47 protein-coding genes and 1 pseudogene are annotated in these 55,810 nt (G+C 62.7%); 20 read left to right on the top strand and 28 right to left on the bottom strand.

Annotation, left to right across the window (positions count from 1 at the left end):
- Positions 1-292: 292 nt before the first annotated feature.
- The 3 genes from ACFE70_RS14940 to ACFE70_RS14950 all read right to left on the bottom strand — a co-directional run bounded on the left by ACFE70_RS14940 (position 293) and on the right by ACFE70_RS14950 (position 6,183).
- Positions 293-2,080 carry a chloride channel protein gene (locus tag ACFE70_RS14940; RefSeq protein WP_375418568.1) on the bottom strand — a complete coding sequence of 596 codons (1,788 nt, stop codon included), beginning with the start codon at positions 2,078-2,080 and terminating at the stop codon, positions 293-295.
- A gap of 297 nt (positions 2,081-2,377) precedes the next feature.
- Positions 2,378-2,812 (bottom strand): nucleoside deaminase, encoded by a 435-nt coding sequence (locus tag ACFE70_RS14945; RefSeq protein WP_375418569.1) that lies wholly within the window; start codon positions 2,810-2,812, stop codon positions 2,378-2,380.
- Between the two features lie 191 nt (positions 2,813-3,003).
- Positions 3,004-6,183, bottom strand: a complete 3,180-nt coding sequence (locus ACFE70_RS14950; RefSeq protein WP_375418570.1) for a PD-(D/E)XK nuclease family protein — start codon at positions 6,181-6,183, stop codon at positions 3,004-3,006.
- Between the two features lie 112 nt (positions 6,184-6,295).
- Between ACFE70_RS14950 and ACFE70_RS14955 the strand changes: the two genes are divergently transcribed.
- From ACFE70_RS14955 to ACFE70_RS14975, 5 genes are all read left to right on the top strand, one after another.
- The gene (locus ACFE70_RS14955; RefSeq protein ID WP_375418571.1) at positions 6,296-6,820 is read left to right on the top strand and encodes a vitamin K epoxide reductase family protein; all 525 of its coding nucleotides are present in this window, start codon (positions 6,296-6,298) and stop codon (positions 6,818-6,820) included.
- A gap of 266 nt (positions 6,821-7,086) precedes the next feature.
- On the top strand, positions 7,087-7,845 hold the full coding sequence (locus ACFE70_RS14960; RefSeq protein WP_375418572.1) for a carbonic anhydrase: 759 nt from the start codon (positions 7,087-7,089) through the stop codon (positions 7,843-7,845).
- Between the two features lie 87 nt (positions 7,846-7,932).
- On the top strand, positions 7,933-9,537 hold the full coding sequence (locus tag ACFE70_RS14965) for a SulP family inorganic anion transporter (RefSeq protein ID WP_375418573.1): 1,605 nt from the start codon (positions 7,933-7,935) through the stop codon (positions 9,535-9,537).
- A gap of 162 nt (positions 9,538-9,699) precedes the next feature.
- A complete protein-coding gene (locus ACFE70_RS14970) occupies positions 9,700-11,157 on the top strand; it encodes an amino acid permease (RefSeq protein ID WP_375418574.1) in 1,458 nt (485 codons plus the stop codon).
- Between the two features lie 203 nt (positions 11,158-11,360).
- Complete coding sequence (locus ACFE70_RS14975) at positions 11,361-12,092, top strand: hypothetical protein (RefSeq protein WP_375418575.1); 732 nt, start codon at positions 11,361-11,363, stop codon at positions 12,090-12,092.
- Between the two features lie 53 nt (positions 12,093-12,145).
- Here the strand turns inward: ACFE70_RS14975 and ACFE70_RS14980 are convergent, their stop codons facing one another.
- The gene (locus ACFE70_RS14980) at positions 12,146-12,856 is read right to left on the bottom strand and encodes a hypothetical protein (protein ID WP_375418576.1); all 711 of its coding nucleotides are present in this window, start codon (positions 12,854-12,856) and stop codon (positions 12,146-12,148) included.
- A 329-nt stretch (positions 12,857-13,185) separates the two neighbouring features.
- Between ACFE70_RS14980 and ACFE70_RS14985 the strand changes: the two genes are divergently transcribed.
- The 3 genes from ACFE70_RS14985 (at position 13,186) to ACFE70_RS14995 (ending at position 17,917) form a co-directional block, all read left to right on the top strand.
- On the top strand, positions 13,186-15,819 hold the full coding sequence (locus tag ACFE70_RS14985; protein ID WP_375418577.1) for a DNA topoisomerase 3: 2,634 nt from the start codon (positions 13,186-13,188) through the stop codon (positions 15,817-15,819).
- A 183-nt stretch (positions 15,820-16,002) separates the two neighbouring features.
- Positions 16,003-17,517, top strand: coding sequence for a PAS domain-containing protein (locus ACFE70_RS14990; protein WP_375418578.1), 1,515 nt, complete (start codon positions 16,003-16,005; stop codon positions 17,515-17,517).
- Positions 17,504-17,917, top strand: a complete 414-nt coding sequence (locus ACFE70_RS14995) for a response regulator (RefSeq protein ID WP_375418579.1) — start codon at positions 17,504-17,506, stop codon at positions 17,915-17,917. The genes ACFE70_RS14990 and ACFE70_RS14995 overlap by 14 nt, the downstream gene beginning before the upstream one ends.
- A 125-nt stretch (positions 17,918-18,042) precedes the next feature.
- Here the strand turns inward: ACFE70_RS14995 and ACFE70_RS15000 are convergent, their stop codons facing one another.
- The 7 genes from ACFE70_RS15000 to ACFE70_RS15030 all read right to left on the bottom strand — a co-directional run bounded on the left by ACFE70_RS15000 (position 18,043) and on the right by ACFE70_RS15030 (position 27,000).
- Entirely contained in the window at positions 18,043-20,088 is a 2,046-nt protein-coding gene (locus ACFE70_RS15000; RefSeq protein WP_375418580.1) for a TonB-dependent receptor plug domain-containing protein, read from the bottom strand.
- A gap of 296 nt (positions 20,089-20,384) precedes the next feature.
- Entirely contained in the window at positions 20,385-21,848 is a 1,464-nt protein-coding gene (locus ACFE70_RS15005; RefSeq protein ID WP_375418581.1) for an SDR family oxidoreductase, read from the bottom strand.
- A 104-nt stretch (positions 21,849-21,952) separates the two neighbouring features.
- Positions 21,953-23,065 carry an endo-1,4-beta-xylanase gene (locus ACFE70_RS15010; RefSeq protein WP_375418582.1) on the bottom strand — a complete coding sequence of 371 codons (1,113 nt, stop codon included), beginning with the start codon at positions 23,063-23,065 and terminating at the stop codon, positions 21,953-21,955.
- A 57-nt stretch (positions 23,066-23,122) separates the two neighbouring features.
- Positions 23,123-24,490, bottom strand: coding sequence for a M28 family peptidase (locus ACFE70_RS15015; RefSeq protein WP_375418583.1), 1,368 nt, complete (start codon positions 24,488-24,490; stop codon positions 23,123-23,125).
- A gap of 114 nt (positions 24,491-24,604) precedes the next feature.
- Positions 24,605-25,060, bottom strand: coding sequence for a DUF1569 domain-containing protein (locus ACFE70_RS15020; protein WP_375418584.1), 456 nt, complete (start codon positions 25,058-25,060; stop codon positions 24,605-24,607).
- Positions 25,061-25,081: 21 nt separating this feature from the next.
- Positions 25,082-25,819 carry a YebC/PmpR family DNA-binding transcriptional regulator gene (locus tag ACFE70_RS15025; protein ID WP_375418585.1) on the bottom strand — a complete coding sequence of 246 codons (738 nt, stop codon included), beginning with the start codon at positions 25,817-25,819 and terminating at the stop codon, positions 25,082-25,084.
- Between the two features lie 215 nt (positions 25,820-26,034).
- A complete protein-coding gene (locus ACFE70_RS15030) occupies positions 26,035-27,000 on the bottom strand; it encodes a GDP-mannose 4,6-dehydratase (RefSeq protein WP_375418586.1) in 966 nt (321 codons plus the stop codon).
- 207 nt (positions 27,001-27,207) lie between these two features.
- On the opposite strand from ACFE70_RS15030, the gene ACFE70_RS15035 reads away from it, so the two are divergent.
- Both ACFE70_RS15035 and ACFE70_RS15040 read left to right on the top strand, forming a co-directional pair.
- Positions 27,208-27,984 carry a glycosyltransferase gene (locus tag ACFE70_RS15035; RefSeq protein ID WP_375418587.1) on the top strand — a complete coding sequence of 259 codons (777 nt, stop codon included), beginning with the start codon at positions 27,208-27,210 and terminating at the stop codon, positions 27,982-27,984.
- On the top strand, positions 27,984-28,622 hold the full coding sequence (locus ACFE70_RS15040) for a lipid-A-disaccharide synthase N-terminal domain-containing protein (RefSeq protein ID WP_375418588.1): 639 nt from the start codon (positions 27,984-27,986) through the stop codon (positions 28,620-28,622). Before ACFE70_RS15035 ends, ACFE70_RS15040 begins: the two co-directional genes overlap by 1 nt.
- A 183-nt stretch (positions 28,623-28,805) precedes the next feature.
- Here ACFE70_RS15040 and ACFE70_RS15045 read toward each other — a convergent pair whose 3' ends face one another.
- A complete protein-coding gene (locus ACFE70_RS15045; RefSeq protein ID WP_375418589.1) occupies positions 28,806-30,524 on the bottom strand; it encodes an ArnT family glycosyltransferase in 1,719 nt (572 codons plus the stop codon).
- 229 nt (positions 30,525-30,753) lie between these two features.
- On the opposite strand from ACFE70_RS15045, the gene ACFE70_RS15050 reads away from it, so the two are divergent.
- Positions 30,754-32,457, top strand: a complete 1,704-nt coding sequence (locus tag ACFE70_RS15050) for an ArnT family glycosyltransferase (RefSeq protein WP_375418590.1) — start codon at positions 30,754-30,756, stop codon at positions 32,455-32,457.
- Between the two features lie 120 nt (positions 32,458-32,577).
- On the opposite strand, the gene ACFE70_RS15055 is transcribed toward ACFE70_RS15050, so the two are convergent.
- Positions 32,578-33,528 (bottom strand): MBL fold metallo-hydrolase, encoded by a 951-nt coding sequence (locus ACFE70_RS15055; protein ID WP_375418591.1) that lies wholly within the window; start codon positions 33,526-33,528, stop codon positions 32,578-32,580.
- A 192-nt stretch (positions 33,529-33,720) separates the two neighbouring features.
- On the opposite strand from ACFE70_RS15055, the gene ACFE70_RS15060 reads away from it, so the two are divergent.
- From ACFE70_RS15060 to ACFE70_RS15075, 4 genes are all read left to right on the top strand, one after another.
- Complete coding sequence (locus ACFE70_RS15060) at positions 33,721-34,539, top strand: DUF4097 domain-containing protein (protein WP_375418592.1); 819 nt, start codon at positions 33,721-33,723, stop codon at positions 34,537-34,539.
- Positions 34,540-34,613: 74 nt separating this feature from the next.
- On the top strand, positions 34,614-34,838 hold the full coding sequence (locus ACFE70_RS15065; RefSeq protein WP_375418593.1) for a hypothetical protein: 225 nt from the start codon (positions 34,614-34,616) through the stop codon (positions 34,836-34,838).
- A gap of 26 nt (positions 34,839-34,864) precedes the next feature.
- The gene (locus ACFE70_RS15070; RefSeq protein ID WP_375418594.1) at positions 34,865-35,227 is read left to right on the top strand and encodes a type II toxin-antitoxin system VapC family toxin; all 363 of its coding nucleotides are present in this window, start codon (positions 34,865-34,867) and stop codon (positions 35,225-35,227) included.
- Positions 35,228-35,301: 74 nt separating this feature from the next.
- Positions 35,302-35,952: a class I SAM-dependent methyltransferase gene (locus tag ACFE70_RS15075; RefSeq protein WP_375418595.1), complete on the top strand. Its 651-nt coding sequence runs from the start codon at positions 35,302-35,304 to the stop codon at positions 35,950-35,952.
- A gap of 22 nt (positions 35,953-35,974) precedes the next feature.
- Here ACFE70_RS15075 and ACFE70_RS15080 read toward each other — a convergent pair whose 3' ends face one another.
- A complete protein-coding gene (locus ACFE70_RS15080) occupies positions 35,975-36,703 on the bottom strand; it encodes a hypothetical protein (RefSeq protein ID WP_375418596.1) in 729 nt (242 codons plus the stop codon).
- A gap of 80 nt (positions 36,704-36,783) precedes the next feature.
- Positions 36,784-40,236, bottom strand: coding sequence for a UvrD-helicase domain-containing protein (locus ACFE70_RS15085; protein ID WP_375418597.1), 3,453 nt, complete (start codon positions 40,234-40,236; stop codon positions 36,784-36,786).
- Positions 40,237-40,280: 44 nt separating this feature from the next.
- Between ACFE70_RS15085 and ACFE70_RS15090 the strand changes: the two genes are divergently transcribed.
- A complete protein-coding gene (locus ACFE70_RS15090) occupies positions 40,281-40,727 on the top strand; it encodes a hypothetical protein (protein WP_375418598.1) in 447 nt (148 codons plus the stop codon).
- 115 nt (positions 40,728-40,842) lie between these two features.
- Here ACFE70_RS15090 and ACFE70_RS15095 read toward each other — a convergent pair whose 3' ends face one another.
- From ACFE70_RS15095 to ACFE70_RS15105, 3 genes are read right to left on the bottom strand one after another with little or no spacing between them, the layout of a single operon-like run.
- Positions 40,843-41,169, bottom strand: coding sequence for a DUF5615 family PIN-like protein (locus ACFE70_RS15095; protein WP_375418599.1), 327 nt, complete (start codon positions 41,167-41,169; stop codon positions 40,843-40,845).
- Complete coding sequence (locus ACFE70_RS15100) at positions 41,166-41,414, bottom strand: DUF433 domain-containing protein (protein ID WP_375418600.1); 249 nt, start codon at positions 41,412-41,414, stop codon at positions 41,166-41,168. Before ACFE70_RS15100 ends, ACFE70_RS15095 begins: the two co-directional genes overlap by 4 nt.
- A gap of 24 nt (positions 41,415-41,438) precedes the next feature.
- Positions 41,439-41,846, bottom strand: coding sequence for an acyl-CoA thioesterase (locus ACFE70_RS15105; protein WP_375418601.1), 408 nt, complete (start codon positions 41,844-41,846; stop codon positions 41,439-41,441).
- A gap of 256 nt (positions 41,847-42,102) precedes the next feature.
- Here ACFE70_RS15105 and ACFE70_RS15110 point away from each other — a divergent pair, with 256 nt between their 5' ends.
- On the top strand, positions 42,103-42,297 hold the full coding sequence (locus tag ACFE70_RS15110; RefSeq protein ID WP_375418602.1) for a cold-shock protein: 195 nt from the start codon (positions 42,103-42,105) through the stop codon (positions 42,295-42,297).
- 521 nt (positions 42,298-42,818) lie between these two features.
- Positions 42,819-44,906 (top strand): DEAD/DEAH box helicase, encoded by a 2,088-nt coding sequence (locus ACFE70_RS15115; protein ID WP_375418603.1) that lies wholly within the window; start codon positions 42,819-42,821, stop codon positions 44,904-44,906.
- Positions 44,907-45,107: 201 nt separating this feature from the next.
- Here the strand turns inward: ACFE70_RS15115 and ACFE70_RS15120 are convergent, their stop codons facing one another.
- From ACFE70_RS15120 to ACFE70_RS15130, 3 genes are all read right to left on the bottom strand, one after another.
- Positions 45,108-45,551: a PA2169 family four-helix-bundle protein gene (locus tag ACFE70_RS15120; RefSeq protein WP_375418604.1), complete on the bottom strand. Its 444-nt coding sequence runs from the start codon at positions 45,549-45,551 to the stop codon at positions 45,108-45,110.
- A 97-nt stretch (positions 45,552-45,648) separates the two neighbouring features.
- The gene (locus ACFE70_RS15125) at positions 45,649-46,908 is read right to left on the bottom strand and encodes an NAD(P)/FAD-dependent oxidoreductase (protein WP_375418605.1); all 1,260 of its coding nucleotides are present in this window, start codon (positions 46,906-46,908) and stop codon (positions 45,649-45,651) included.
- 66 nt (positions 46,909-46,974) lie between these two features.
- On the bottom strand, positions 46,975-47,841 hold the full coding sequence (locus ACFE70_RS15130; protein WP_375418606.1) for an NAD(P)H-binding protein: 867 nt from the start codon (positions 47,839-47,841) through the stop codon (positions 46,975-46,977).
- Between the two features lie 218 nt (positions 47,842-48,059).
- Here ACFE70_RS15130 and ACFE70_RS15135 point away from each other — a divergent pair, with 218 nt between their 5' ends.
- Complete coding sequence (locus tag ACFE70_RS15135) at positions 48,060-48,935, top strand: SDR family oxidoreductase (RefSeq protein ID WP_375418607.1); 876 nt, start codon at positions 48,060-48,062, stop codon at positions 48,933-48,935.
- Positions 48,936-49,120: 185 nt separating this feature from the next.
- On the opposite strand, the gene ACFE70_RS15140 is transcribed toward ACFE70_RS15135, so the two are convergent.
- Together ACFE70_RS15140 and ACFE70_RS15145 are read right to left on the bottom strand one after the other, a co-directional pair.
- Entirely contained in the window at positions 49,121-50,002 is an 882-nt protein-coding gene (locus ACFE70_RS15140; RefSeq protein ID WP_375418608.1) for a DUF1571 domain-containing protein, read from the bottom strand.
- An 84-nt stretch (positions 50,003-50,086) separates the two neighbouring features.
- On the bottom strand, positions 50,087-50,380 hold the full coding sequence (locus tag ACFE70_RS15145; RefSeq protein WP_375418609.1) for a hypothetical protein: 294 nt from the start codon (positions 50,378-50,380) through the stop codon (positions 50,087-50,089).
- A 114-nt stretch (positions 50,381-50,494) separates the two neighbouring features.
- Between ACFE70_RS15145 and ACFE70_RS15150 the strand changes: the two genes are divergently transcribed.
- Positions 50,495-51,250 (top strand): glycosyltransferase family 2 protein, encoded by a 756-nt coding sequence (locus ACFE70_RS15150; protein ID WP_375418610.1) that lies wholly within the window; start codon positions 50,495-50,497, stop codon positions 51,248-51,250.
- Between the two features lie 121 nt (positions 51,251-51,371).
- On the opposite strand, the gene ACFE70_RS15155 is transcribed toward ACFE70_RS15150, so the two are convergent.
- The 5 genes and pseudogenes from ACFE70_RS15155 to ACFE70_RS15175 form a co-directional block, all read right to left on the bottom strand.
- On the bottom strand, positions 51,372-51,884 hold the full coding sequence (locus ACFE70_RS15155; RefSeq protein ID WP_375418611.1) for a YkvA family protein: 513 nt from the start codon (positions 51,882-51,884) through the stop codon (positions 51,372-51,374).
- Between the two features lie 87 nt (positions 51,885-51,971).
- On the bottom strand, positions 51,972-53,162 hold the full coding sequence (locus ACFE70_RS15160; protein ID WP_375418612.1) for a hypothetical protein: 1,191 nt from the start codon (positions 53,160-53,162) through the stop codon (positions 51,972-51,974).
- 27 nt (positions 53,163-53,189) lie between these two features.
- Entirely contained in the window at positions 53,190-54,053 is an 864-nt protein-coding gene (locus ACFE70_RS15165; RefSeq protein ID WP_375418613.1) for a type 1 glutamine amidotransferase, read from the bottom strand.
- A 186-nt stretch (positions 54,054-54,239) separates the two neighbouring features.
- Entirely contained in the window at positions 54,240-55,337 is a 1,098-nt protein-coding gene (locus ACFE70_RS15170) for a carboxylate-amine ligase (protein WP_375418614.1), read from the bottom strand.
- Positions 55,338-55,454: 117 nt separating this feature from the next.
- Positions 55,455-55,810: pseudogene (locus ACFE70_RS15175) on the bottom strand (hypothetical protein); the annotation flags it as partial.

Consider the following 55,810-nt stretch of genomic DNA (forward strand, 5'->3'; position numbering starts at 1 on the left):
AACAAAGTAGGGGTAGCCGCCCTGGCCTACCACGCCGGCAAAAAGCTGCTCGACGGGCGCCTGCCGGAAGAAGCCGGGCGGCCAAGCTATCAGGTGGGGTAGGGGGTAGGGTTTATAGGGTTGGGGGTTGAATGTTAAGGAAAAAAGGCGGTCCTGCTGAACGCAGTGAAGCATCTCGCTCGCGGCACTAACTCAATCGTTGTCTACCGTGGATTACTGCCGCGAGCGAGATGCTTCACTGCGTTCAGCAGGACCGCCTTTTTTCCTTGTTTCCTACCCCTCAACATTGCCGCTACGCCTCGCTTTCCAGGATGAGCTGGCGGCGGTAGCGGGCCAGAATCTGCGACTTGAGGATGAAGCCCAGGTAGCGGCCCTCGGCGTTGACGACGGGCAGCGCCCAAGTACCGGTGCGCTCCAATACGTTGAGGGTATGTTCCAAATCATCATCGGGGCCGACGACGGCGGGGGCGGGCTGCATCAGCTCGCGCACGCGGGTCGTGCTATAGTGGGCATCGTCGAAGAGCACGTCGCGCACCTGGTCGAGCCCCACGATGCCGCGCAGCCGCCCCGACTTGCTCACCACCGGAAACAGGTTGCGCGAGGCGTGGCGGAACACATCGACCAGCTCGCCGAGCGAGTCGTCGGGGCGCAGGGCCATGAAGTCGGTGGCAATGAGCTGGCGCGGGTCGAGCTGCGCGAGCAGGCCCTGGTCGCGGTTGGCGTACACGTCCACGCCCTTCTGCGTCAGCTTCTTGGTATAAACCGAGTAGGGTTCGAAGTACTTGGTAATCAGGTACGACGAGCTGGTAACGACCATCAGCGGCACGAACAGGGCGTAGCCGCCCGTGATTTCGGCAATCAGAAAGATGGCCGTGAGCGGGGCGTGCACCACGCCGGCCAGCGCGCCGGCCATGCCCAACACCACGAAGTGCACCTCGGGCAGCGCAATCAGGCCGGTCAGGTTGATGACGCGGGCAAAGAAAAACCCAGCCATCGCGCCCGCAAACAGCGAGGAGCCGAACATGCCACCGTTGCCGCCCGCCCCAATCGTGATGCTGGTAGCCACCACCTTGAGCAGCATACTGAAGAGCACCAGCAGGAGCACCAGCCACACGTTGTTGTCCTGATAAACCGAGAAGATGCTGCCGTCGGTGAGGCGGTCGGCGTGGCCTTGCAGCAACTGCTCGACCACGTTGTAGCCTTCGCCATAGAGCGTAGGGAACAGGAAAATCAGCGCGCCCAGGGCCGTGCCACCCAGCAGCACCTTGCGCCAGTCCAGGCCCGGCCAGCGCTCCAGCAACTGGTCGGACTTGTGATAGACGCGAATCATATAGACCGAGAGCAGGGCCGTCCAGAGGCCCAGCAGCACGTAGAACGGCACCGTGTTCAGGTTCCAGCTCGTGGTGATGAGCACAAACGGCTGACCCGCGTAGAGCGCCTTGGACACCACCGTGGCCGTGGCCGACGAAATCAGCAGCGGAATGAAAAACTGGGCCGGCAGCTCCAATAAAATGGCCTCGACGGCAAACAGCACCCCCGCGATGGGCGAGTTGAAAATGGCCGCCACGCCCGCCGCCGCCCCGCAGCCCGTGAGCAGGCGCCGCCGCCGCCTATCCACGCGCAGCACCCGCGCCGCGTTCGAGCCGATGGCCGCGCCCGTGACCGAAATCGGGGCCTCCATCCCCGCCGAGCCACCGAAAGTGACGGTGAGAAAGGCCGTGATGAGCTGCGAGTAGATCTTGCTGCGCGGCACGATGCTGTTCTCGCGGGCGGTATTGTAGATAATCGGTCCGATGCCGCGGCCCAGCTGCCCGCCCAGCAAGTACTTCGTAACGAGCACCGTGAGCGAAATACCGATAATAGGATAAATCGAGAGCGCAAATACGCGCTGCGGCTCCAGCATATCATCTTGCAGCAGCCCCTGGCCCCAGTGCACCATTGTTTTGAGCAGCACTGCCGCCAGCCCGGCCAGCCCGCCCACCAGCACGCTGAGCCAGACCACGTAAACCCGCTCGCTGACGTGGCGCAGGCGCCAAACCAGGAACGGGTTCAGCCAACGATAAACAGCACTTTTCGGCATGGGCGGGCGGGCTTGAGCGGCTCACTGGCGCCCCTATCACCCAGGATAAAGCCGCGCCAGCCAGCACGAAAGGCTAACGCAAAAGTCGGGCCGCCAGGGGTGCGGTTTATAAAAAAACCGGGATTAGCGCCTTCATTGCCCCGTAGGGCGCCGACTAGCACCAGGTGCCAGCTGGCTTGCCCGCCAAGGGCAGGGGTAGGAAATTAACGGCTGTGCCGGGTGCATTTCCCGCCGCCGCGCGCCGCGCAACTTGCCATTGGTAAGCGTTAAAAGACGCGAACGCCGCTGACACCGCCGCTACTCCTCCATAATATCCTCGTTCCAGAGCGCCGGCTCGGCCTCAATAAACTCCTGCATCAGAGCCACGCACTCATCCAAATTCAAATCCACGACTTCCACGCCGTGGCTTTCCATAAATTCGCGGGCCCCGTCGAAAGTGCGCGATTCGCCCACGACGACCTTCGGAATCTTGAACTGCACGATGGTGCCGGCGCACATAAAGCAGGGCATCAAGGTGCTGTAAATCACGGTGTCGCGGTAGGAGCGCTGGCGGCCGGCGTTGGTGAGGGCGTCCATCTCGCCGTGCTTGATGGCCGAGTCCTCCTGCACGCGCTTGTTGTGGCCGCGGCCCACGATTTGGCCGTTGCGCACCAGCACCGAGCCGATGGGAATGCCACCTTGCGCGCGGCCCAGGCGGGCTTCATCGATGGCGGCCTGCATGAATTCGTCCATGTTCAATTGAAGTAAGGGGGGTAGGGAAGTGGTTGAAAGGGTGCCTCAAAGAACGTCCTGCTGAGCCCCGCGAAGCATCTCGCGTGGGGAAGTAACCAATGGTAAACAACAATTGGATTACTGCCGCGAGCGAGATGCTTCGCGGGGCTCAGCAGGACGTTCTACTGGTTCAGTATATCACGCAATTCCGCCTACCCCCGCGCGCAGATGCCCTGGTAAGGGCACCACTGGCAGACGGCCAAATCGTCGGTTTTGCGGATGGGCTCCGCGGGGTCGAGGATGCGGCGGGCCAGCCGACCGACCAGTGCCTCACTGGCTTCGACGAAGCTCTGGCCTTCAGCGGTGAGAAAATCCAGGTTTGCCGCGAGCAGGCCCGCGTCGAGCTTGCGCATGGAGATGATGGCCGCGTCGGCGGCCGGCTGCCCGCCGCTCTCGACCAGAAAGCGGTAGAGCCAGAGCTGGCGCACCTTGTCGGCCTTGGGGTTGGTTTCGGCGAAGAGCCGCTCCACGGCCTCGGGGGGGGGTAGGGATTTGCGGTTCTTACTGCCCAGGTTGAGGTAGCTGGCTTCGACGAGGCCGGTCTTGTAGTCGACCACGCGCAGGCGGCCGTCGGGCAGCTGGTCGAGGCGGTCGGCGATGCCGTAGAGGCGCACGGGCAGGCGCTCGGCGGCGGTGCTTTCCGTGGCGGGCAGGTCCACGAACACAGTGGCGGCCATTGCTTTTTCCAGGGCCACGATGCGCAGCGGCAGCATGCCGGGCTGCTGCGTCAGCCCCTCCAAATAGCGCGCGATGAGCTGCACTGCCACCTGGCCGAGGAGGTGGTTCAAACCTTCGTCGGGCCGGGCGTGGCGCTCTTCCTCCTCCTGCCGCAGGTGTTTTTGCACGATGCCCGGCACTTGCTTCACCAACCCAGTAATGTCGGCTTCAGTGAGCAGGCGGCTCTCGGCCACGAAGGGCGTGAGCAGCTCTTCCAGCGCCTCGTGCACCACCGTGCCGAAGCCGTCGGTGCCCAGGGTTTCCTCCACTTCGTCGTTTTCCTGAAAGCGCGCCAGGCGCGAGAAGTAGAACTTGAGCGAGCAGGTCAGGAATTCATTGAGGGCGGAAGGGGAAAGGCCGCGCTCCAGCACACCGCGCAGGGCGCGCAGCATTTCGGGGTCTTTTTCGAGGACGAGGTCGCTGAGGGGGGTAGGGATGGTGTGGTCGCCCTTCCCTGAAACCCCATCCCCTAGCCCCTTCCCCGATGGGGAAGGGGGACTAGTCACTAGCTCTAGCCTAGAGCCTGAACTAACGTCAGCATTAGAACTAGAGCTAGCAGCTAGTTCCCTCTCCCCACCGGGGAAGGGGCTAGGGGATGGGGTTTCAGGGAAGGGGCCAGCAGGCGAAACCTCCGCTACTCCCGCCACCAAATCCTCCAGCACCAATTGCGGGCTCTGTAACGCCAAGTCATTCTCGATTTGCAGCAAAAACCGGCTCCGCTCGCCGGTGCGCGTGCCTTCGGCGCCGGGCAGCACGTACACTAAATCAGCGCGGCCGGCGCGCTGCAAGAGGCGCCAGAAGTTGTAGGCGGCGCTGGATTCGGCGTCGGCGTAGGTGGGCAGGTTGAATTCTTTTAGAACGTCATAGGGGAACAGGGAGCCGTGGCGCTTAGGGGCGGGCAGCACGTTCTCGTTGCAGCTCAGAATGATGACGTGGTTGAAGTCCAGGGCGCGGGTTTCGAGCAGGCCCATGACCTGGATATCGGCCAGCGGCTCGCCGGAGAAGGGCAGGCGGGTGCGGGCCATCTGCTCGTAGAGGAAGCGCCGGAACGAGCGCACCGACAGGCGCTGCTCGCGGCAATCAAAGGCCGAATCGAGCTGCTTGACCAGCGTGTAGAACAAGTACAGGTACTCGGCCTCGATGCCCGAATGCTTGTCCTGATACACCTCCCGCAGCAGGTCAATCAGCGTGTAGCAGGCCCGGATGATGTCGTCGCAGTTGTCCCAGGTCGCAAACAGGGCCCGAATCAGCGGGTGCTGGTGACCGAGTTGGAGCAAATCTTCGGCATTCAGCAGCACGGCGTTGCGGCGCACGATTTCGCGGCACACGTGGTCGAGCAAATCCTGGGGCTGGCCGGGCTGTTGGTTGAGCCAGCGTTGGTAGCGGCGCAAAAACGGGTGGCTGATGAGCTTGCTCACCGCGCCGTGGTGGTAGCGCGGCACACCGTAGCCGGTCCCGGCCGAGCCCTCGCGGATACCGGTCAGGTGCACCTCAAACAGCAAATCCACGAGGTTGAAGAGCGGCGTGCTTTGGAAGCTCAAGCCCATCGTCACGTTGTAGTGCGGCACGGCGTCGGGCGGCAGGCCGTGGAGCACGGGCAGGAGCAAGGTCTCGTCGGGCAAAACCACGGCCACGGTCGCTTCAGGGTTGGCCTGGCGGGCTTCGGCCAGCAGCTGGCCGGCCACTTTGCCTTGCATACTGGCGTTGGCCACGCCTACGAAGCGGATGCGGTGCGGCTGGCCGCGCAAATACTCGGTGCCGTCGCCGAAGGCTTCGCGGGGCAGGCCCCAGCTGTTTTTGCTCAGGTAGCGCCGTAGAAACTGGCCCGCCCGGTTCACCGAGCCTTCCTCCAGATAAAACGGGTCGGCGTCGAAGCGCAGCTCGGCACGGCCCTCGCGACTGAGCAGCTGAATCAGCCTTTCCTCGGCTTTGGAGAGCAACCCCAGGCCCAGAAACAGGTGCTGGGCGGGGGCCGGCTCGGCGGCATTTCGCAGGCGCTTTTCTAGCTTCTCGACGGCCAGCCGGTAGGCCAGGCCGGGGTAGGCAATGTGCTGGGCCAGCATCCGGCGCTTCAGCTCGCGGTACACTCGCTCAAGCTGATCCCAGAAGTGAAAGTAGCGGGCGGCCTGGCTTTTTTCGGGCAGCACCTCCAGCTCCCAGCGCTCCAGGGCCTTGGCTTGCGAGAGATATTCGAACACCTTGCGCGGCGAAGCCAGGTTTTGGTCGAGGTTGGAGAAGTCCGTGAGCAGCAAGCCCGACCAGCCCACGAACCGGTCGAAATCCAGGTCCTGGTCGATGTGGCGCAGAATGTCAAAGAGCAAGAGCTGCAAGGCAATCGGCTCCTCGACCTGCACGCCGGCCAGCTCCACCATGTAGTCTTCCATCGCCGCCACGCGCGGGCTCCACAGCGCCTCGCCGGGGGCCGTGGCCAGGGCCAGCTCGTTCTTGAAATACACCACCGCCCGCCGCGTGGGCACAATCACCACGAGGTCGGAAAGCGCCTCGGGGTCGTGCGCCTCGACCAGCTCTTGCGCGGCCTGCGCCAGAAAAGAAACCGGCCCGGCGGCGGTTGGCGGAAGAAGGGGGGGTAGGGAAAGGAGGGGGGCGGCTGGCATAGCCGTAAAGATACCAGCCGCAGTAACAGGTTTTCCGGCAAGCTCGTCCTTAACTCCGGCCGCTTTGCCTCGTAACAATACCGCACAGAAATCAACTTTATCCATTCACCTTATGCCCTCTCCCTCCCAACTTTCCCACGAACTCCGCGAAGGCCAGAGCGCCGACCTGACGCGCCGCCGCTGGATTATTGGCCTCTCGCTCGTCACCGTGGCCGCCGGCCAGATTGTGAGCCTCTACCAGACTGGCATCATCAAGCACCTGCCCGACCCGCCCCTGGACGTGTTCGATTCCGACAAAGTGGACGCCTCGGACTACGCCTACAAGCGGCTGCAGTCGCCCGACGCGCCGGCCATGATTGTGACGGGCGGCCTCACCACGATGCTGGCCGCGGCCGGCGGCCTGAATCGGGCCCAGGACTTACCCGCCGTGCCGCTGGCGCTGGCCGGCAAAACCCTGCTGGACGTGGCTACCAACGTCAAACTCGGCATCGAGGAGTGGCAGGCAAATAAAAAGCTCTGCTTCTATTGCCAGCTCTCGACGGTGGCCGCCATTGCCGCGGCGGCGCTGGCGCTGCCCGAAGCCTTCAAGGCCGGCAAGAGCCTGCTCAACGGCCGCCGACAGCGCGCCATTGCCTAGGCACCTGCTTGGCGGCTTCAACTTTCTGTTTCCTTTATAATGCATAATGCCCGGCTGCCCGCAAGGTCAGGCCGGGCATCTTGCGTAGGTAGCGCCCGGTCTTGCAGCGGCGCGCCTCAACCGCCGTCAGCAGTGGCTCGTAGGCAGTTAGTCGGAAGATGAAGATTTGGTGAAGTCAATCGATTCACTGCCGTACCTTCGCTGGCCGGCTGCTCCTTGAAGCCAGCGGTAGCGCCTGTTTCGCACCTTTGTTTTTAGCGATATTTATGTCTAGCATTGAAAAAATTCTTGAAAACAACCGTCGCTGGGTAGACGAGAAAAATGCCCAGAACCCCGACTATTTCCAGGAACTCGTGAAGGGTCAGCATCCGCAGTACCTGTTCATTGGCTGCTCGGATTCGCGGGTGCCGGCCTCGGGCATCACCGGCACCGGGCCGGGTGAGATGTTCGTGCACCGCAACATCGCCAACCTGGTAGTAAACACTGATATGAACCTGCTCTCGGTGTTGCAATACGCCGTGGAGGTGCTGGGCGTCAAGGATATCTTGGTGGTGGGGCACTACGGCTGCGGGGGGGTAGAGGCCGCCAGCAAAAACAAGCAGTACGGCCTGATTGACAACTGGCTGACCAATATTCGCGACGTGATTCGCATTCACGAAGCGGAGATAATGGCCATCGAGGACAAGACCCAGCGCCTGCGCCGGCTGGTGGAGCTGAACGTGATTGAGCAGGTGCACAACCTGGCCAAAACCAGCATCATCCAGAATGCCATGAAGGGCGAGAACTCCCCCCGCCTGCACGGCTTGGTGTACGACCTGGGGGTAGGACTGCTCAAGGACCTGGAAGTGGGCGTCGACGCGGTATACAGCAAGACGGAGCACATCTACGCCACCGAAAAACCAGTGTTCGACCCCGCCAAGGACAGCAGCCACCTGCAAGTTGCGGTCGGGCCCGACCCCGATAGCCAGGCGGACTTTCCGGCCGGTTCTCAGCCGGTGCCGGCTACCCAGCAAGCCGCTCACTAGTTCCCGTTACGGCACATTTAGCTAGCCGCACTCCAGCGTGGCGCCGGCTGGCCTTCTCTTCCAAGCCCCTCATTTTTCTAGTTAAGCATGGCTGATTCCTTAACCAAGCCCGCTGCCGCGCCCGTAACGGAGGCTCGCACCGGGCTTTTTGCCACGCTGGGCCAGGATGTGCCGGCCGGGCTGGTCGTGTTTCTGGTGGCCCTGCCGCTGTGTTTGGGCATCTCGCTGGCCTCGGGCGCGCCGCTGCTGGCGGGCGTGGTGGCCGGTGTAGTGGGGGGCGTGCTGGTGAGTTGGCTTAGTGGCTCGGCCGTGAGCGTGAGCGGGCCGGCGGCGGGCCTGACGACGGTGGTATTGTCGGCCATTGCCACGCTAGGCTCGTTTCCGGCGATGCTGGCGGCTACTATGGTGGCGGGCCTGATGCAGATAGTGCTGGGCCTGGCCCGGGCCGGTATCATTGCGCTCTACTTTCCGGCAGCCGTTATTCGCGGGATGCTGGCTTCCATTGGTATTATTCTCATCCTCAAGCAAATTCCGCACTTTCTCGGCGCTGACTCGGACTTTTTCGAGGACATGAACTTCTCGCAGTTCGACGGCCTGAACACGTTCTCGGCCATTGGCGCCGCCTTTCGCGGCCTCAGCCCCGGCTCGGTGCTGATTGGGGCCGTCGCACTGGGCTTGCTGCTGCTCTGGGACAGTGCGCCCATTCGGCGGCAGCCCTGGCGGCGGCTGGTGCCGGGCGCGCTGGTGGCCGTGGTAGTGGCGGTGCTGCTCAATCAGCTGTTGCAGCGGGTGTCGCCGGCCTGGCAGGTGCGCCCGGAGCACCTCGTCACACTGCCCGTGCTTTCCTCCGTCTCGCAGCTGGTCGGTGAGATGAACTTCCCCGACTTCAGCGCCCTGCGCAAGCCGGCCACCTACGGCGTGGCCTTCACCATTGCCATTGTGGCCTCGCTCGAAACTCTGCTTAGCATTGAGGCCGTCGACAACCTCGACCCGCAGAAGCGCCACACGCCCACCAACCGCGAGCTGCTGGCGCAGGGCGCGGGCAACATCGTGAGCGGCCTGCTCGGCGGCCTACCCATCACAGCCGTTATTGTGCGCTCCTCGGCCAACATTGATGCCGGCGGGCAGAGCCGGTTGGCGGCCTTCCTCCACGGCCTGCTGCTGCTCACGAGCCTGCTGTTTCTGGGCTCGGTGCTGAACCTGATTCCGCTCTCGGCCCTGGCGGCGGTGCTGCTGGTGGTAGGCTACAAGCTCACCAAGCCGGCCCTCTACCGGATGCAGTGGAAGCTGGGTTGGGAGCAGTTCATTCCCTTCATCATCACCATCATTGCCGTCCTCTTCACCGATTTGCTCAAGGGCGTTAGCATTGGGCTGGTACTGGGCTTCTTCTTTATTCTGCGCGACAACGCCAAGGCCGGCTCCTACCTGCGCCACGAGGCCAGCCGCGACGACGCGCCCGACGTGCTGCACCTGCGCCTGCCCGAGCACGTCTCGTTTCTCAATAAGGCCAGCATCGTCACCACGCTGGAACAGCTGCCCGCCGGCGCCCGCATCATCCTCGACGGCACCCGCTCCGACGTGATTGACCAGGACGTGCTCGAAGCCATTGAGGCCTTCCGGCAGGCGGCCCCGGCGCGCGGTATCGACCTGGAGCTGCGCGGCATCCGCCAAGTGGGACTGATGGCGCACTAGCGGCGGGTTGTTTAGGAAGAAAGCAAAAAGCCAGCTCCTAGGTCCGGGGCTGGCTTTTTTAATGAGATAACTTAATGGCGGGGGCTGGGTTGCTTTCCTCTTGCTGCTGCTCATCTGCTGCGCGCCGTTGCGACTAGGCAGCCTTTTTCCTACCCCCCTCTCATGCTAAAGAAGTCGCTTGACCTGCTCCGTCTGGAAGCCGCCGAAACCGGCGCCGGCACTCTGCCACGCACCCTCAACGGCGTAAGCCTGATTGCCATCGGCATTGGCGTTATCATCGGCGCCGGTCTGTTTTCGCTCACCGGTCTGGCAGCCGCCAATAATGCCGGGCCAGCCGTCACGATTTCCTTTCTGGTGGCCGCCGTGGGCTGCGCCTTCTCGGCGCTCTGCTACGCTGAGTTCGCGGCGCTGGTGCCGGTTTCGGGCTCGGCCTACACGTATGCTTATGCCACGATGGGCGAGCTATTCGCCTGGATTATCGGCTGGGATTTGGTGCTCGAATACTCCGTGGGCGCGGCGGCCGTGGCCATCAGCTGGTCGCAGTACCTGACCAAGTTCCTGAGCGAATACGACCTGCACATCCCGGCCCAGTTGGTAATGTCGCCCTTCGAGCACGCCACGCTGGCCGACGGCTCGGTAGTGTCGGGCATCATGAACGTGCCGGCAATGGCGCTCGTGCTCAGCATCACGGCCATCGTGGTGCGCGGTACCAAAGGTTCGGTCTGGTTTAATGCCTTGGTTGTGGCCCTGAAAGTGAGCGTGGTGCTCGTGTTCATTGCTTTGGGCTGGCAATACATCGACCCGGCCAACTACCAGCCCTACATCCCCGAGAATACCGGCAAATTCGGCGAGTTCGGCCTCAGCGGCATTTTGCGCGGGGCGGGCGTTATATTTTTCGTCTTCATCGGCTTCGATATTGTGGCGACAATGGCGCAGGAAACCAAGAATCCGCAGCGCAACCTGCCCATCGGCATCCTCGGCTCGCTGGTTATCTGCACGGTTTTGTTCGTGCTTTTCGGCCACGTGCTCACGGGGTTAGCGAATTATACTGAGTTCAAGAACAGCGCCGCCCCGGTGGCCATTGCCATCGAGAAAACGCCCTACGCCTGGCTCAGCTCGGCCGTGATTCTAGCCATTCTCATCGGCTACACGTCCGTTATTCTGGTCGATTTGCTGGGGCAGTCGCGGGTGTTTTTCTCGATGTCGCGCGACGGGCTCCTACCCCCCTTGTTTTCGCGGGTGCACCCGCGCTTCGGCACGCCGCTGCATTCGGGCCTGCTGCTGGGCTCGTTCATTGCTTTGTTCGCCGGCTTCGTGCCCATCGCCGTGGTCGGCGAAATGACCAGCATCGGTACGTTGCTCGCCTTCGTGATGGTGTGCCTGGGCGTGCTCATCCTGCGCCGCACCGACCCCGACGCGCCACGCTCTTTCCGCACGCCCTGGGTGCCGCTGGTGCCCATTCTCGGCATTCTGGTGTGCGTGGTGATGATGGCCTCGCTGCCTTGGGAAACCTGGCTGCGCCTGCTGCTCTGGCTGGCGCTGGGTATGGTGATTTACTACGGCTATGGCCGGCGCCACAGCAAGCTGCGGCTCGGGCAGGGGGTAGGCGGGGCGCAGTAGCGGGCGGGCGTGACGCCTGGCGGGCCGGAGTTTAGGGCTCCGGTTTCTTGGCGGCGTACATTTGGAGAAGTGCCACTGGCCTTGCGCTTAACTTTGATTAAATAGCACTGTTCTGAGGTCAATCTACTAAATCAGGATAGCGCACGCGGCCGTGGTAACTCGCGCAACGCCGGGCGGCCCTGAAAATCCCTGGTGTCCGCCCCATGAAGCCCTCTCCCTACCCCGACCTAATTCCATCCTTCGAGCACGAGCGGCTCGCTGCCCTGCAACCCTATCAGGTGCTCGGCACGCCCGGCCAGGGCCTGTTCAATGATTTTGTGAGCGTCGTCGCCAAGCTCTTCGACGCGCCCATTGCGCTCATCTCGCTGGTGCGCGATACCGATGTGGTGTTCGTGGGCAACGAAGGCCTGCCGGAAGCGCCCGTGGCTAACCGCGAGGATAGCATGTGCTCGGTGGCCATTTTGCAGGACGGCCTCACCGTCTTTGAGGACCTCACCACCCAGCCCTGCGCCTTGGTAAATCCTTACGCCGCCCAGCAACTGCGCCTGAGCTTTTACGCTGGGCAGGCGCTGCGTACCCCCGCCGGAATGCCCATCGGCAGCCTGTGCGTGCTCGACCGCAAGCCGCGCCGGCTTACGCCCGCCGAGGGCGAATTGCTGCGCGAGTTGGCCCTGGTCGCCCAGGACCTGCTGCACCTGCAAGCTACCCAGGCGGCCGACGGCGCCCTGACGCTAAGCCTGCGCGGCCGCCTCGACGGCCCCCTGCAACAGACGTTTACCCGCCTCGCCACCCTGGCCGAACTGCAAGCCTACGAGCCCAACCCCGACTCCGCCGAAGCCCAGCACTATACCGATTCCCGCCTCGACGAGGCCCGCTACCTGGTCCAAACCATGCGCCGGGAGCTGCAAAACATGCTGGTGGCCGGGCGGGGGTAGGATGCTCACTGGCTACTCCGCAGCTACGGCTGGCGGCAGGGGGTAGGCGGTCGTTAGGGAACCCGGTCCCACACCTCACCCGCTTTGCTCACCATGCGCACCATCCCGGCCCGGCGGTCGTAGTACAACTCTTGCATATAAGAACCGGAAACGGGAGCGCAATCCGGTCCCCGGTCGGTGCCGATAAACGTCACCACCTCGCTGTACTGCCGGCCGCTCACGGTGAGTTGCGTGAAAGAGCCTTCCAAGGCCGCTCCGCTTGGAAACTTCAAGCCGCGGCAGCTATAGTAGTCGCTAATGATGTCGGTATTGCCTACGAACTCGTACCAATCGCCTTTAGCGTAGAACCGGCTCGTATTCTTATCCACTCCGCCCGAATTAAGATTGGTACGGAGTGCGGCGCCACGGTAAAATCGTAGTTCGCCGCCGCCGCGCAGGCTATCGGTTCGGGTCAGACGTACAGTTGTTTGGTCGTAATAGTTATATAGTTCAGGCTTGGAAAGATTGAGGCCGGGCGGCTGCACTTCCTTGTTTTCAGCTTGCACATCAAGAATAATCTGTCTTACCTGGTACACCCGTTGGTAGCCCTGCTTATTCACAAACTTCCACTCGTCGCCCTGCCGCGCCGATAGCCACGGCTGGTCGCCATCCGTGAAGTGATAGTACGGAATGCCCTTGACGAATGAGAGTCCTTCCCGCTCCTCATCTTCTTTTTCGCAAGCGGTGCTACCCAGCAAGAGTAAGCTGGTTAACAGAGGCAGCATAATACGTGGTATGGTCATATCAGGAAACGTTATGGGTTAAGTGTGCCGAAAGGTAGGCTTACGTTCCGGCGTACCACAGACCTAAATTTCGATTCAAAGGACTTCATATTATCAACGTATTCCTTGTGATTGATTGTTAGTCAGAAGGTTGCGGCAATTTTTAAGGATTTTCAAATACTTATTTGTTCGGATTTACAAGCGGAGCACAACTGCCTATAAAGACGCCCACACCGCCATTAAAGCCCGACCTTTCCGCCAATTATCTTTGTTGATTCCCCGCGCCGCCCGCATCTGCGTCATCGGCGGCCTCATCTGCACCATCTGCGATTGTGATAGTCTGCCTAGCCGAAAAGCCCAGCGTGGCCCGCGAAATTGCCCAGGTCATCGGTGCCTCGCGCCGGATGGATGGCTACTTCGAGGGCAACGGCTACCAGGTGACGTGGACGTTCGGCCACTTCTGCCAGCTCAAGGAGCCCGAAGACTACAACCCGGCCTGGAAGCGCTGGAACCTGCACGAGCTGCCCATGCTGCCCGAGCAGTTCGGCATCAAGCTCATGCGCCGCGACGCGGGCGTCGTGAAGCAGTTCCACACCATCAAGGAGCTGCTGGACAAGGCCACGGAGGTCATCAACTGCGGCGACGCCGGGCAGGAGGGCGAAGTAATTCAGCGCTGGGTGCTGGCCGAGGCCAAGTGCCGCAAGCCCCTCAAGCGCCTCTGGATTTCCTCGCTCACGGAGGATGCCATTCGGGCCGGCTTCGCCAATCTGCGCGACGGCAAGGAGTTCGAAAAGCTGTATCAGGCGGGCAAGAGCCGGGCCGTGGGCGACTGGCTACTGGGTCTGAATGCCACGCGCCTGTTCACGCTCAAGTACACCACGTTTCAGCAAAAGCAGATTCTGAGCATCGGCCGGGTGCAGACGCCCACGCTAGCCCTGCTCGTGGACCGCTACCACGAAATCCAGAACTTCCGCCCCGAGCCCTACTGGGTCCTGCGCACCGAATACCGGGGTACCCTTTTCAGCCGCGTGGCCCCGCCGGAGAAGCTCAAGGAAGCCGAAGAAGCGGCCGACACCAAGTCGCGGCTGCGGGCAATGGGCTTTTTTTTGAGCGAAGAGGAAGCTAACCAGGTGCTGAAAGAGGTGAAGGCCGCGCCGCTGACGGTGACGAACGTCGAAATCAAAAAAGCCCGCGAAGCCCCGCCGCGCCTCTTCGATTTGACTTCGCTGCAAGTGCAGTGCAACAACCAGCTGGGCCTCTCAGCCGACGACACGCTCAAAATCGTGCAGGCCCTGTACGAGAAGAAAGCGGTGAGCTACCCGCGCGTCGATACCACGTTTCTGCCCGACGATATTTATCCGAAAATCCCCGGCATCCTGCGCGGCATAGCCTACCCGCAGCTCACCGGACCGCTGCTGGACAAGAAAATTCCGAAGACCGGCAAGGTATTCAATAACAACAAGGTAACCGACCACCACGCCATCATCCCAACCGGCGCGGCCGGCCCCAGCGGCGGGTTGGAAAGCAGCGTCTACGACATCATCGCCCGCCGCTTCATTGCCGCCTTCTACCCCGACTGCGAGGTGAGCAACACCACCGTCAGCGCCGAGGCCGCCGGCCACCCGTTCCGCGTGCGCGGCCGGCAAATCCTGAATCCCGGCTGGCGCATCGTCTATGGCGACCCGGCCCAGCAGGCGGCGCCCAAGCCAGCGCCCGCTGCCGGTTCGGCTTCGGCGGGGGGGGTAGGGGCCGAAGCCGAAGACGACGTAGTAAGCACGGTGTTGCCCAGCTTTGAGAAAGGTGAAAGCGGCCCCCACGCGCCGCGCCTGGACAAAAAAATCACTCAGCCGCCCAAGGACTACACTGAAGCCACACTCTTGCGCGGCATGGAAACCGCCGGCCGCAACGTGGATGACGAGGAGCTGCGCCAGGCGATGAAGGAAAACGGCATCGGCCGCCCCAGCACCCGCGCCGCCATCATCGAAACGCTCTTCAAGCGCAACTACGTGACGCGCGAAAAGAAGCGCCTCGTGCCCACGCCCACCGGCGTCGAACTCATCGGCCTCATCCGCAACCCGACCCTGAAATCGGCCGAGCTGACCGGGCAATGGGAGAAGAAATTGCGCCAGATTGAGGCCGGCGAGCTGACGGGCGAGCAGTTTCTGAGTGAGCTGACGGCGCTCGTGCAGGAGATGGTGGGCGAGGTGAAGCAGGACCGAAGCGGGCGGGCGCTGTCGGCGGGTCCGGCAACCCCATCCCCTAGCCCCTTCCCCGATGGGGAAGGGGGAGTAGTCGCTAGCTCTAGCTCTAGTTCTAACCTTAAACTAGAAACTAAGACTAGAACTAGTTCCCCTTCCCCATCGGGGAAGGGGCTAGGGGATGGGGTTGCCGGACCGGGGCCAGCCACCTCCCTCGGCCCCTGCCCCGCTTGCGGCACCGGCCACATCCTGCGCGGCAAAACCGCTTTCGGCTGCGCTCGCTTCCGCGAGGGCTGCCAGTTCCGGCTGCCGGGCGAGTTTATGGGCAAGAAGCTGACCGACGCGCAGGTGAAAATGCTGCTTGCCAAAGGCCGCTCGCAGCTCATAAAGGGCTTTGTGAGCCCTGACGGGCAGAAAGTAGATGGCGCCCTGGCCCTCAATGTCCAGCACCAGCTCACGCTCGTGCCGGCCGCGCAGAGCAAGCCCACCACGGCCACCGACCCCGGCCAGATTCCGTGCCTGGCCTGCAAGCTCGGCACCATGCTGCGCGGCAAGACGGCCTACGGCTGCTCGCGCTTCCGCGAGGACTGCCAGTTCCGCGTGCCGCTGGAGTGGGGGGGTAGGGCCCTGACCGAAACCCAGCTTCGGCAGCTGCTGCGCCGCGGCGAGACCGGCGTCATCAAGGGCTTTGTGTCGGCCAAGACGGGTAAGAAGTATGATGCCGCGCTCAAGGTAGAGGCCGGGCGCGTGGTGCCGGCGTTTGGGTAGCAGGTAAGCCGGTTGGTTTATAAACTTTTGAAGATATTAAGAAATAACTACTCTTTCCATAACATTCGTATAGATAACGGGTTAGCCCTCCGTATAGCAGCAAGTGCGCCCTAGCGACAAACTGCTTTAAGCCAGAAATTGTACTTATTATAGGCGAGCACGCTACTATTTTTAACTGATTTTGTGAGCACACAAGACTACTTAGCGCAAGAGTTTCATGAGTTGGTCGGCGCCGACCCGGCCATTTTCGAATTTCTGCAAAACACGGCCCTCGACGGCCTCTGGTACTGGGACCTACTGGCGCCCGAAAACGAGTGGGTGAGCGCCAAATTCTGGCAGACCCTGGGCTACGCCCCCGACCAGGTGCCCACCAGCCCCGCCGCTTGGCGCGCAGTGATGCACCCCGACGATTTGGCCGCCGCCCGCCGGCACCTCGTCGCCCTCGTCCGCGACCCAGCCCGGCGCTACGACCAGGTGGTGCGCTATGCCCACCTCGACGGCTCGACCGTGTGGATGCGCTGCCAGGGCCTGGTGCTGCACGACGAAGCCGGCCAGCCCACCCGCATGGTGGGCGCGCTGCGCGATGTGACCAGGGAAAAGCAGCTCAGCGGCTCAGCGCAGGATGTGGCTACCCAATATGGCCTGCTGCTCAACAACCAGTCGGTATTTATTGCCCGCACCGATGTGGAAGGTAACTACATCTACGCCAACGACTTGTTCTACGAGCGGTTTGGTCTCGACTCCCGCGTTATCGGCCAGTCCTCGCTGCTCAACATCATTGAGGAAGACCGGCCGAAGTGCATCGAAACGGTCATAAAATGCTTTAGTGAGCCCGAAGTGCCTCATCAGGTGGTGCTGCGCAAGCCATTCCGGCATGAGGTGATAAAGTCCACGCACTGGGAGTTCAAGGGCGTCTTGGGCGAGCAGGGCCAGGTGGTGGAAATCCTGTGCGTGGGCTACGACATCACGCTGCTGATGGAAAATTTGCAGCGGTCGCAGCACCTGCTCGATGTGACGAGCCAGCAGAACATCCGCCTGCAAAACTTCGCCTACATCATCTCCCACAATATCCGCTCGCACTCGGCCAACCTCACCTCGCTGGTGCAGCTGCTCAACGAAGCCGACGACAAGGAGCAGCGCGATATGTTCTTGCAGATGCTCAAAACCAGCACCGAGAAGCTGGCCGACACCATCGTCAACCTCAGCGACATTATCACGGTCAACAGCAACCTCAACAAGCCCAAGGAGCCCCGGCCGCTGCACGCCGAAATCAATAAAACCCTGGAGGCGCTTAGCGTGCTGATTCACCAAAACAAGATTGCGGTAGAGATTGACGTGCCCGCCACACTCACCGTGAACGTAGTGCCGGCTTACCTCGACAGCATTCTGCTTAACCTCATCAGTAACGCCGTTAAGTACCGCTCGTCCCAGCGGCCAACCCTGATTCAGCTGCGCACCGAGCAGGAAGCGGGTTTCGTCGTGCTCACGGTGCAAGACAATGGGTTAGGCATTGATTTGGTAAAGAACCGCGCCAAGCTCTTTGGCATGTACAAAACATTCCATAACAATGAGGACGCGCGCGGCGTTGGGCTATTCATAACCAAGAACCAAATCGAGGCCATGCTGGGCAAAATCGTGGTCGAGAGCGAAGTGGGCGTTGGTTCTACGTTTAAAGTTTATTTCAATGAAAGTGCCTAGGCTGGCCTATGTGGTGGAGGATGACCCGGTTACGTCCATTATTACGGAGCTGATTATCAAGAAAAACCGGCTCTGCGAGCAGGTGCAGAGCTACGGCAATGGCCAGCAGGCCTTCGACCAGCTTACCGCGGTGCTGCAAGACCAGGCCAGCGACGAGATTCCCGACCTGATTCTGCTCGACCTGAACATGCCGCTCATGGACGGCTGGGAGTTTCTCGACGCCTTCGCTGGCCTCGCCATCGATAAGCAGGTGTGCGTGTTCGTGCTCACCTCTTCGATTCACCCCGACGATATCGAAAAATCAAAGTACTATAAAGAAGTCAAAGGCTACTTCTCCAAGCCCCTGGACCTCCCCAACGTAACGCGAATGCAGCAGCTGCTGGATGAGCTGCCAGCGTAGCGTACGCGCTTAGCTTTCGACTGCCCCGCGCCCCTGGAGCCAGCGGGCTAACCTGAAAATCCCTACCCCCCTTTGGCACGCCAAAGGGGGGTAGGGATTTTGATTTCAGGCTCACTTAATGCAGCTTAATAGTTCAGCCGCAGCCCGCCCATCAGCCAGCGGCCGGGCATCTGCGCGCCGAGCAGGTCGGCGTACTGCGCATCAAACAGATTCTGGGCCTGCAAAACGACGAACACGCGCTTGGGTAGCACGGCGGCTTCCAGGCGGGCGTTGAACACGGCGTAGTCGGCCGTCAGGCGGCGGCTGATTTGGTCGGCGGCGGCCGCGTCGCGCTGCTTGTAGAGGCCGCTGAGCGTGAAGCTGCCGTAGCGGCTGGCGCGCAGCGTGAGCGTACCCGACACGAGGTGGCGGGCGAAGCTGCCGAGGTACTGCGACACGACGGGGCTGGCATTGGTGAGGTAGGTGTAGCCGGCTACGGCCTCCAGGCGCAGGTGCGCGCCCAGCGGTGCCTGACCCCAAAGCTCGGTTTCGAGGCCCTGGGTGCGCACCGAGCGCAGGTTCTGGGCCAGGTTGTAGCTGCGGTCGGCTTGCAGGTTGGCCAGGCCGGTCTGGCGGATGGCGTCGGGGCCGGGCCGCAGCACGTAATCAATCAGGTCGTGGCCATCGCGGGCAAAGGCTGTGGCCTTGAAAGTCAGCTGGGGCCAGGGCGAGTAGTCCGCGCCCAGCTCGTAGGTCGTGGCCCGCTCGGCCTGAAGTGAGGCCAGGCCCACGGTTGAACCATCGCGCAGTGGGCTGGCGGCCAGGTAGTTATAGTAGCGCTCGGTGAAGCTGGCGGCCCGCACGCTGCGCCCTACTCCCCCCCGCAGCACTAGGGCCGCTACGGGCGCGTAGCTCAGGTTGAGCTGCGGAATCCACTGGCTGCCGTAGGCCGCGTCGTGGTCGAAGCGCAGGCTGCCGGTGGCCGTCAGGTTAGCTACGCCGCTGTACGCCAGCAGGCTATAGAGGCCGTAGTGCGCGGTTTGGTGGTTGCCCTGGTTGTTGCTCTGGATGCGGCGGTCGTCGTACTGCCCGCCCGCGCCGAGCTTCAGCGTATTGCCCAGCGCCTGCGTGTGGTGCAGCTGGGCGTTGGTGAAGCGCGTTTCGTGCTCGTTGGGCCGGCCGGCCGGGGTGAAGGCGTAGTAGTCGGTCGAGTAGCTGTGGGCGACTTGCAGCTCGGTTTGCTGGCCGGGGCGGGGCCGGAAGCGCAGCTGGGCCTGCACGAAATCGCGGGTGGTGCGCTCGCGGCTCAGGTCTGTCGCGAACGTGGAATAAAAATACTGGGCGTCGAAGTCGCGCCGGTCGAAGGCGGCGCGGGCGGCCACGCTGAGCTTGCTGGTCAGGTCGTAGCTGGCCGAAAGCGAGTAAGTGCGCAGGTTCAGGTCGTTGCGGCCGGTGCTGGGCGCCTCGCGCGGCTGGCCCTGGGTTTTGTTGAGTAGCACGCCGCCGCCTACGCGCAGGCGCGCGGTTTGGGCGAAGCCGCCGGCGTTCACGTGCCAGAGCTTCCACTCGCCGCGCAGCCCGGTGGCTTGCAGATTCAACTGCTCGGTGGGCCGGCGGGCGGCGAAGGTTTTGGTGACGATGTGGATGATGCCGCCCACCGCGTCGGGCCCGTACAGGGCCGAGCCGGGGCCCCGCACAATCTCAATCTGGGCGATTTCGGCCGGCGCAATCGGGAAATAGGAGTTGAAGTGGCCCGTGAGCGGGTCATTCAGTCGCTGCCCATCCAGCAGAATCAAGACCTGATTAAACGTGCTGCCGCGCAGCGTGATGTCGGCCTGGGCGCCGAAGCTGCCGCGGCTCTGCACCTCCAGCGAGGGCAGGCAGCGCAGCAAGTCATCGAGTGAATTGACCGGAAACCGGCTCAGCTCGGCGCCGGGAATGATGGTCACGTTACGGCCGGTTTCGCGGCTGCGCTGGTCGAGGCGGGAGGCCGTCACGGTTACCTCGCTCAGGCTTTGACTTCCATCTAAACTGACTAGCTGACCCTGTAAACCGGCCGCCACCTCGCTCAGATTTCGGGAAGTTGGGATGGAATCGGCGGCAGGGTGGGTTTGGGCCAGCAGCAGGGGGGTAGGAAGCAGGCCAGCCAGCAGCAAAGGCAGCGCGCGTAGCACCGGGATAGAAAGAAACATGCAGCGGAAAGAAGCGGGGAGATGGTCGCGGCAAAAGTAGGCTGGCGCACCTCACCCCCTACCCCCTCTCCAAAAAAGAGGGGGAGCCACGGCGGCAGAATTAATTAAAAAACTAAAAATGTAGAATCAAAAATGAGCTGTTCGAGGCTTGTCATTCTTCATTTTTAATTCAAGTCGTCCGGCGCCCCCTCTTTTTTGGGGGGGGGGGTAGGGGGTGAGGTTGGCACTAGGCTACTCCCCGTAGCCACCTTGGTTGTGTAACGCCTGCCCAGCAATGTAGTGAGGTTGGCACTAGGCTACTCCCCGTAGTGGACGATATTCTCAATCATGCCCTTAAAAATGACGGCGTGCAGCGGCACAATCGAGTACCAGTAGGCGCGGCCCAGCAGCCCCTGCGGGCGGTAGGCGGCCAGCTGTTCCAGGGCGTGGGTGCCGTCTTCGCGGTCGACGATGCGGAATTGCAGCCAGGCCTCGCCGGGCAGCTTCATCTCGGCGTAGAGCAGGAGGCGGCGGGCGGCGCGGTCGGCCACCAGCACCCGCCAGAAGTCGAGCGGGTCGCCGGCGCGCAGGTGGGTGGGCGAGCGGCGGCCCCGGCGCAGGCCCACGCCGCCCACCGCCTTGTCGAGCAGGCCGCGCACGCGCCAGAGCCAGTCGGTTTTGTACCAGCCCCGCTCGCCACCGATGCGCCAGATGTTGTTCAAAACTTCCTCCGCAGGCCGGCTGAAAGCCAGCTCGCGCCGGTCAAAGAGCATCCCGTTTTTGGGGATTTGGATGGCATCCATGTAGTTCTGGCGCATGGTGCCGCTGCTCAGCGCGTCGCTCCACGAGCTGACGACCTCGTTCTGCTCGATGCGCTGGAAGGCCAGCTGGAGGGCCGCGGCGTAGCCCATGCACGCGTGCGGCACGGCCTGAGCTATGCTGCGGCGCGCATCAGCCACCGTGTCATTGCGCAGACTTTCTACCAGGCTTTGGGCCAGCGAAAACGTGGTGCGCGTGACCAGGAACAGCCACCACGACGAGAGCTTGGGCGTGAGCACCGGGATGGTCACAATCCAGCGCTTGTAGCCGCGCTCCTGGGCCAGGCCGATTAGCATCTCGCGGTACGTGAGCACGTCGGGCCCGCCGATGTCGAAGGATTTGCCCAAGCAAGCCGGGTTGTCGAGCACGGCTTGCAGGTAAAACATCACGTCGCGCACCCCGATGGGCTGGCAGCGCGAGTTGAGCCAGCGCGGCGTCACCATCACCGGCAGCTTCTCGACCAGGTCGCGGATTATCTCAAACGAAGCCGAGCCCGAGCCAATGATAATACTGGCCCGCAGCACCGTCACGGCTGCTTTTTCGGCCTTGCGCAAGCCTTTTTCCACCGCCCGGCGCGAGCGCAGGTGCACGCTCAGGGCCCGGTCGTTGGCAATGCCGGAAAGGTAGATGACCTGCCGCGCGGTGGTGCGGTTCAGGTACTGCGTGAAGTTGTGGGCCGACTGCTGCTCGAGGCGGAAGAAGTTCTTGTCGTGCCCGCTCATCGAGTGCACCAGGTAGTAGGCCACGTCGATGTCGAGCGGCAAATCAGCCAGGGATTCCGGCTTGAGCAGGTCGGCGGCCACCACGCAGATTTGCCCGTGCTGAGCGGCGGGCAGCACCTCGGGCAGCGCAAAGCGGCGCGGGTCGCGCACGAGGCAGATGACCGTGTGGCCGGCGGCGGCTAGCAGCGGCAGCAGGCGCTGCCCAATGTAGCCCGTAGCTCCGGTAAGCAGGATGTTCATGGCGGGGTTGGAGCCAGGGAGAGGGGGTAGGGAAATCCGGGGCCGCGGCTTGGCTTAGAGGTAAGTTGCGGCCCCGCAACTATGTTTGGCGCCAGCCCCCCGCCTTAGCGCGCGCCCACCGGCGCGGCCACGCCCTCCCGAAACCCCTCGTAGGCGGGCTTGGGACGGTACTGCTCATCCAGCAGCAGCGGCCACTCGGGGTGTTTTTTGAAGTCGCGCAGCCAGGTGTCACCGTCCGAGACGCCCCAGAACGTGATGCCGTATTGCCGGGCCGGCGGCAACTGCCGGTAGGCGGCCACCAAATCGCGCACGAACTGGCGCTGCTGGGCTAACAGCTCCGGCGTGGGCTGGGTCAGCGCACTGTGCTGGCCCTGGTGGTTGATTTCCACGTCTACCTCCGAGAGATGCACCAGGTAGCCCAGCGCCGCCACTTTTTGCATGGCCGCGCTGATGTTGGCGACGGAAGCGCCCACCGAAGTGTGGGTTTGAAATCCTACCCCATCGACGCGGATGCCCTGGGCTTTAAGGGAGGCCAGCAGCGCCAGCGTGCCATTAAGCTTGGGGCCTTCGGTTTCAATATCCCAGTCGTTGTAGAACAGCAGCGCCTGCGGCGCGGCCTGCCGCGCGTAGCGGAAGGCGCGGGCCACGTAGCTGGGCCCCAGGTGCTGAAACCAGACGGTGCGCGAAAGGCTGCCGTCGCCCTCCAGGGCCTCGTTCACCACGTCCCAGGCCGGCACACGCTGGCCGAAGTGGCGCACCGTGGTCTGGATGTGCTGGCGCAGCAGCCCGTCCCAGGCGGCCGTGTCGCCCTGAAACTGCGTCACCCAGGCCGGCAGTTGCTGGTGCCAGACCAGCGTGTGGCCGTGCACGCGCTGGCGGTGCTGCCGCGCGAACTGCACCAGCCCATCGGCCGGTGCCCAGCTGAACTCGTTGGGCCGCGGCTGCAAGGCCTCCATCTTCATGGTGTTTTCGGGCGTGACGCTGGAAAACTCCCGCTCAATGGCCGCCCGGTAGGCGGCGTTGGCTGGCAGCTTGTCCACGTTCACGCAGGTGCCCACCGGGAAGCCGGCGCCTTTCCCTACCCCCCTTAGCTGCGGCAGCGTCGCGCAGGAGGTGCTGAGTACGAGCAGAACTAGGGCTGCGAACAGCGCGCAAGAAGGTCTGGTAAGCTGTAGCAGCCGGTCGCAGTTGCGTTGGAAGCTATTAGGAGGGGGCATGACACCTGATTTAGAAAGTGAGTGGCGGGCAGCTGTTAAAGCAGGCACTGCAAGGGATTACTTGCCCACCACCGGCAGCACCGCCACGCTCTCGTGCCCCTGGGCATCGACGCTGGCCACGCCGAAGATGAAGTTGTCCTTGCTCAGCGGTAAGTCGGCTGTGAGGCCCGCGAAGCGGAAGCGCCGCTGCCACTGCGGGGCGCTGGTCTCGCGCACCAGCACCACGTAGCCGGCCGGGGCGGGGCCGCCCTGCGGGGTCTGCCAGCGCAATTGGGTGCGGTTGGTGAGGTCGGCAGTGAGCACCTCGACGGTGCGCGGGGCGGCCGGGGCCAGCGCCAGGCTGGCGAGCGTCGCCAGGTTGACGGCGGTGCTGCGGCGCAGGTATTCATAGTCCACAAACTCGGGCCGGTCGCCGTACACGGTGCCGTTTTCGGTGCGCAAGTCCTGGTGCTGGTGGCGAAAATCCTCGTTCATCTCCGTGAAGCGCACCGCCGCGTAGCCCTGCTGATTAAACGGCGTGTGGTCGCCGCCGCGCAGAAACCGGTCGGGGCGGTACTGCATCACGACCTGATGCTGCGGCAGATAAAGCTGGGTGGCCTGCTGGGCGTAGCGGGCGAGCTGGCGGCTGGGCGAGTCGTTCTCGCTGCTCAGCTGGCGGCGCTGGCGGGCCTGCTCGGGCGTCTCGGTGGCCGGCACGCCCTCGCTGAACACGCGCAGGTGCGTGGCGTCTTTCAGCACGGGGTCGCTGCCGGTGCTGTTGCCCACGATGTCGTTGTTGAGCATCGCCACCAGGTTCCAGCCTTCTTTTTTGGCACGCCCGGCCAAGTGGGCCGAGCCGTAGAGGCCCTGCTCTTCGCCCTGCACGGCCACGAGCTTGATGGTGCAGGGAAACTTCTGACCCGCCAGCACCCGCGCCAGCTCCATCACCACGGCCGTGCCGGAGGCGTCGTCGTTGGCGCCGGGCGCGTCGGCCGTGGCATTCATCACGTCACTCACCCTGGAGTCGATGTGGCCGCTGACGATGAACACGCGCGTATCGGTGGGGTCAGTGCCGGGCAAGGTAGCCAGCACGTTGGCCATGAGCACCTTCTGGCTGATGCGGCGGCCGTCGGGCTTGATGGTGAAGGTGTCCATCTCCACTTTCAGACGGCCCCCGCCGGCCTGGCTGTACTTCTCAAACTCGCCGCGCACCCAATTGCGGGCCGCGCCGATGCCGCGCTTGGCGTCGGTGGTGGTGCTGAGCGTGTGGCGCGTGCCGAAGCCGACGAGGCCGCGCACGTCGGCTTCCAGGTTTTTGGCCGAGAGCTGGGCCACCAGCTTCTGAATGGCCGGGTCGGCTTTGGCGGCCGGGGCGGGGGTAGGGGCCGGCGCCTGAGCTTCGGCGAGGATGGGCAGCAGGAGCAGGGGTAGGAAAGCGCGTTTCATTAAGGCAAGAAAGAATAGGAGCGGCAAGTAAACGAAAACGCCGCAAGTCGGGCGGACCTGCGGCGTTTTGGCGCCTTAATTTATGATTGATTTTTCGACCAGGACAATATTATTTCAAGCTCCAAACTGGCGCAGGTGATAATCCAGGTGCTTCCAGGTGACCTCGCCCAACTCCTGGGCTGAAAGGTGCCCGAATACTGGATGCTTGACGCCGGCCGGGCTGTACTGAGCGGGCTCTATCAGGGCCAGTAGCGCTTTTCGGTCGTCTGCAAAGGTGGTGAGCGGGGTCATGCCTGCCTTGGCATCCAGCTCCTTCAACGTGCGCATTCCGGGCTTAAACTCCTTTAAGCGCGTCACGACCAGCCACTTCACGAGGGGCTTGAGAAAGCCCGGCAGGCGCACCGACGTCACGGGCTTCTCACCCCGGCTCACCCGCAGTTGGTCGGCGCAGTGCACCAGCATTTGCTGGGCGCTCATGGTGCCCCAGCGGCGGGGCGTGTCCGGCGCAAGCTGCTCGATACGAGCGGTTAGGCGGGCGTGAGCGCCGGCATTCAGAAAGCTAATGCTCATGTACGGAAACAAAGTAAATCCCTACCCCCCCATCGTGTGATAAACCGCCTGCACGTCATCATCCTCCTCGAAGCGCTCAATAAGCTTGTCCACTTCCTCGGCCTGCTCATCACTGAGTGAAACCGTGGTGTTGGGCACGCGCTGCAAGGTGGCGCTGACTACGTTCAGGCTCCTGGCTTCCAGCGCCTTCTGCATCTGCCCGAAGTCGGTGAAGGCGGTTTCGACGACCATGTAATTATGCGTGGCGCCGTGCTCATCCTCTTCCTGAGCTTCGTACACGTCCTCGGCGCCAGCGTCGATGAGTTCTAGTTCCAGCTCGTCGCGGTCCAGGCCTTCGGCGGCCAGCTTGAAGACGCCCTTGCGGGTGAACGTATAGTCCGAGGAGCCCGCCGTGCCCAGCGCGCCGCTGTTGCGGCTGAAGTAGAGGCGCACGTTGGCCACGGTGCGGGTGGGGTTGTCAGTGGCCGTTTCGATGACGATGGCCACGCCGTGGGGGCCGTAGCCTTCGTAGATAACTTCTTGGTAGTCTTTCTCTTCGCGCGAGGAAGCCCGCTTGATGGCGGCGTCCACCCGGTCTTTGGGCATGTTGACGCCCTTGCCGTTCTGGATGGCCGTGCGCAGGCGCGAGTTGGTGTCGGGGTTGGGCCCGCCTTCCTTGACGGCCATCACGATTTCCTTGCCGATGCGGGTGAAGTCCTTCGACATCCGGTCCCAGCGCTTCATCTTGCGGCCTTTCCTGAATTCAAATGCGCGTCCCATTGGGAGATAATTATGAGTTTTGAGTTATAAATTATGAGTGCAGGCCCAGCCGGGGGGGCAGGCGCCCAAACGGCCTGCAAGTTAGCCAAGGGGGTAGGGGGATGGCAAACTAAGCGCGATGTAGAGAGTAGCGTGGACTCTGCGAGTCCGCGCGTTGAACAGCCCGAACTGCGCCTAACGGCCTCACGCGCGGACTCGCAAAGTCCACGCTACTCCTACTGCTTATCCAGCCAGCTTACGAACTGCCGCAGCCCTTCGGCCAGCGAGGTTTGCGGGGCGTAGCCGAGCAGGCGCTGGGCCTTGCTGATGTCGGCGTAAGTCACGTCCACGTCGCCGGCCTGCATGGGCTGGAATTCCAGCTGCGGCGCTACGCCCACGGCCTCGCCGACGGCCTGAATCAGCTCTAAAAGCGGCACGGGGCGGTGGTTGCCCAGGTTCAGGGTTTCGTAGAGGGGCGCCGGCTGGGCCAGCAGATAGGCGATGCCGCGGGCCACGCCGTCGACGGTATCGAGCACGAAGGTGTAGTCGCGGGCGGTGCTGCCGTCGCCGAAAACCGGGATGGGCTGGCCGGCGTGCAAAAGGCGCACGAACTTGTGAATCGCTAAATCCGGGCGCTGGCGCGGGCCATAGACGGTGAAAAACCGGGCGTTCAGCACGCTCAGTTGATACAGGTGATGGTAGGCGTAGGTAAGCTGCTCACCGGCCAGCTTGGACGCGGCGTAGGGCGAGATGCAGGCTTGCAGCAGCGGCGCGTCTTCGCGGAAGGGCCGTTCGGGCGTGTTGCCATAAACCGATGACGACGAGGCAAATAACAGCCGGCGCACCTCGTGCTGGCGCATCCATTCCAGCAGGTGCGTCGTGCCGAGCACGTTGTTTTCGAGGTAGGCGGCGGGCTCGCGCACCGAGGGCCCTACCCCCGCTTTGGCCGCCAGGTGCGCCACGACGTCCACGGGCTCGATAATTAGAGCGGCCAGCGCGGCGGGGCCCTGGCCTAAGTCAGCTTCGTGAAACGTGAACTGCGGGTGGTTGATAAAGCCGGCCAGGTTGGCCTGTTTAGCGGCGCGGGGGTAGAAAGCGTCGAAATTATCCAGGCCCAGGACGCGGTAGCCGTCCCGCAAAAGCCGCTCGCAGAGGTGGGAGCCGATAAAGCCCGCGCACCCGGTAACCAAAACTGTTGGCATAAACCCAAGCAAAATGAAGAAGTCGGCCGCCGGCCGGGCCGCAAAGGTGGCGAAAGATGCGTGGCCGGCGCGGGGGCCGGCCGGCGCTGCGGGCCCCGCCCCCGCGCCGGGGCCCGCGGGGTAAATGCGTACTTTCGCAGCCCAATGAAGCCGGGACTTTCAATTCTGCCCGCGCCTGCCTTTCCCGCTCACCGCTCCCGTTTCGCCGTGCCCGAACCTGCCCCCGCTGCCGCCTACCTGGCCACCCAATCCCTGACCGTGCTCGTGCCGGTGTATAACGAAGAAGAAAGCCTCGGCCAGTTCGTGGTTGAGATGGATAAATTCCTGGCCCAGACGCCGGTCGCCACCACCGTGCTTTTCGTCAACGACGGCAGCACCGACCAGTCCCTACCCCTGCTGCGCGGCATCTGCCGCCCCGGCACGCCCTACGAGTTCATCTCGCTAAGCGAAAACCGGGGCCTGAGCACGGCCATCAAAGCCGGCATCGACCACTGCCGCAGCACGTTAATTGGCTACATTGACTCCGATATCCAGACCACGCCGCTCGACTTTCTCAAGTTCTTCGAGTTTTTCCCGGAGTACGACATGGTCAACGGCATCCGGGCCAAGCGCCAGGATACGGTGGTCAAGAAGCTGTCCTCGAAAGTGGCCAATACCGTGCGCCGCGCCCTGATTAACGACGGCATCGAGGACACGGGCTGCCCGCTGAAAATCATCAAAATCGACTACGCCCGGCGCCTGCCGCTCTTCCACGGGCTGCACCGCTTTCTGGGGGCCTTGGTGCAGTTGCAGGGGGGTAGGGTCAGGCAGCTGCCGGTGCGCCACTTCCCGCGCTTCGCCGGCACGGCCAAGTACAACCTCTGGAACCGCGTCTGGAAGCCGCTGGTAGACACGTTCGGCTTCCGCTGGATTCGCAGCCGCTGGAAAAACTACGCCATCGGCGAGCAGCAGCGCGCCGCCGGCGCTAGCGTCCAGGAGGGCTGATGATGCTGAAAACCGAAACCGTGGCCCTGGCCATTGGGCTGCTTTCGCAGGGCTTGTTTTCGAGCCGCATCGTGCTGCAATGGGTGCAGAGCGAGCGGGCCCGGCGCGTGCTGGTGCCCACGCTGTTCTGGCAAATCAGCCTCGTTTCATCGTTTCTGATGATTCTCTACGGGATGCTGCGCCACGACCCCATCATCCTGGGCGCGCAGCTCATCAGCTACGCCATCTACATCCGAAATTTGCAGCTGCTGGGCGAGTGGCGCAAGCTGCCGCCGGTGTTTCGCCTTGGCGCCTACGTTTTTCCGCTCGCCGCGCTGGTCTGGTTCGTTATCGGGACGCCGTTTTTCAGTTTGCGCACCATGCTCGACGGGCGCATTCCGCGCGGCGTGCTCGTGCTCGGTGCCGTGGGGCAGACCATCTTTTTGCTGCGCTTCGTTTATCAGTGGCTCTATTCTGAGCGCAAGGGCGAGTCGATTTTGCCGCTAGGTTTCTGGGTCGTGAGCCTGGTTGGCTCGGTGCTGATTCTGGCTTACGCGCTGCTGCGCCAGCCGATGGATGCCGTGTTGGTGCTGGGCAACGTGTTCGGCGTGGTGGTGTATGCGCGCAACATCGTGCTCTTGCGCCGCAGCGGGGAGTGAGGGAGGGGGTAGGAAAGGAGGGGGCAGGGAAGTAGAAGGGTGGCGCGCAAAAAGGTGGTCATGCAGAGCGCAACGCAGTGGAGCGAAGCATCTCGCGTGGGGAAGTAATCAGCGGTCAATAACGATTGAGTTACTCTCCCGAGCGAGATGCTTCGCTCCACTGCGTTGCGCTCTGCATGACGTTCAATTAACACCGTCTCCCCGCCCCGCCGGCTCGACCAGCAGCACCCGCCAGCGGCCGTCCTTGCGCTGGCGGTCGGAGTAGAAGCTGTCCACGACTTGCAGGCGCACCTGCTCGCGCCAGGCGGCGGGCAGGGCGGCGGGCACATCTTCGCCCGAGAGCACGGCAAAGCGCCCCGGCAGGTGCACCAGGGTGGAGTCGGCATTGCGCGGCCAGGGGGGGGTAGGGCGGCCCGCATCCCAAACCCGCTTGATGTGCAGCTCGCCGAGCGTGTACCAGGGCAGGGGCGCGAGCACGGGGTTGGTGCTTAGCTCCTGAATGTGGCGCAGGCCGGGGTCGGCGCGGCGGTTGGTCCAGAGGGGGTAGGCGGGCGCCAACAGGGCCAGCAGCAAGGACATAGCCGTGAGGGAGCCGGCCATCAGCGCCCGCACCTGATACTGCCGGAACCCGAACCACAAAATGGCTGCCGCCAGCAACAAAAACAGCCCGACCGCCAGTGCAAACGGCACTGAGCCCGGCCCATAAGCCGGCAGCTTGGCTAAAACCAGAACCACCGGAAACAGGCAGCAGATAAGGGCCAGCAGCCCGGCCCAGATGCGCACGAGCGTGGCTTCGGGCCGGGGGCGGGCGCCGCCCCGCAGGACCGTTTCCAGGTGCCGCAGCAGGCCGGCAATCAGCAAGGCCAGCGGCGGCATGAGCGGCAGCAGGTAGCGCTCCTTCTTCTCCGGCACCAAACTCAGCAGCAGGAACCCGATGAGCAGCCAGGCCAGGGCGGGGGGGTAGGGAATGTAGCGCCCGGCCCGGCGCCGGGCAAAGGGCACGGCCAGCGCCAGCAAGGCCACCGGCGTCCAGATGCCGGCAAAAACCGGAAAATTCCAGTAGTCCCAGAACGGCTGCACGTGCCGCTCGCTCCACGACGTGACCTCCGTGCGGGCCACGGCCAGCGCCGCGGGCGCCACGGTGTGCTGCACGGCCAGATACAGCGGCCAGGCCGTTCCCACCGCCAGCCCGATAGCCAGCGCCAGGAGCAGCCCGGCGCGCCGCCCGCGCAGCGGCCCCCGCGCTGGGTTCAGCCGCCGCAGCCCGAAGCTCAGCAGAAACGGCAGCAGAATGGCATACGGCGCCACCGGGCCCTTGCTCAGCATCGAGGCGCCCAGCAGCAGCCCGCTCAGCCCGAACCAGCCCCAGTCCTTGCCCGCCCTCTCTGCGGCCACTCGCCAGGCGCGGGCCAGCGCCCACAAGCTGCCCACCAGCAGGCTGCTGGCGAAGATGTCCCAGTGCCCCTCGCGGCCCACCGTGATGACGAGCAGCGTCGTGGCCAGCACCAGCGCGGCCAGCCAGGCGGTGCGGCCGGGCGCCTCGGCTTCGCCGGGCAGCCCGCGGGTCAGCTCACGGGCCAGGCCCCAGAAGAACAACACGAGCAGGGTGCTGAGCACGGCGGCGGGCAGGCGCAGCAGGCCGGGGTCTTGCGTCAGGCCGGTGAGCTTTTGCAGGCTGGCCACGGCCCAGGTGGGCAGCGGCGGCTTGGCCACGCGCAGCGCGCCGTTCATGGTCGGAATCAGCCAGGAGCCGCCGGCGGCCATCTCGCGGGCGGCCGTGAAGTTGCGGGCTTCCATCAGATTTACTTCGGGGGCGCCCAGGTGCACGAAGCAGCTGAAAAAACACACCAGCAGCACCCACAGGGGCCGCGTCCAGCGGGGGGCGCCTTCGTCAGGTAGCATGAAATCGAGTTGGATTTGGTTGAAACGTAGGCAAATCTACCTGGTAGCTGGCCACTGACGCCGGAGTTTCGGTAATCTTGCGCTCTCAATTGGGGATAAGCTTTCACGCAGTGTTCCGCAGGGTTAAAACGCAGTGTTTCGCAGTGTTCGACGCCTGCCCACTGCGAAACACTGCGTTTTAACCCTGCGGAACACTGCGTGAAATGACGCCCTCACATCCTGCCAATCCTTGCTCTCCCTCACCACCGAAAACGCCCACCGCTGGCTCTGGCTGCTGTTAGCGGCCATAGCCCTGGCCCTGGGCGCCCACCTCAACGCCTGGGGCGTGCTCGAAAGCAGCGAGGCCCGCTACGCCGAAATCGGGCGCGAGATGCTGGCCGGCCACGACTGGCTGCACCCGCGGCTGCTCGGCATCCAGCACTTCCACAAGCCGCCGCTCACCTACTGGCTTACGGCCGCCGGCCTGGCCCTGACCGGCGGAACGGCCACGGCGGCCGGCGTGCGGCTACTGCCGCTGCTGGCCGTGCTGACGCAGGTGGCGCTGGTGTATGGCCTGGGCGCGCTGCTCTTCGCGGGCGACCGGGTGCGGGCGCTGGCCGCCGCCGTGGTCTATGCCACGCTGCCGGTGGTCCTGATTTCGGCCCTCAACGTGACCACCGATGCCTACCTGGCCACCTGGGAGCTGGCCGCCACCTTCGGCCTGCTGCGGTTTTATCAAAGCCACAAGCCCGGCTGGCTCTACCTGTTCTGGCTCATGCTGGGGCTGGCTTTTCTCACCAAAGGCCCCGTCGGCTTCATTCTGCCGCTGATGGCTGTAGCTGGGTTTTACTTTCGGCGCCAGCCGCCGCGCCGGCCCTTCACGGTGCACCACGCGCTGGGTTTCCTCTTGTTTGGGGGGGTAGGGCTGAGCTGGTACGGGTATCTGGTGGCCGAAAATCCGGCCTTCGTGCGCTACTTCCTCTTCGAGCACACCGTCGAGCGCTTCGCCAATCCCGACACGTTTGCCCGCAGCAAGCCTTGGTGGTTTTACCTGGTACTGGCCCCGGCCACGAGTTTGCCGTGGTCGGCGGCGCTGCTGGCGCGGGCCCTGCGCACACCCTGGACTTCGCTGCCGCCCATCTGGCGCAACGTGCTCTTGTTCGGCATCCTCGTGCCGCTGGGATTTTTTTCGCTCTCGGGCTCCAAGCTGCTGCTCTACATTCTGCCCATTTTCCCCGGCGTGGCCCTGCTCACGGTCTACTACCTGGGCCGCTGCACCGACGCCGAGCTGTACCATTGGTACGGCGGGTTTCTCTTGTTTTTCGGGCTGATTCTGGCCGTGCTGAGCGCGCTGCCGGCCGTGGTGGCGGCCTGGGAGCTGCCGCTCGAAGCCAGCCCACTCGTGGCGGTGTGGGCGGCGGTGGGGGCCGGCGCGCTGGCGCTTCAGCACATGCTCTGGCAGCCCGTGCGCGTGGCGCCGCGCCTGCTAGTGCTGCCGGTCATCTTCACCGTGTTCTTGTTGATGTCGGCCAAGACTGTGTTGAGTGAGAACGAGTTGCGCTTCAACGGCACCCGCCCGCTCGCCGCCCGCCTGGCCCGCCCCGACCTGGCCGGTCGGCCCGTGCTGGTGTATAATGAACTGCTGCCCTCGCTGGCTTTCAGCCTGGGCCGCCTGCCCGTTTCGCTCTATGATGGCAACCGCAGCCTGCGCCGCGAAACGCAGTTCGAGCACGACCAGGCCTGGCAGCGCCGGCTGATAAACTTGCAGGATTCTACCGCCCCGCCCCGGCCCGCGGCAGCTTTGTCAGCCGCGCCGGTGCTGGTCGTGAAGGGCGAGTTGCCCTCAGCGCGCCAAGGGCTGCGCGCCGGCTTGCCGCAGGAAGAGCAGCTAGGGCCGTGGCGCATTTATTACGCACCGAATGCGCCGGCTGGCGGTCCGGTCCGACGACCCTAGGCCGTCCGACCGGCTGTCGTGAGCGCCACTCAGACGACTCGTTCTTTCATCCTGACGACAGCCGGTCGGATGCTTCCGGCGTCGGACCGGACCGCCTTGCGGCGCGGAGTGCGTAATTCCCTACCCCCTTCGCCCACCCGAAGGCCGCCGCTGCCGGCCGGCCCGCCGCCCGCCCGTGAGCAGCCAGGCCGCGCCGGCCGCCAGCAGCCCCACGCCCAGCAGCGCCGCCTGCCGGGGCAGCGGGTCGGGTGGGGCGGGGGGCAGGAACTCGACGCCGCTGGCATCGGTGCGGGCGGGCGCGGTCACGTAGCGGCCGTGAGCCGGCACGGGGTAGTCAGCCGCTAGTTGGCGCAGGCCGGCTGCCGCCTCCGGCCCGGTAATGACCGGGCCGTGGCCGCAGCCGATGGCGGCCGGCACGAGGTCGGCCAGTTGCTGCACCGACTGCCGGGCGGCGGTCCAATCGTAGTTGAAGGGCGTGCCGGCGCGGCTGATTTTAGGTGTGCCCAGCAGCACACTCGGGATAGAATCGTGGTCGCAGGTGGCGAAAGCATCGCCGCCGAGCAGCGTGCGGTCTTCGTCCCGAAAAAACGCCAGCTGACCGGGGGCGTGGCCCGGCACGTGCAGCCAGCGCCAGCCCGGCAGGTAGGGTGGCGTGGGGTCGTCGGTGTTCAGCGCCTGCACCGCATCTTCCAGGTTGGGCAGTTGGCTCGGAAAAAACCGGCTCATAAAGGCCAGCGAGCCGCCCACGGTGGGGTCGCGCGGCGGGTACTGCGCCCGGCCAGTGAGATAGGGCAGCTCCAGTGGGTGCGCCACGATAGGCACTTTCCAGTGGGCGGCCAAGGCTTTGGCCGCGCCCAGATGGTCGAGGTGGCCGTGGGTGAGCAGAATGGCTTCGGGGTGGGTGCCCTTGTAAAAAAGCTGGTCGGCCGCCGCGATGATGCTTTTCTCGCTGCCCGGCAGGCCCGTATCGACCAGCACCCAGGCGCCGGGCCGGTCAGTTTCGACGAAATACACGTTCACAAAGCGCTGAATGCGCAGCTGGCTGACGCCGGGAGCAACGGGGGTTGTCATAACAGAGGGGGGTAGGGAATGCCAGCTAAGAAACAGAGGTATAAGAAACAGAGATACGGGAATCCCCGCCGCGGGTCGCTAAAAAAGTAAAACCTGGCTTGTAACGAATCGGCCCACGCCCGGTACCCTTGTCCTGAACCGCTAGCTGCGGCCGTTTTTTTTCGCTTCTTCCATCTCTTATTCCCTACCCCCATGTTCTCCTTCAAAGCCATCTTGCCGGTGCTCATGCTTGCCGGCTCCAGCCTTTCGGCCGCCGCCCAGACGCCGGCCGAGCCGACCTTCACCAGCACCTGCGAGGACGGCCGCCGGGTGCAGAACAGCGGGGGCGACCAGCGCTACTGCGAAACCCGCGACCTGACCCTGCCCGCGCCCGCCGGCCAGCCCCTGACCGTGCGGGGCGGCGCCAACGGCGGCATCGCCGTGCGCAACTGGGCGGGCGCTGACGTGCGCGTCCGGGTGCGGGTGCAGGGCTGGGCCGGCACCCAGGCCGAAGCCCAGGCGCGGGTCAAAAGCGTGGCCATCGGCACCAGCGGCCACACCCTGCAAGCCCAGGCGCCGGGCCCGGACGAGCAGTTCAGCGTGAGCTACGAAATCTTCGTGCCCGAGCATATGGCCCTCGTGCTGCGCACTATGAACGGCGGCATCAGCGTGGAGGGCACGCAGGGCGACGTGCGCTTCAACGCCGTGAACGGCGGCGTGAGTTTGAGCCGCCTCGGCGGCAAGGTGGCGGGCCACACCGTCAATGGTGGCCTGAGCATCGCGCTCAGCGGCCAGCGGTGGGAGGGCGCCGGCCTCGACGTGGAAACGACCAACGGCGGCATTAGCTGGCAGTTGCCGAGCGATTATTCGGCCCGGCTGTTCACCAGCACCAACGTGGGCAGCATCTCCACGAGCTTGCCCATCGCCATCGCTAAGTCGGGCCTGCTGCACCATGAAATCAGCACCACGCTGGGCCAGGGCGGCGCTCAGCTCCGGGCCGTGACCACGAATGGCGGCATCAGCATCCGGTAGGCTGGGCTAAGCGAAGGGAGGTAGGGAATTTGCGGGCCATCGTATCTTAGAGAGCCAAATCAAGCTTTTACCCCATGACACCTATCCTCATCGAGCCCCTGAGCGAGCAAGCCTACGAGCTGCTGCGGCAACTGGAGGCGCTGCACGTTCTGCGGGTCGTCTCGCCCCCCGATCAACCGGCACCGACGCCCGTTCCGCGCCAGTGGGCCGGCGCTTTGGCGGCCATTTCGCCCGCCTCAGTAGAAAGCTGGAATCAGTATCTGACGGAAATTAGAAACGAATGGGAGCGGGATATTTAGCGGATTCCAACGCCGTTATTGATTTGGTGCTGGGACGATTGGCACCCGTCAGCGCCGCGTGGCTCGACGCGCAGCTTAACGCCCAGCGGGTCGCTATAGCGGTTATTGCCCGTATTGAGCTGCTGAGCAAGACTGCGCCGGCCGCTGAATACGCTTTTATGCAGGCTTTCGTGGACAGCGTAGAGGTGCTGCTCCTGGACGAGCCCGTCATCCAGCAAACTATCCGCCTGCGCCAGCAGCACCGCATCAAGCTGCCCGACGCTATCATTGCCGCTACGGCCCTGGCGCACGGCCTCACGCTGGTCACGCGCAACACGGCCGACTTCCGGGCACTGGCCGGGCTGCTGGTTGTCAATCCGCACGAGGCGGCGCAGCTGCCGGCTGCCTAGCACTTTGTTGCTCCTGAAAAAGTCGGAGGCCAACCAAAAAGCCGGTTTTCGCTTATAGCAGCTAAAACCTGCTCATGGACCAAAACCCTACCCCCTCCTTCCCGGCCAATGCCTTCCGCCGGCAGGACGAAACGCCCGACGCCGCGTTTTACCAGTCGCCGCGCTTCGTGGCCCACATTGATGAAGGCGCCATCGCGGCCGTCACGCAGCTCTACCGCGAGTTTTTTCCCAAGGACGGTGAGCTGCTGGATTTGATGAGCAGCTGGATTAGCCATCTGCCGCCCGAGGTACCTTACCGCCGCGTGGTGGGCCTGGGCATGAACGAGGCCGAATTGAAGGCCAACCCGCGCCTGGCCCGCTTCGTGGTGCAGGACCTCAACCAAAACCCGACCCTGCCTTTCGCCGACAACGAGTTCGACGGCGCCGCCATCTGCGTCTCCATCGACTACCTCACCCAGCCCGTGGCCGTGCTGCGCGAGCTGGCCCGCGTGCTGCGGCCCGAAGCGCCGCTGGTCATCACCTTCTCCAACCGCTGCTTTCCCAGCAAAGCCATTGCCGCCTGGCACGCCCTCGACGACCGCGGCCACCTGGCTTTGGTGCGGCAATTTCTGCTGGCGGCTGGCGGCTGGCACGGCATCGAGCTGCTCGACCGCAGCCCCAACCCGCGCCGCTCCGACCCGCTGTTTGCCGTGGTGGGCCGGGTGGAAAAGGAAGCTAGCAGCTAACAGCTCTCGGCTAACAGCTTCCTTAACGTGGGTCGGCGGCGGTCAGGGCGGCGGCCCAGCCGGCTTCGGTTTTGGGAGCGGGCCCGGCTTGCCTGAAGGTTGCCGCCAGGTCGGGGGCGGCCTCCGAGAAGCCTTTCAGACTAAGCTTTACGGGCACTACGCTGGCGTCGGGCCGGCGCAGGTAATACGTCGTCTGGTTCTCGATTTCATCGTAGCTGCGGTCGCCGTAGGCACTCTGGGTGTTGGCTTTGCGCAGCGTTTTGAGGTAGTGTTTCAGCAGGGTGTAGCGGCCCTGGTGCAGCACCTCGGCGTAGGCGGCGCGGTGGCGGGGCTCGGGCGCGTCGCTGAAGCGCTCAAATGTGCGGGTGCGGGCCGGCGTCAGGGCGGTGGCGGGCTCCTCGAGGGTGAAGCGCACCACCTGCCGGTCGTTGAGCTGCAGCGAGTCGCGGGCCTTGAAATCATGCCGCATCAGCAGGCGCTGGCCCAGCACGTCGTATTTGAGCGGCACCGGGGCCAGCCGCACCTTGCTGGCCAGCACCAAGTGGCCCGGCAGCCAGCGGTCGATGGCGTAGGGCGAGCCTTTCAACTCGGCGCTGCCCGTGGGCAGCGAGGCCGGGCGGCCCTCCACCAGCGACTGAATATTGACTTGCATGTCGGCCCCGCTCTGCCCGGCGGCCGGCGCCTGGGCCCGCGCCCCGCTGATGCTACCCCCAAACACCAAGCCCGCGGCCAGGAACGGCAAGATTTTCATGTTGGTCAACTTGTGATAAGCAGTGTGAGAGTCAGTCTGATAGGCCGGCCAAGATACTGCATTATTCAGGCCTGGCATTTTTATGCCTCCACCACTTCGCCCGTGCCAAAGTAATAAATCAAGCCCCGCACTTCGGCGTAGCCCAGTTGCCGGAACAGCTCGCCGTACTGCCGCAGCTGGCGCCGGTGCGCTTCCTGCGGCGGCGGCACCTTGAAATCGAGCAGCGTGACGCGGGTGCCGGCCCTACCCCCCCCTTGGGCCGCAACCTCGGCCTCAAACACCACCCGGTCGGGCTTGTAGTCGCGCAGCCGCACGCCGCCCACCAGGATTTCGCGCTCGGTCTCGACGCCCACGCCGGCGCTGAAAAAATGCGCCAGCTGCGGGTGCTGCACGACTTCCGAGAGCTTCGCTTCCAGCTCGGCGCGCTCCTTATTGCTGATAATGCCCTCACTCACCAGTTGCCCGCCGACGCGGCCCACGTCGGTGGCTTGGTGCAGGCGGCGCAGGCCGTAGTGCAGCTTGCGGTTCAGCTCGCCCAGCTTTTCTTGCTGGTCGAAGTCAAACACCGTGTTGGCATGGCGCCTGAGCGAAAGGCGGTCTTCCCAGGGTGCGGAAGTCAGGTTGGTTAAGTCGTAGCTGTTGGCTTTTAGCTGTTGGCCGTTAGCTTTTTTCTCAGCCGGGCTGCCTTGCGCAATGACGTAGGAAATGGCCTCGTCGTCCCAGATTCCGGCCGCCTGCAAGTAGCCGTGCAGTAACTCGGCCACGGTGCGGGCCGGGCCGGCGGGCGCGGCGTCGGCGCCAGGCTTGTCGGCTTTGCGGCGGCCATCGGCTTTTTTGCTGATAATGTAGAGCCGGTGCCGGGGCCGGGTCAGGGCCACGTAGAGCGTATTGAGGCCTTCGAGAAAGGTTTTTTCGCGCTCCTCGTCGTATTGCGAACCCAGCGCGGTGCTTTGCAGGGCGCTGCTCAGGCTGGCCACGGCCACGTCGGGCAGGCCGGGCAAGGGCTTGTCGGCCTCTTCCAGATGACCCCAGAGCAAGGTGCCGCCGCGCGGCTCCAGGGTCCAGTCGGCAAAGGGCACGATGACCACGCCATACGCCAGGCCCTTGGCCTTGTGCACGGTCGTGATGGTAATGGCATCGCGCCCGCCCGGCGCGTTGATGCTGATGTTGCCCTTGCGCTGGTCCCAGTAAGCCAGGAAGTTGCCCAGGTTATTGCCGAAGCGCAAGCTGTATTCCAGGGTCAAATCCAGAAACCGGAACAGGTAGTCGGCCTCGCCGTTGCGCCCCAGCAGCCCGAAGGTTTGCATCAGCTGCTCGGCCAGCTCATACAGGCCCAGGTTGCCGGTTTCCTCCGGGCGCAGGTCGTAGCCCTGCTGTTTGAATTCCTCATAAAACGGCGCGCTGTGCGCGTCGTTGGCCAGGGCAGCCAGCTGGCGCACCCGCGCGGGGGTAGGGGCCTCGCGCCGCACCACTTTATCCAGTAAAAGCAGCGCCTCGGCCCGCGCCAGCGTGTGCGCCGGCTGATGCAACACGCGCAAAACGGCTACCAGCAGGTTCACCACCTCCGCGAATTCCAGCGCCAGCGAATCCGCCGAAATAATTGGGAACCCGCGCTCCTTCAGAAACTTAGCCACCAGCTTGCTCTGCCAGCGCGTGCGGCAGAGCACCGCCACGTCGGCCAGGCCGTAGCCGTCCACCAGTGCCTGCTCCACCAGTTGCAAGGCCAGGTAGCAGGTGCTTTCGTTGTAGTCCAGCAGCGCATCGGGCAGGTAGCCGGGCAGCGGCCCGGACTGGTAGTCGCCGAGCGTAGGGGAGAAGGGGCGCGCCGGCGCGTCGGCCTGCGTGAGGATGATTTGCACGTGCCCAGCCCTACCCCCCTTGTTTTCGCCGAAGTCTGGCGCTTCCTGCACAAAGTTTTTGTCAAAAATTCCTTCTACCAATTCCAGTTCCGCGTGGCGCTGGCTTATTTGAGTGAAGAAGTTATTATTGAACTCAATTATTTCCCGCGCCGAGCGGAAGTTAGTGTTCAACGCCCGCGGCTCAATCTTGCCTTTCAGCGTGTCGTAGCGTCCGCGCAGTAATTCCCGTACTTCCGGGTCGCGCCCGCGGCTGGCTAGCGCCTCGGTGTTATTCTGATAAAGCCGCAGAATCTGCTCCATCTCGCCGCCACGCCAGCGGTAAATGGATTGCTTGGCGTCGCCCACGGCCAGGGATAAATTATTGTTCGCCAGTGTATTTTCCACGAGTGGTAATAAGTTATTCCACTGCAATACCGACGTATCCTGAAATTCGTCAATTAATAAATGATTATACCTATCACCCATTCGCTCGTAGATAAACGGCACCGGCTCCGTTAATACAATGGACGCAATACGCCGATTAAATTCCGAAATCAATACGACGTTCCGCTCCCGGCTAATTTGCTCCACCAGCTTATTTAATTCGCTTAATAGTGAAGCGTGAAATAAATACGGCTGCATGGCCGTCATCAGCACATAATTTGGTAGATATTTCTCGCGCAGCGTGGCCAGCGTTGCCGCTAATTCGGTCAGCGCCGGCTTCACGGCGTCCACGCGCGCTTTATCAGCTTCGGATTTTATTTTGCCGCTGTACCACTTGTCGTTTTCCAGCGTGGCGCGCACGTAGGAATTCGGCCCGGCGTCCACATCCAGCAGCGCCGGGCCCTTGCGCACGTAGCCCCAGATGCCGCTTTTACCCTGGTACAAATCCGCTTCGCCTACCCCCCCTTCGGCCAGCAAGGCCGCGCCCGCCTCGCCGGCCTGCGCAAACACCGTTTCAATCTCGGCGCGGGCGGCGCGCAAGGCCCGGTCCAGCCGCCGGAAATCGGCCAGGCTGAGCTTACCTAGCTGCGCCACCGAATCCTGCACGGTCTCATTAAACAAGGCCCGACCGAAGCTGAGTAGTTCTTCGGGCAGTTGACTCCAGCTGCGGCCTTCCTCGGCCTGTCCGAGGGCGTAGTCGGCCAGCATCTGCGAGAGCAGCGCGCTGTTGGGGTCGCGGTTCACCTTGTCGAGCAGCGCGGCCACGGCGCCTTGCAGCACGCTGTCAGTGTCCAGCTCCACCTCAAACGAGGCCGGCAAGCCCAATTCTCGCGTAAAGGCCGTCACGATGCGCTGCACGAACGAGTCAATCGTGCTCACCGCGAAGTCGGCGTAGTGATACAAGACTAGCCGAAACGTAGCCGCCGCCCGCCGCCGCACCTCGCCCACGCGCTGCTCCTCAGTGCGCGATGAAGGCGACAACTGCCCGGCCTCGGTCAGCTCCTGCGCCACTTCCGCCAGCAGCGCGTCGGGCGCCTCGCCCGCGGCCGGCACCCGCGCGAACCGCCGTAGCGCCCCGATGATGCGCTCCTTCATTTCCCCCGCCGCATCATTAGTAAACGTGATGGCCAGAATGGACTTGAAATACGCCGGGTCGTCGGCGCCCAGCGCCAGCTTCAGGTATTCCTTCGTTAATTGGTACGTCTTGCCGGACCCGGCGGAAGAGGAATAGATGCGGAACGTGGCGGGCATCGTAATTGACAAGTAATTAGTTGTAATAAATATTATTCTAAATAATGGCAACAAATATTGTAATTCGAAGCAAGGATGACATCAAGAGCGCTGCAATACAATACGCTGCAATAGTAACCGTAGCATCTTTAGTTACAGCTGCGTTTGGTCATGCCATTTTTAGTATTATTATGTTTGTCCTGTTGGCCTTGTGGTTAATAAATAAATTTATGGATAGTAAACGAGTGTACATGATTGTACTAAAGGAAGATGATGTGGAAATCTATTTTCAAAATTTAAGACGCATTAAAACAGAAAAATTTAAGACGACAGATTTAAGTGCAGTGCTCAATAAAGAAGGAGGCCTAAGAGGCAAACCTTATTACGTGCTAGAGATAAGAGCGGCTAATAAAAATATTTGCTCTATTGAAACGCGAGATGGTTTTGAAGAATCTGCGTTAAGAAAAATATTTGCTTTGCTTTCAGCTACTCAACTGTCGCAACTACCTTGAGACAATGCTCTTTGCAACCATCTCGCTACTTCCTCGCCGACCCGCACGGCGGCTCTGCGGGTCGAGCAGCACCTACTGCATCCCGAGTTCGCATCATAGTTTCCGAAGCCGTATTTTATGCACGCCCACCGTTAGTAAACGCGCCAGCCATATCAGCCAGCCGGGCTCGCAGTAGCTGCAACAGCGTTTCCGTCAGCGCAGCGGTGTCTTTGAAATTATAGCGCAGGAAGATTACGCTGATGTCGCGAATGCCGTGCGCGAATACCCATTCGCCAAAATCCTTGTCTTCAGTTAAAATAAAGCGCGGCGGATTACGAGATAGCTCAATAATTGCCTCATCCGGCAGCCCGCGGTGCGCTTCGTAGATTGATTCGACCGCGAAGCCAGTGGCCCGCACCGCTTTGATAATGCCGTGGTCAATATTCTCGTCCGCCAGAATCACGCGACCAGCCCAATTATTTCTTCCTCCGCCAGCATGGCCGCCGCGTATTCTAGCGCGGCTTGCACGTCGGCGGCTTCCAACTGCGGGTACATGCGCAGCAAGTCGGCGGCCGTGGCGCCTTGTGCCAGCTTGCGCAAGAGCAGCTCCACGGTGAGCCGGGTGCCACGGATAACTGGTTTGCCCAGCATAATTTCGTGGCTGGCCGTAATTCTATCAAATGCCATATTCTTTGTTTTAATCGCCATTAAAATTATCGAAAAATCAGTTTGCTACGGTTTGTTTTGCAGCCACGCCACCACCTCCTCGCCCACCCGTACCGGCCGGCGGCTCTGCGGGTCGAGCAGCACCCACTGCGTTTCGGCTTCGCTCAGCAGCACGCCGTCGGCTTCGCGCTCCAGGCGGGTGAAGCGCTGGCACTGAGCGCCGCGCATTTCGCCGACCCAGGTGGTGGCGCGCAGCACGTCGCCGGCCAGGGCGGCTTGCAGGTAGCGGATGCGGTGCTCGCGCACGACCCAGACGTAGCGGCCCAGCGCCTCGGCCGGCACGATGGCGCGCCAGTGGGCGCCGGCCACGTCCTGCACCCAGCGCAGGTATTGCACGTTGTTGGCGTGGCCCAGCTCATCCATATCGCCTTCGGCGACGGTGAGCAGATGCGAAAATCGGAAAGCCTCGGCCATATAGCGCAAGGTAGCGCTGCCCGCGCTCTGCGCTCCCTCAGCGTCTCTTCTGCGTCCTCTGCGGTAAATAACGTTGCACGACCCCACAACATTCGGGCATCCATCCTGGAACTCAACGCATCCCAAAACTTCTGTCTATCTTTGACCCAACTCAAGAAACAGTGTTCTTGCGGTTGGCAGTAGGTAGGTGCGTGTCATCTCGTTGTGCTCTCCGTTTCGGCATCTACTTGACGACACCTTCAAAACCACCCCCATTATGCCTACCGGAACGGTAAAATTCTTCAATGAAACCAAAGGCTTTGGTTTCATCAAAAACGACGATACCGGCGAAGATATCTTCGTCCACGTCTCCGACCTGATGGTCAACCAGCTGCGCGAGAACGACAAAGTGCAGTTTGAAGTAGCGCAAGGCAAAAAAGGCCCGAACGCTGTGAAAGTCTCGCTTGTTTAAGCTTTGATTTTTAGATTTGAAAAGGCCCGCTTCCATTGGAAGCGGGCCTTTTTGTTTTTCTATAGTACTAAATTGTTCGTCATGCTGACGAAGGAAGCATCTTCTCGCCGCAGACCAAGTACGATATCATAATTGCAGGGTTCGTGTCTAGACGTCTGCGCCGTTTGGGCCAGGGGAGGGGGTAGGGAATTGATTACTGCGTCCAACCATTTGCGAGGGGATGCAAAGTGTTGCGTCTCTACATCGTTCATGCGTGATAAGATGCTTCGCAAGCTCAGCATGACAGATGATATGATTGTAGACTATTAGCTTTTGCGCCGTATTAGCCGTATCTTTGCACCCGCATTTGAGAATGGCCTACGTCGCCGGCAGCCGCTGCTGCCCGCCCAAGTTGTTGGCCTCGTTGTATTTCTGGTCGTTGTTTCCGCCTTATCGTCGTGTGAGTGGAGGGGGAAGAAATGGCACTGAGCCGGCTGTTTTCAGAGCGTAGTCTCTAATCCCAAAACCACATTTCCGATTTAATGGAAACCGAAAAAGAAAAAATCACCTTCGAGAGCCTCAACCTCTCGGCGGAAGTGCAGCGCGCCATCACCGAAATGGGCTACGAAGAAGCCTCGCCGATTCAGGCGGGCGCTATCCCGGTCCTGATGGCTGGGCGCGATGTAATCGGCCAGGCCCAGACGGGCACCGGCAAAACGGCGGCCTTCGCCATCCCCGCTATTGAGGGCGTCGACACGAATTCTCGCGATGTGCAGGTGCTCGTGCTCTGCCCCACGCGCGAACTCGCCGTGCAGGTATCGGGCGAAATCCAGAAGCTCGGCAAGTATAAGTCCGGTCTGGCCGTGGTGCCGATTTACGGCGGCTCGTCCTACGACCGGCAGTTCCGGGCCCTGGAGCGCGGCGTGCAAATCGTGATTGGCACGCCCGGCCGGGTCATGGACCACATCGAGCGCGGCACGCTCAAGCTGGATAAGGTGTCGAAAATCATCCTCGATGAGGCCGACGAAATGCTCGACATGGGCTTCCGCGAGGACATTGAGTTTGTGCTCACCAAAATGCCCGAAGACCACCAGACGGTGTTTTTCTCGGCCACGATGAGCAAGCCGATTATGGAATTGACCAAGAAATACCAGCGTGACCCGCAGGTAGTGAAGGTCAACCACCAGGCGATGACGGTGACCAACATCGAGCAGAGCTACTACGAGGTGCGCGGCCCGCAGAAAAAGGACGTGCTTACGCGCATCCTGGACATGTACAATCTGAAATCAACGATTGTATTCGCCAACACCAAGCGCATGGTCGATGAGATTGTGGCCGATTTGCAAGCCAAAGGCTATTTCGCCGAGGGCCTGCACGGCGACATGAGCCAGCAGCAGCGCCAGAACACGCTCGATAAATTTCGCAAAAACACGCTGGAAATCCTCGTGGCTACGGACGTAGCCGCCCGCGGCATCGACGTGGACAACGTGGAGGCCGTGTTCAACTACGACCTGCCCGCCGACGAGGAATACTACGTGCACCGCATCGGCCGCACCGGCCGGGCCGGCAAGTCGGGCCGCGCGTTCACGTTCGTGAGCGGGCGCGACATCTACAAGCTGCGCGACATCATGCGCTTCACCAAGGCGCAGATTAAACTGGAGCAGGTGCCCTCGTTTGCCGATGTGTCGGAGGTGAAAACCACGCTGTTCCTCAATCAGATAAAAGAGGTTATTGAGAAAGGAAACCTCGACAAGTACGTGGGCCGCGTGCAACGTTTGCTCGACCAAAGCGAGGAAATTACCTCGCTCGACATCGCCGCCGCGCTCCTGAAAATGAGCATGAAGGAAGACAAGCGCGCCGAGCAAAGCCTCGACGCCGGTCGCACGGCTGGCGCCGCCCGCCCCGGCTTCACGCGCCTCTTCGTCACGATGGGCAAGAAGGACCGCATTCACCCCCGCGACATCGTGGACCTGATTGGCGAGAGTGTGGACCTGCGCGGCGGCAAGGTCGGCGACATCGCGCTCTACGATAAGTTTAGCTTCGTGGAAGTGCCTTCGGAGTTTGCCCAGGACATTGTGGGCGCCCTTGGCCGCACCAGCATTCAGGGCCGGCCGGTCTCGTTCAATGTGGCTACCCCCGTGCAGGAAGGCGAAGCCCGGCAGGAAGGCACCACGCGCGGCGGTCCCGGCGGCTTCGGCGGCGCCAACGAAAACCGTCCGGCCCGGCTCTTTGGCAACCGCGAGGGGGGTAGCAGCTACGGCGGCGGTCAGCGTGACGGCGGCTCATCCTTCGGCGGGGGCTACAAAGGCAAGCGCGACGGCGAGAGCGGCGGTAGCTCCTACGGCGGCGGTTTCAGTCGCGGCGGCAGCTCCTACGGCAACCGTGAGGGCGGCTCGTCCTATGGTGGCGGCTACAAGGGTAAGCGCGACGGCGAAAGCGGTGGCGGTTACCGCGGTGGCAATAGCAACAGCGGCGGTAGCTCCTACGGCGGTCAGCGCGACGGCGGCAGCTCCTACGGCGGGGGTTACAAAGGCAAGCGCGACGTCAACGGCACCGGCTCTGGTGGTGCCAGCCGCCGCGAGGATAGTGCCCCGCCCCGTGCCCCGCGCAAGGATGATTTCGACGAATAGTGTCTGAATCACGGATTAAGCAGATTTAACGGATTAGTCGGATTTCGTAGCCGATTGCAATTAACTAATAACTAAAAAAGGCCGCTCGATGAGTGGCCTTTTTTAGTTATTAGTTAATCTAAGAGCAAACAGACTCGAGATGGAAGTTGACGGCTACGAAATCCGATTAATCCGTTAAATCTGCTTAATCCGTGGTTCAGACTAAGCCGCACTCTTCAGCGATTTAATCGTGCTGGTAGCGGCTTGAATGCCCTGGTACTGCTTTTCAATTACGCTTTGCAGCGCACTAGGCAAACCTTCGGCTTTCAGGGCTGCCTGATAAGCTTTTACGGCGACGTCTTCGCCGCGCTCACATTCGTTGAGGATGCTCTCGCGGTCTTTGCCGGTCACCAGGCCTTTGAGGTTGATGAAGGCGCGGTGCACTTTGCTGGTTACCGAGGTGCTTTCGTCGGGCTTCAGGTCCAGCTTAAACATCTGGTCTTCAATCTCATTGATGTAGCCTGAGCGCTGCACGGCAAATTGCTTAAATGTGTCCTTCAGGTCGGCGTCTTCCACGTCGGTCATGGCTTCGGCGTAACCTTTCTGACCTTCTTTCAGGGTTTCAACCAGCTCGTTGAGCAAGGTTTGGGTGGCTTTGGAGTCCATGCGGGAGAGTAAGTAAATGGGTGATGAGTTGTGCGTCTTTACTGCCTAAACAGGGGTAGGGTTGCGCTCAGAGAGGGGGGTAGGGAACTGGGTTCGCCTATTTATTGGCCATTGCCCGCCCCGCCAGAAAGCCCGTCGTCCAGGCGGCCTGGAAGTTGAAGCCGCCGGTGATGCCGTCCACATCCAGCACCTCACCGGCGAAGTGCAGGCCCGGCACGCGGCGGCTCTGCATGGTTTTCAGGTCCACTTCGCTGAGCGGGATTCCGCCGCAGGTCACGAACTCGTCCTTGTGCGTCGTTTTGCCCTGCACGCCGAGCGGCGTGCGCAGCAGCAGTTCCAGCAGCTTGCTTTGGGCTTTGGCGGGCAACTCATTCCAGCGGGTTTCGGCGCCTACCCCCGCCTCGGTGGCCAGGGTGCGCCACAGGCGCTGCGGCAGGCCGAGAATGGGGTTGGCGCCGATGATTTTCTTCCCGTTCTGGTGGCGGTATTCCTGGAGCCAGGCGCGCAAGGTCTCGTCGGTGTGGACGGGCAGCCAGTTGATGAGGGCCGTGCCGGTATACTGTAGCTCGCTGAGGCGGCGGGCGCCCCAGGCCGAGAGCTTGAGCACGGCCGGGCCGCTCAGACCCCAGTGCGTGACGAGCACCGGGCCTTCATATTGCAGCTTTTCGCCCGCCAGCTGCACCCGCGCCAGCGGCACGCTCAGGCCCGGCAGCTCGCGCAGGGGCGAAGCCGGCACGTTGAAGGTGAACAGCGAGGGCACCGGCTCGGCGATGCTGTGGCCCAGCGCCCGGAGCCAGTCGTAGCCGCCCGACTTGGGGTGGCCGCCGGTGGCAATCAGCAGCTTGGCCACGCGCAGGGGGGGTAGGGAACTGGCGCCCGCGCCGCTGAGGGTCAGCTCGAAGCCGCCTTCGGGCAACAGCTCAATAGCTTCGGCGCTGGTGTTGAGCAGCACTTGCACGCCGGCTTGCCGGGCCGCGTCTTCGAGGGCGCGGGCTACGGTTTCGCTGCTGTCGGTGACGGGAAACATGCGGCCGTCGGCTTCGGTCTTGAGCTGTACGCCGCGCCGGGCAAACCAAGCCACGGTTTCGTCCGTGCCAAACTGCCGGAACGCTTCCTTGAGCTGCCGGCCGCCGCGCGGGTAGTGCTGCACGAGCTGCGCCGCGCTCTCGCAGGCGTGGGTGACGTTGCAGCGCCCGCCGCCCGAAATGCGCACCTTGCCCAGCGTTTTGCCGGTTTTTTCGAGCAGGAAAACCGTCAACTGCGGGTTAGCTTCGGCGCAGGCAATGGCCCCAAAAAAGCCGGCCGCGCCGCCGCCGATGACGGCTACCGTCTGGGCCGGGACTAACTCTTTTTTCACCGGGCAAAGGTACGGCAGGGTGAGGCAGGACGCTGCCGATTTCCTACCCCCACCCTGCAAGACAACCTAGCAATACGCCAGTGCCGCCAGCAAATCGTCGTGCTGGAAGGGGTAGGGCACCAGCCGGCGCAGCAGCGAGCAGTCGATGGTTTTGCCGCTACCGCCGTTCTCGGCGAACGTGGGCGGCTCCAGGCCCAGGTACTGCGCGGCGGCAGGGTAAAAGTCGCGCCGCCGCGGGTGGTCGGTGGTGCACACGTTGAAAGTATGACCCCAGGCCTGGTGCTCGATGATGCACTGAAGCACGCCCACCGCATCGGTGAGGTGCAGCAGGTTCACAGGCGCGTCGCCCTGTGGCAGCTCGCGGCGGCCGGCCAGAAAGCGCCCCGGCGCCCGGCCCGGCCCGATGAGGCCGCCCAGGCGCACCACCGTGCTCAGCCACTGCCCGTAGCGGGGCACGAAGTGGCCCTCGGCCCGCAGCACGTCGGAAGCGGCATCGCGGGTGCTCAGGGCATCGGTCTCGTGCATGAGGCGCGGCGCGTCGGGATACACGCTGGTCGAAGACACAAACAGCACCCGCCGCACACCGGCCGCGGCCACGGCCCGGTGCACGGGGCGCAGCAGGGTGGGGTAGGCGCCGGCCGCAGCGGCGCGGGGCGGCACGTTCAGAATCAGGGTGTCGGCGCCGCTCAGCAGCGTCAGCAGCCCGGCTTCATCGGCGGGGCCAAAGTCGGTGCCCAGCCGCAGCAGGTGCGCCTCGATGCCGGCCGCGGCCAGCACCGGCAGCTGTTCGGGCGAGGTGGTGGAGCCCGCCACCCGGTAGCCGGCCGCCACCAGCGCCCGCGCCAGCGGCAGGCCCAGCCAGCCGCAGCCCAGAATAGCGACGGTACCCAGGGTGGCCGGGGCCGAAGAAGCGGGAGCAGGAGGCAGAATCATAGCGGGGACAAAGGACGAGCAGATGCCGGCTGAGGCCGGGCCGGAGGGAAAACAAAAATCGGGCAAGAATACTACTCAGTCTAGGTAGTGGGGCGCGAGGAGCCCGGCGGCTGGCTGAACGGCCCGCTGCAACAGCCGAACCTGTACCTTCGCCCAAACAGGGGCGCCGGCGCTGGCGGGCGCCGGCTGGCCGTCTTACTCCCTCCTAATTCTTGCTCATGACCCCTACCCCCCACACTCAGCCCATGCTGCGCGACAATGCCCTGCAAGGCAAAACCATCATCGTGACCGGCGGGGGCACTGGTCTGGGCCGGGCCATGACCACCTACTTCTTGCAGCTCGGCGCCAACGTCACCATCACCAGCCGCAAGCTCGACGTGCTGGAAACGACCGCCGCCGAGCTGCGGCAGCAAACCGGCGGCCGGGTGCTGGCCGTGGCCTGCGACGTGCGCAAGTACGACGAGATTGAGGCCATGCTGGCGCAGACCATCGCCGAGTTCGGCGGCGTCGATGTGCTGCTCAATAATGCGGCCGGCAACTTCATCAGCCCCACCGAGCGTCTGAGTCACAAGGGGTTCGACGTAATCGTGGACATCGTGCTGCGCGGCACTTACAACTGCACGCTGGCCGTGGGCAAGCGCTGGATTGCCGATAAAAAGCCTGGCACCATCCTCAACATCGTCACCACCTACGCCTCCGTGGGCTCGGCCTACGTGGTGCCCTCAGCGGCGGCCAAGGCGGGCGTGCTGGCCATCACCCGCTCGCTGGCCGTCGAGTGGGCCAAGTATGGCATCCGCTCCAACGCCATTGCGCCCGGCCCGTTTCCCACCGAGGGCGCCTGGAGCCGCCTTTTCCCCGAGCCGCTGGCCTCGAAGCTCGACCCGGCCGCGAGCGTGCCGCTCAAGCGCGTGGGCCAGTACCAGGAACTGGCCAACCTGGCGGCCTATCTCGTGTCTGATTTCTCGGCCTACGTCAACGGCGAGGTCGTCACCATCGACGGCGGCGAGTGGCTCAACGGCGCCGGCGAGTTTAATAAACTCGAAATGCTGACGCCCGACATGTGGGATATGATTGAGAAAACCATGCGCCGCTGAATCGCAGATAGGGCAGATAAAGCCGTAGATTCCGCTGATGACCGCTTGACGTTAGATGATGTGCTGACGTTTGATATGTTCTACTAGGTTCAGGTGAACATCATCCGTTATCAAAGTGTCATCCTGCTGCCGAACATCATCTGCGGAATCAGTGGCCTCATCTGCACCATCTGTACCATCTGCGATTAAAAGTGGTAGCCTTTATACTTCGTGCTGAACTCTTCCGGCGGAATGGGCTGATTGGCCACCACGTCGAAAAATTCAAACCGCTCGAACAGCCCCTTGTCGTCGAGCACCTGCACGGCCATCGGCAGGTACGTTTTCGGGTCCACGCACACTACCGTGCGGCGGCCGTAGGCGTTGGGCACTTGCAGCACCTTGCCTTCGGGGATGGCGGCGCCGACGCTTAGGCCGTTGCGCTCCAGCACCCGGAACTCGCCGCAGCCGAAGCGGTTGGCTACGGTGCTCACGGTTTCGCGGGGGCCGGCCTTGTAGCTGACGTACTTAAATTGTGGAAAATCGGAGCGCAGCACGTAGCAGGTGCGGCCTTGCAGGGTGCTGTCGCCGACGTAGCGAAACGAGCGGCTAAAGGCATTATCCTGGCGCAGGCCGGTGGTGCGCGTCAGGTCGGCGATGGTGCCGAAGCCGGCTTGTAGCGCCGTGTGGTGCTGGTTGCGCCGCATAAGCGAGCCGTTGGGGTCGAGGCTGAGCGTCACGTAAGGGAAGCTGGCCGGGTACACCCAGGCGTCGCCGTCGTTCTGGCCCGTCACCCAGAGCACCTCAATGTTCTTCTGGTTTTTAATATAGACCCGCAAGGGGTTGAAGCTCAACTTCATCTGCGAGCCGGCCTGGTTTATCTTGCCGCCAACCCGCTCCTGCGCCCGCACGCTGCAGCGCAGATAGCGCAGGCTCTCAATGGTGGTGCTCAGCCGCGAAATCAGCTGCTCGGTGGTGATGGGCGCCGCCGCTTCCTGAGGGGGGGTAGGGCGCGCCGCCAGCCCGCCGCCCACCACCAGCGGAACAAGCCAGCCAACCCAACGCCCACCACGGACAAACAACAAGCTCATAAAGCAGATACGACAAACCAGAATAGAACGTAAGAGCAACCAGGCCGCCCTGCCCACAAACGTGCCAAACTAGGCGCGGCGCCGTTAGTTAAGGCTGATGCGCGGAAAGCGCGAGGCGGCGCTGTCGAAGATGAAAAGCTCATCAATCTCGACGCCGTGCAAATAGCTGTAGAGTGGAAACTGCTCGACCACGGCCCGCACCGCCGCCGTGTCGGCGGCATTAATGGTGACCCAGCCCCGGCTGCGGTCGGCGCTGATGGCGTAGGCCTCCACCACGTTATCGGCCAGCAGCTGGTTGATAAACGCCCGGTGACGCGGAATGAGGGCCATGAAATCCTCGTCAAAGGACTCCGGCAGCCGAAGGGAAACAACGAACATGGGCATAGGTGGGCGGCACGCGGCCGGGGGCGTAAACGCCGCTTGCGCCCGGAAAGTTAGCCGCCAGCGGCCGGAGCGGGCAACTTTTCTGCCCCGCAGCCGAAGAAGCAGCCTATGCAATTCAGTGTTATCACGCCCACCCATCAGCGGGCGAGCCTGCTGCCCGAGGCCGTGGCCAGCGTCCGGGCCAGCATCACCGACCCGCTGGACTTCTCCTTCGAGCACCTGCTCCACGACAACGGCTCGACCGACGACACGGCGGCGTTCCTGCGGGCCGCCGCCGCCGCGCCCGGCCCGCCGCTGCGCTTCTGGCAGCACCCGCAGCGCCAGTTTGCCGGTGCCGCCCGCAACCAGCTCATCGCCCAGGCCGCGCCCACCGCCTGGCTGCTCCCACTCGATGACGACGACGTGCTGCTCCAGCGCACCCTCTACCACTATGCCGACCACGTGCGGCGCTACCCGGCCCGCAGCTGGTTTGTGGCCGATTTCCTGCGTATGGACGCCATCGGGCGCTATTTGCCGGGCGAAGACTACTATACCTGGCGCTTCGACACGCCGGGCGCCATGCTGCAAGCCATCTTTCGGGCCGAGCACTTCATTCAGGGCAATGTGTGCTTCAGCCACGCCTTCTTCGACCAGGTAGGCGGCTACGACGAAACGTTTAAGCTAGCCGAGGACCTGGACTTGTACGTGCGATTTCTGCTGGCCGGGCAGCTGCCGGGCGTCTGCTCGCACATCAGCCACCTGCACCGCTTTCACGATAAAAACGTCAGCATCGGCGTCAACGCCGCCCGCCACCAAGCCGATTTACGCATCATCTACGATAAATACGCCCCGCAGTTAGCCCAGCAGGGAATTGAGCGGCCTTGACAGAAACCTCATAAAATCCCTATCCCCCTTAGCTAAGTGAAAGACCTGCCCCTGCGGAGGCTTTCGCTTAGCTAAGGGGGTAGGGATTTTAGTCGGCTGCGTGCCAGCTGATTACGAGAGATTAAGAATGACCTAACTCGGCCACGGCCGGCAGCTGCTTGTCGCCGCGGGCCGGCTGCGCGGCTGCGTCGGGGCGCGGGCCGTCAACGGCTACGGCCGCCGTCTTTTCCCAGTCGCGGAAGCGAGAGATTTCAACCTGGAAGCTGCCGACAAACCAGCTAATCAAGCTCAAATCGTCGAGAAAGCCCAGCACGGGAATAAAGTCCGGCACCAAATCAATCGGCGAGAGTACGTAGAGGAGCACGGCCAGGCCCGAAACAATGGTTTTGGGCGAAATCTGGCGGTAGTCGCCACTGACGTAGCTGCGCACGAGCCGCACCACCGTCAGCATCACGTCGAAGAGCTGCCGGAATTTGTTGTCCTTACTCTTTTGGTCGGCCAGCTTGTCGGCCACCTCATTCAACAGCGTTACCACCTTAAAGGGGCGGCCCAGCAGCCGGCCAGCCCGGCTCATAAAGACGTTGAAAAGCGCGTTTTTGGAAAGCTGAAAGCCTTTTTCTGCTAGAGAAGACATGAAAAATAAGTGAAGTGAGGCTAGCTGTACGCAAGCCCCGCCTTGGCGTTTCCCTACCCCCCGCCCGCCACCGCAAGTCGGCCGGTCTTAGCGCTCGAAGAAGCAGGCCGTGCCGCCCACCCAGTCCTTGTTCTTGTTAAAATCGACGCCAATCATCTCCCCGCGGCTCAAGCGCCCTAGGCTCGTGAGTAAGGTTGGGCGCGCCGCATCCTTGGGCCAGGCGTAGAGCAAGCGAATCTCGGCTTTTACCAGGCCGTCGGGCGACTGCACCACCGGCTCATACACCACTTTGCGCTGCAATAAGTAATTCGACTTATCAGTAATTGCGTCCAGTTCCGCCGCCGTCACGTGCAGCTTTACACCGCTGCCGGCAAAAGAGAATAATGGCTTTAAGACGTAGTTATTTAAATCGGGGGGGTAGGCAGCGAGCTTATCTAAATAATAGCTCGGCGGCACATAGGGGCCGTGCAGCAGCGGCAGGGTGTATTTGCTGATGCGGAAAAACCAGCTCGGATGACCGACCCATTCCACATTCACGTCTTCCGTTAAATTAAATTCTAACTGCAAATTAGAGTGCTGCGCTAATTCATCAAAAATAACGCGATTATAAATGCGCTTAATTTCAATTTCGCGGCCTTCTTTTTCGTAATAAAGCTGCCGGCCGCGCCGCCGCACCTTGGTCAGGCACACCGTGGTCAGGCCCCAATTCCGCTCCGAAAGCGCGAAGTCGATCCGCGTTTTCTGGCGCTCCGGAAATAGCTCCAGCAAAATAACGTGCTCCGGCGCCGCATCAGCCAGCACCAGCTCGCGCATCTTGGCGTGGTAGGCGGCTGCGTCGGGCACGTTGAAAACGGCCGTTACCGAATCATCAATTGGATAAAATCGCCGAAATATATCAGCCAGATAAACCTGAAACGCATAAAGCGAAGCAAAGCCTTGCAACTCAATCAATTGTGGAGTCAGCTCGCCAGCCTCATCGCGGCAAACGGCAAAATCCAGGGCCAGCAGCGAAGTGTGCGCGTTTTCGTGCGGCACGCGCTGCGCAGCCGGAATCGCGGCGGCCGTGCGCTCCTGAAAGTCGGGCGCTGTGAGCACATCGATGATGCTTTCGCCGGCAGCCAGCAGCTTGTCGCGCAGCCCGGCGGGCACGAAAATCGGTGTTTCCGCCACCCGAAACTCCATTTGCCCCGGCAACTCCTGCTCGATAGCGGCCAGCATCTGCTGGTAGCGCACCGGCGTGAAGGCCGCGTTAAACTGCTGGCGGAGCGCGGATATCATAAGCTCAGGTGCTGGCAGTGAAGGAATTTAGGCGGCCGTAGCGAGTCGGGACGCGGGTTGGCTGGCTACGGCCGCCCCGGCGTCCGTCAGGTGGCTCAGGGCCTGCCGCAGGAAGCTCGGCATGATGACCGACTCGGTTAGCTCAATCGTGTCGGGGTCGCGCAACATAGCCACCATCTCTTGGTATTTGGCTTCGCCATAGGTAGTTATCACCTGCGTGCGCCGCTCGTCGGTGAGCATGTAGCGCAGTATTCCGTCGCCGTCGGCTTCGGGGTGAAACTGGGTGCCGAAGATTTCGGGCGTGAAGCGAATGGCCATCAGGGCGCGGGCGAGCGGCACGTGGGGCCGCTCTTTCTCCAGGCACATGACTTCGGCGCCCAGCTCTTCGAGGCGGTGGAAGTCGGGCAGCGTCACCTGATAATCGCGCGAATCGACCGCGAAAAACGGCTCCGGCAAACCCGCCAGCAGCGGCTCGTGCTGGCCGGCCGCGGTCTTGTGCATAGACAGCACCCCAAACGACGTGGACTTGCGCTTGCTCAGCGTGCCGATGCCCAAGTGGCGGCAGGCCAACTGAAACGAGTGGCAAATCAGCAGCAGGTATTTTTTGCGCGTCGCGGTGCGGTTCCAGGCGAAAAGCTGGTCGAGCAAAGCAAAATAGAGCGCTTCCCAGGTCTCAGCGCTGGGCAGCGGACTGCCCGGCCCGCCGCTGGAGATGTAGATATCGAAGCTCAGATCGGGCAGCTCACTGGCGCCGCGAACATTAAATATCTTGACGGCAAACTCCTGGCCCAGCGTGAGCTGGCTGCGGTCAATCAGTTGGTGAATACAGCGCATCCCCTCGTTGGCGGCGCCGGCATACATATCTAGAATGGCAATTTTTACGACGGACATAAAGAGAGCAAAGCACAACAACAGTTGCGGTACGGTAGGTGAAATCAGAAATCGGGTCGGCAATGGCGGCTGTCCGCCCGCAAGGGGGGTGGGGATAAGCCCCGGGCAAACGCCTGCAACGCAGCGCCGCCGCCGGGCGTTTCACCGCGCCGCAGAAGCCGAACCGATTCTGTTGATTACCAGCCCTTACAGGCCGTGCACGGTTTCGGCCAGAATGTAGTCCACCACCTTGGTCAGGTCGCCGGTTTCGCGGAACACGTGCAGCTGCCGGTCGGCGCCGGTGCCCATTTCCATCATCTGGAGCACGTATTCTACCTCGTGGCGGCTGCCCAGCTCATCCACCACGTCATCGACGAAGTCAAGCAGCTCCAGAATCAACTTGCGGGTCGGCACTTCCTCCTGTTTGCCAAAATCGACCATTTCGCCATCGAGGCCGTAGCGGGCGGCGCGCCATTTATTTTCCTTGATAAGCGAGCTGCGATAGAGCCGAAAGTTCAGGTTCTGGCTTTTGAGCTTATAGATTTTCGCCACCAGCGCCTGCATCACGGCCGCCACGGCGATACACTCGTCGGGCCGCATCATCATGTCGCAGATGCGGTACTCAATGGTATCAAAAAACGGGTGCAGCCGCAGGTCCCACCATATTTTCTTGCCATTATCGATGCAGCCCGTTTTTACCAGCAAGGCCACGAACTCGTCGTATTCGCTGGCGCTGGTAAAATAATCCGGAATGCCGGTGCGCGGAAACCGCTCGAATACCTTGGTGCGGAACGACTTATAGCCCGTTTCCCTACCCTCCCAAAACGGCGAGTTGGTGCTCAACGCGAACAGGTGGGGTAGGAAATAGCGCAGCGTATTCATCATGTACACGCCCGCGTCGCGGCTCTCGATGCCGACGTGCACGTGCATCCCAAATACCAGATTGGAGCGCGCCGCTTCCTGCAATTCTTCCACTATTTTATCGTAGCGCGCGTCGGGCGTAATCGGCTGGTCCTGCCAGCGCGAAAACGGGTGCGTGCCGGCCGCCGCTATTTTCAAACCTACTTTATCGGCCAGCTCAATTACCTGGCGGCGCAAATGAAAAACTTCGGTGCGCGCCTCGTCGATATTCTTGCAAATAGTGGTGCCGACTTCCACCACCGCCTCGTGCATTTCGGCCTTTACCTGCTCGTGGAGCGTGACGCGGCCGTTTTCCACGATTTTCGACATGTGTGAGCGCAACTCGCGCGTGTGCGGGTCGATGGTTTGAAATTCTTCTTCGATACCAAGCGTGAACGTAGGCATAATCGAAAATAAGTAAGTTTAAAAATGCCCAGTAGCGCGGACTTTGCAGTCCGCGAATGAACAGACTTAGCAATTAATTAAAATAAACTGTTCAACTCGCGGACTACAGAGTCCGCGCTACTTTCTGGCCCGTTTGGGTTTAGCTACCTCCACGCCATCTTCGTGCGGCGCGGGCGTGGCTTTCACCGCTTTCGGAGTGGCCGGCTTTTTCGGCGCTGATGCTTTCGGCGTCGCCGAGACCTTGGCCGCTTTGGGGGGGGTAGGGGCCGCCCCGCCGGGGCCTTGCGCCGAGTGCCGCACGAACGTGCCCCAGGTCAGATTATCCGCGCCCGGCCGCTGCGCCTGCGCCCGCTCGATGGCCAGGTTGGCGGCGGCTTCCACCACCCACTCAAAGTTGTGCTGGCCCACCGAGTTCACATCGGCGTCGGGGGCGGGGTTGCCGAAGTCGATAGCCAGCGGAATGCCGTCGCGCA

The organism is uncultured Hymenobacter sp. (assembly GCF_964243305.1).
Lineage (GTDB): Bacteria > Bacteroidota > Bacteroidia > Cytophagales > Hymenobacteraceae > Hymenobacter.

What these genes read in the sequence shown, in the direction of transcription:
- ACFE70_RS14940 (WP_375418568.1), bottom strand. Translation starts at nt 2,080, where the DNA reads ATGCCGAAAAGTGCTGTTTATCGTTGGCTGAACCCGTTCCTGGTTTGG.
- ACFE70_RS14945 (WP_375418569.1), bottom strand. Translation starts at nt 2,812, where the DNA reads ATGGACGAATTCATGCAGGCCGCCATCGATGAAGCCCGCCTGGGCCGC.
- ACFE70_RS14950 (WP_375418570.1), bottom strand. Translation starts at nt 6,183, where the DNA reads ATGCCAGCCGCCCCCCTCCTTTCCCTACCCCCCCTTCTTCCGCCAACC.
- ACFE70_RS14955 (WP_375418571.1), top strand. Translation starts at nt 6,296, where the DNA reads ATGCCCTCTCCCTCCCAACTTTCCCACGAACTCCGCGAAGGCCAGAGC.
- ACFE70_RS14960 (WP_375418572.1), top strand. Translation starts at nt 7,087, where the DNA reads ATGTCTAGCATTGAAAAAATTCTTGAAAACAACCGTCGCTGGGTAGAC.
- ACFE70_RS14965 (WP_375418573.1), top strand. Translation starts at nt 7,933, where the DNA reads ATGGCTGATTCCTTAACCAAGCCCGCTGCCGCGCCCGTAACGGAGGCT.
- ACFE70_RS14970 (WP_375418574.1), top strand. Translation starts at nt 9,700, where the DNA reads ATGCTAAAGAAGTCGCTTGACCTGCTCCGTCTGGAAGCCGCCGAAACC.
- ACFE70_RS14975 (WP_375418575.1), top strand. Translation starts at nt 11,361, where the DNA reads ATGAAGCCCTCTCCCTACCCCGACCTAATTCCATCCTTCGAGCACGAG.
- ACFE70_RS14980 (WP_375418576.1), bottom strand. Translation starts at nt 12,856, where the DNA reads ATGCTGCCTCTGTTAACCAGCTTACTCTTGCTGGGTAGCACCGCTTGC.
- ACFE70_RS14995 (WP_375418579.1), top strand. Translation starts at nt 17,504, where the DNA reads ATGAAAGTGCCTAGGCTGGCCTATGTGGTGGAGGATGACCCGGTTACG.
- ACFE70_RS15000 (WP_375418580.1), bottom strand. Translation starts at nt 20,088, where the DNA reads ATGTTTCTTTCTATCCCGGTGCTACGCGCGCTGCCTTTGCTGCTGGCT.
- ACFE70_RS15005 (WP_375418581.1), bottom strand. Translation starts at nt 21,848, where the DNA reads ATGAACATCCTGCTTACCGGAGCTACGGGCTACATTGGGCAGCGCCTG.
- ACFE70_RS15010 (WP_375418582.1), bottom strand. Translation starts at nt 23,065, where the DNA reads ATGCCCCCTCCTAATAGCTTCCAACGCAACTGCGACCGGCTGCTACAG.
- ACFE70_RS15015 (WP_375418583.1), bottom strand. Translation starts at nt 24,490, where the DNA reads ATGAAACGCGCTTTCCTACCCCTGCTCCTGCTGCCCATCCTCGCCGAA.
- ACFE70_RS15020 (WP_375418584.1), bottom strand. Translation starts at nt 25,060, where the DNA reads ATGAGCATTAGCTTTCTGAATGCCGGCGCTCACGCCCGCCTAACCGCT.
- ACFE70_RS15025 (WP_375418585.1), bottom strand. Translation starts at nt 25,819, where the DNA reads ATGGGACGCGCATTTGAATTCAGGAAAGGCCGCAAGATGAAGCGCTGG.
- ACFE70_RS15030 (WP_375418586.1), bottom strand. Translation starts at nt 27,000, where the DNA reads ATGCCAACAGTTTTGGTTACCGGGTGCGCGGGCTTTATCGGCTCCCAC.
- ACFE70_RS15040 (WP_375418588.1), top strand. Translation starts at nt 27,984, where the DNA reads ATGATGCTGAAAACCGAAACCGTGGCCCTGGCCATTGGGCTGCTTTCG.
- ACFE70_RS15045 (WP_375418589.1), bottom strand. Translation starts at nt 30,524, where the DNA reads ATGCTACCTGACGAAGGCGCCCCCCGCTGGACGCGGCCCCTGTGGGTG.
- ACFE70_RS15055 (WP_375418591.1), bottom strand. Translation starts at nt 33,528, where the DNA reads ATGACAACCCCCGTTGCTCCCGGCGTCAGCCAGCTGCGCATTCAGCGC.
- ACFE70_RS15060 (WP_375418592.1), top strand. Translation starts at nt 33,721, where the DNA reads ATGTTCTCCTTCAAAGCCATCTTGCCGGTGCTCATGCTTGCCGGCTCC.
- ACFE70_RS15065 (WP_375418593.1), top strand. Translation starts at nt 34,614, where the DNA reads ATGACACCTATCCTCATCGAGCCCCTGAGCGAGCAAGCCTACGAGCTG.
- ACFE70_RS15075 (WP_375418595.1), top strand. Translation starts at nt 35,302, where the DNA reads ATGGACCAAAACCCTACCCCCTCCTTCCCGGCCAATGCCTTCCGCCGG.
- ACFE70_RS15080 (WP_375418596.1), bottom strand. Translation starts at nt 36,703, where the DNA reads ATGAAAATCTTGCCGTTCCTGGCCGCGGGCTTGGTGTTTGGGGGTAGC.
- ACFE70_RS15085 (WP_375418597.1), bottom strand. Translation starts at nt 40,236, where the DNA reads ATGCCCGCCACGTTCCGCATCTATTCCTCTTCCGCCGGGTCCGGCAAG.
- ACFE70_RS15090 (WP_375418598.1), top strand. Translation starts at nt 40,281, where the DNA reads ATGGCAACAAATATTGTAATTCGAAGCAAGGATGACATCAAGAGCGCT.
- ACFE70_RS15100 (WP_375418600.1), bottom strand. Translation starts at nt 41,414, where the DNA reads ATGGCGATTAAAACAAAGAATATGGCATTTGATAGAATTACGGCCAGC.
- ACFE70_RS15105 (WP_375418601.1), bottom strand. Translation starts at nt 41,846, where the DNA reads ATGGCCGAGGCTTTCCGATTTTCGCATCTGCTCACCGTCGCCGAAGGC.
- ACFE70_RS15110 (WP_375418602.1), top strand. Translation starts at nt 42,103, where the DNA reads ATGCCTACCGGAACGGTAAAATTCTTCAATGAAACCAAAGGCTTTGGT.
- ACFE70_RS15115 (WP_375418603.1), top strand. Translation starts at nt 42,819, where the DNA reads ATGGAAACCGAAAAAGAAAAAATCACCTTCGAGAGCCTCAACCTCTCG.
- ACFE70_RS15120 (WP_375418604.1), bottom strand. Translation starts at nt 45,551, where the DNA reads ATGGACTCCAAAGCCACCCAAACCTTGCTCAACGAGCTGGTTGAAACC.
- ACFE70_RS15130 (WP_375418606.1), bottom strand. Translation starts at nt 47,841, where the DNA reads ATGATTCTGCCTCCTGCTCCCGCTTCTTCGGCCCCGGCCACCCTGGGT.
- ACFE70_RS15135 (WP_375418607.1), top strand. Translation starts at nt 48,060, where the DNA reads ATGACCCCTACCCCCCACACTCAGCCCATGCTGCGCGACAATGCCCTG.
- ACFE70_RS15140 (WP_375418608.1), bottom strand. Translation starts at nt 50,002, where the DNA reads ATGAGCTTGTTGTTTGTCCGTGGTGGGCGTTGGGTTGGCTGGCTTGTT.
- ACFE70_RS15145 (WP_375418609.1), bottom strand. Translation starts at nt 50,380, where the DNA reads ATGTTCGTTGTTTCCCTTCGGCTGCCGGAGTCCTTTGACGAGGATTTC.
- ACFE70_RS15150 (WP_375418610.1), top strand. Translation starts at nt 50,495, where the DNA reads ATGCAATTCAGTGTTATCACGCCCACCCATCAGCGGGCGAGCCTGCTG.
- ACFE70_RS15155 (WP_375418611.1), bottom strand. Translation starts at nt 51,884, where the DNA reads ATGTCTTCTCTAGCAGAAAAAGGCTTTCAGCTTTCCAAAAACGCGCTT.
- ACFE70_RS15160 (WP_375418612.1), bottom strand. Translation starts at nt 53,162, where the DNA reads ATGATATCCGCGCTCCGCCAGCAGTTTAACGCGGCCTTCACGCCGGTG.
- ACFE70_RS15165 (WP_375418613.1), bottom strand. Translation starts at nt 54,053, where the DNA reads ATGTCCGTCGTAAAAATTGCCATTCTAGATATGTATGCCGGCGCCGCC.
- ACFE70_RS15170 (WP_375418614.1), bottom strand. Translation starts at nt 55,337, where the DNA reads ATGCCTACGTTCACGCTTGGTATCGAAGAAGAATTTCAAACCATCGAC.